Annotated in this window: 49 protein-coding genes, 1 tRNA gene and 1 rRNA gene (1 of these 51 cut by a window edge); 14 read left to right on the forward strand and 37 right to left on the reverse strand. The window is 61.2% G+C overall.

Features of this window, described 5'->3' with window-relative positions:
• A protein-coding gene (locus tag M1E12_RS16910; protein WP_479562660.1) for a UDP-glucuronic acid decarboxylase family protein crosses the window boundary here: on the forward strand, nucleotides 1–628 show its 3' portion. 410 nt of this gene lie to the left of the window's left edge; the window shows 628 of its 1038 coding nt (coding positions 411–1038); the start codon falls outside the window, past its left edge; it ends in the stop codon at nucleotides 626–628.
• Nucleotides 629–630: 2 nt separating this feature from the next.
• A complete protein-coding gene (locus tag M1E12_RS16915; protein WP_479562661.1) occupies nucleotides 631–1392 on the forward strand; it encodes a TIGR04290 family methyltransferase in 762 nt (253 codons plus the stop codon).
• A gap of 47 nt (nucleotides 1393–1439) precedes the next feature.
• Here the strand turns inward: M1E12_RS16915 and M1E12_RS16920 are convergent, their stop codons facing one another.
• The 24 genes from M1E12_RS16920 to urtA all read right to left on the reverse strand — a co-directional run bounded on the left by M1E12_RS16920 (nucleotide 1440) and on the right by urtA (nucleotide 28311).
• Entirely contained in the window at nucleotides 1440–3179 is a 1740-nt protein-coding gene (locus M1E12_RS16920; protein ID WP_479562662.1) for an ABC transporter ATP-binding protein, read from the reverse strand.
• The gene (locus M1E12_RS16925; protein ID WP_479562663.1) at nucleotides 3176–4030 is read right to left on the reverse strand and encodes an ABC transporter ATP-binding protein; all 855 of its coding nucleotides are present in this window, start codon (nucleotides 4028–4030) and stop codon (nucleotides 3176–3178) included. The genes M1E12_RS16920 and M1E12_RS16925 overlap by 4 nt, the downstream gene beginning before the upstream one ends.
• A complete protein-coding gene (locus M1E12_RS16930) occupies nucleotides 4027–5097 on the reverse strand; it encodes a FecCD family ABC transporter permease (RefSeq protein ID WP_479562664.1) in 1071 nt (356 codons plus the stop codon). Before M1E12_RS16930 ends, M1E12_RS16925 begins: the two co-directional genes overlap by 4 nt.
• Nucleotides 5094–6161 (reverse strand): FecCD family ABC transporter permease, encoded by a 1068-nt coding sequence (locus M1E12_RS16935; protein WP_479562665.1) that lies wholly within the window; start codon nucleotides 6159–6161, stop codon nucleotides 5094–5096. Before M1E12_RS16935 ends, M1E12_RS16930 begins: the two co-directional genes overlap by 4 nt.
• A complete protein-coding gene (locus M1E12_RS16940; RefSeq protein WP_479562666.1) occupies nucleotides 6158–7000 on the reverse strand; it encodes a siderophore-interacting protein in 843 nt (280 codons plus the stop codon). The genes M1E12_RS16935 and M1E12_RS16940 overlap by 4 nt, the downstream gene beginning before the upstream one ends.
• Nucleotides 7001–7002: 2 nt before the next feature.
• Nucleotides 7003–7968 (reverse strand): ABC transporter substrate-binding protein, encoded by a 966-nt coding sequence (locus tag M1E12_RS16945; RefSeq protein ID WP_136542077.1) that lies wholly within the window; start codon nucleotides 7966–7968, stop codon nucleotides 7003–7005.
• Between the two features lie 11 nt (nucleotides 7969–7979).
• The gene (locus tag M1E12_RS16950) at nucleotides 7980–10436 is read right to left on the reverse strand and encodes a TonB-dependent siderophore receptor (RefSeq protein WP_479562667.1); all 2457 of its coding nucleotides are present in this window, start codon (nucleotides 10434–10436) and stop codon (nucleotides 7980–7982) included.
• A gap of 178 nt (nucleotides 10437–10614) precedes the next feature.
• Nucleotides 10615–11607, reverse strand: coding sequence for a FecR family protein (locus M1E12_RS16955; protein WP_136542079.1), 993 nt, complete (start codon nucleotides 11605–11607; stop codon nucleotides 10615–10617).
• Nucleotides 11608–11756: 149 nt separating this feature from the next.
• On the reverse strand, nucleotides 11757–12212 hold the full coding sequence (locus M1E12_RS16960) for an RNA polymerase sigma factor (protein ID WP_479564907.1): 456 nt from the start codon (nucleotides 12210–12212) through the stop codon (nucleotides 11757–11759).
• 376 nt (nucleotides 12213–12588) lie between these two features.
• Nucleotides 12589–13962 carry an NAD-dependent succinate-semialdehyde dehydrogenase gene (locus tag M1E12_RS16965; RefSeq protein ID WP_479562668.1) on the reverse strand — a complete coding sequence of 458 codons (1374 nt, stop codon included), beginning with the start codon at nucleotides 13960–13962 and terminating at the stop codon, nucleotides 12589–12591.
• A 608-nt stretch (nucleotides 13963–14570) separates the two neighbouring features.
• Nucleotides 14571–15377 carry an inositol monophosphatase family protein gene (locus M1E12_RS16970; protein ID WP_479562669.1) on the reverse strand — a complete coding sequence of 269 codons (807 nt, stop codon included), beginning with the start codon at nucleotides 15375–15377 and terminating at the stop codon, nucleotides 14571–14573.
• Nucleotides 15377–16225 carry a glycerophosphodiester phosphodiesterase gene (locus M1E12_RS16975; protein WP_479562670.1) on the reverse strand — a complete coding sequence of 283 codons (849 nt, stop codon included), beginning with the start codon at nucleotides 16223–16225 and terminating at the stop codon, nucleotides 15377–15379. Before M1E12_RS16975 ends, M1E12_RS16970 begins: the two co-directional genes overlap by 1 nt.
• Nucleotides 16215–17261 carry an ABC transporter ATP-binding protein gene (locus M1E12_RS16980; protein ID WP_479562671.1) on the reverse strand — a complete coding sequence of 349 codons (1047 nt, stop codon included), beginning with the start codon at nucleotides 17259–17261 and terminating at the stop codon, nucleotides 16215–16217. The genes M1E12_RS16975 and M1E12_RS16980 overlap by 11 nt, the downstream gene beginning before the upstream one ends.
• Before the next feature lie 25 nt (nucleotides 17262–17286).
• Nucleotides 17287–18111 carry an ABC transporter permease gene (locus M1E12_RS16985; protein WP_479562672.1) on the reverse strand — a complete coding sequence of 275 codons (825 nt, stop codon included), beginning with the start codon at nucleotides 18109–18111 and terminating at the stop codon, nucleotides 17287–17289.
• Nucleotides 18112–18116: 5 nt separating this feature from the next.
• A complete protein-coding gene (locus M1E12_RS16990) occupies nucleotides 18117–18983 on the reverse strand; it encodes an ABC transporter permease (RefSeq protein WP_479562673.1) in 867 nt (288 codons plus the stop codon).
• Between the two features lie 8 nt (nucleotides 18984–18991).
• Entirely contained in the window at nucleotides 18992–20143 is a 1152-nt protein-coding gene (locus M1E12_RS16995) for an extracellular solute-binding protein (protein WP_479562674.1), read from the reverse strand.
• Between the two features lie 256 nt (nucleotides 20144–20399).
• Nucleotides 20400–21446, reverse strand: a complete 1047-nt coding sequence (locus M1E12_RS17000) for a LacI family DNA-binding transcriptional regulator (RefSeq protein ID WP_479562675.1) — start codon at nucleotides 21444–21446, stop codon at nucleotides 20400–20402.
• A 306-nt stretch (nucleotides 21447–21752) separates the two neighbouring features.
• Nucleotides 21753–22088, reverse strand: coding sequence for an FmdB family zinc ribbon protein (locus M1E12_RS17005; protein WP_479562677.1), 336 nt, complete (start codon nucleotides 22086–22088; stop codon nucleotides 21753–21755).
• Nucleotides 22089–22156: 68 nt separating this feature from the next.
• Complete coding sequence (gene fmdA / locus M1E12_RS17010) at nucleotides 22157–23389, reverse strand: formamidase (RefSeq protein ID WP_479562678.1); 1233 nt, start codon at nucleotides 23387–23389, stop codon at nucleotides 22157–22159.
• A gap of 45 nt (nucleotides 23390–23434) precedes the next feature.
• Nucleotides 23435–24124, reverse strand: coding sequence for an urea ABC transporter ATP-binding subunit UrtE (urtE, locus tag M1E12_RS17015; RefSeq protein ID WP_136542097.1), 690 nt, complete (start codon nucleotides 24122–24124; stop codon nucleotides 23435–23437).
• A gap of 9 nt (nucleotides 24125–24133) precedes the next feature.
• The gene (gene urtD, locus M1E12_RS17020) at nucleotides 24134–24892 is read right to left on the reverse strand and encodes an urea ABC transporter ATP-binding protein UrtD (protein WP_479562679.1); all 759 of its coding nucleotides are present in this window, start codon (nucleotides 24890–24892) and stop codon (nucleotides 24134–24136) included.
• 11 nt (nucleotides 24893–24903) lie between these two features.
• The gene (urtC, locus tag M1E12_RS17025) at nucleotides 24904–26031 is read right to left on the reverse strand and encodes an urea ABC transporter permease subunit UrtC (RefSeq protein ID WP_479562680.1); all 1128 of its coding nucleotides are present in this window, start codon (nucleotides 26029–26031) and stop codon (nucleotides 24904–24906) included.
• 11 nt (nucleotides 26032–26042) lie between these two features.
• On the reverse strand, nucleotides 26043–26969 hold the full coding sequence (gene urtB, locus M1E12_RS17030; protein ID WP_185812097.1) for an urea ABC transporter permease subunit UrtB: 927 nt from the start codon (nucleotides 26967–26969) through the stop codon (nucleotides 26043–26045).
• A gap of 79 nt (nucleotides 26970–27048) precedes the next feature.
• The gene (gene urtA / locus M1E12_RS17035) at nucleotides 27049–28311 is read right to left on the reverse strand and encodes an urea ABC transporter substrate-binding protein (RefSeq protein ID WP_136542105.1); all 1263 of its coding nucleotides are present in this window, start codon (nucleotides 28309–28311) and stop codon (nucleotides 27049–27051) included.
• Nucleotides 28312–28644: 333 nt separating this feature from the next.
• Between urtA and M1E12_RS17040 the strand changes: the two genes are divergently transcribed.
• The gene (locus M1E12_RS17040; protein ID WP_479562681.1) at nucleotides 28645–32022 is read left to right on the forward strand and encodes a hybrid sensor histidine kinase/response regulator; all 3378 of its coding nucleotides are present in this window, start codon (nucleotides 28645–28647) and stop codon (nucleotides 32020–32022) included.
• Nucleotides 32015–32935, forward strand: coding sequence for a response regulator transcription factor (locus M1E12_RS17045; protein ID WP_136542109.1), 921 nt, complete (start codon nucleotides 32015–32017; stop codon nucleotides 32933–32935). Before M1E12_RS17040 ends, M1E12_RS17045 begins: the two co-directional genes overlap by 8 nt.
• A 77-nt stretch (nucleotides 32936–33012) precedes the next feature.
• Here the strand turns inward: M1E12_RS17045 and M1E12_RS17050 are convergent, their stop codons facing one another.
• From M1E12_RS17050 to M1E12_RS17060, 3 genes are all read right to left on the reverse strand, one after another.
• Nucleotides 33013–36195: an efflux RND transporter permease subunit gene (locus M1E12_RS17050; RefSeq protein ID WP_479562682.1), complete on the reverse strand. Its 3183-nt coding sequence runs from the start codon at nucleotides 36193–36195 to the stop codon at nucleotides 33013–33015.
• A 139-nt stretch (nucleotides 36196–36334) separates the two neighbouring features.
• Nucleotides 36335–37510, reverse strand: coding sequence for an efflux RND transporter periplasmic adaptor subunit (locus M1E12_RS17055; RefSeq protein ID WP_479562683.1), 1176 nt, complete (start codon nucleotides 37508–37510; stop codon nucleotides 36335–36337).
• A gap of 61 nt (nucleotides 37511–37571) precedes the next feature.
• Complete coding sequence (locus M1E12_RS17060; RefSeq protein ID WP_479562684.1) at nucleotides 37572–38366, reverse strand: alpha/beta hydrolase fold domain-containing protein; 795 nt, start codon at nucleotides 38364–38366, stop codon at nucleotides 37572–37574.
• 145 nt (nucleotides 38367–38511) lie between these two features.
• On the opposite strand from M1E12_RS17060, the gene M1E12_RS17065 reads away from it, so the two are divergent.
• The gene (locus tag M1E12_RS17065; RefSeq protein WP_113462407.1) at nucleotides 38512–39456 is read left to right on the forward strand and encodes a LysR family transcriptional regulator; all 945 of its coding nucleotides are present in this window, start codon (nucleotides 38512–38514) and stop codon (nucleotides 39454–39456) included.
• A gap of 360 nt (nucleotides 39457–39816) precedes the next feature.
• Here the strand turns inward: M1E12_RS17065 and M1E12_RS17070 are convergent, their stop codons facing one another.
• Nucleotides 39817–40923 (reverse strand): TRAP transporter substrate-binding protein, encoded by a 1107-nt coding sequence (locus M1E12_RS17070; RefSeq protein WP_479562685.1) that lies wholly within the window; start codon nucleotides 40921–40923, stop codon nucleotides 39817–39819.
• Nucleotides 40924–41241: 318 nt separating this feature from the next.
• A complete protein-coding gene (locus M1E12_RS17075) occupies nucleotides 41242–41940 on the reverse strand; it encodes a FadR/GntR family transcriptional regulator (RefSeq protein WP_479562686.1) in 699 nt (232 codons plus the stop codon).
• Between the two features lie 156 nt (nucleotides 41941–42096).
• Between M1E12_RS17075 and M1E12_RS17080 the strand changes: the two genes are divergently transcribed.
• The 5 genes from M1E12_RS17080 to hydA all read left to right on the forward strand — a co-directional run bounded on the left by M1E12_RS17080 (nucleotide 42097) and on the right by hydA (nucleotide 47131).
• Nucleotides 42097–42891 (forward strand): ABC transporter substrate-binding protein, encoded by a 795-nt coding sequence (locus M1E12_RS17080; RefSeq protein ID WP_479562687.1) that lies wholly within the window; start codon nucleotides 42097–42099, stop codon nucleotides 42889–42891.
• A gap of 62 nt (nucleotides 42892–42953) precedes the next feature.
• Nucleotides 42954–43625: an amino acid ABC transporter permease gene (locus tag M1E12_RS17085; RefSeq protein WP_136542123.1), complete on the forward strand. Its 672-nt coding sequence runs from the start codon at nucleotides 42954–42956 to the stop codon at nucleotides 43623–43625.
• Entirely contained in the window at nucleotides 43625–44374 is a 750-nt protein-coding gene (locus tag M1E12_RS17090; RefSeq protein ID WP_479562688.1) for an amino acid ABC transporter ATP-binding protein, read from the forward strand. Before M1E12_RS17085 ends, M1E12_RS17090 begins: the two co-directional genes overlap by 1 nt.
• A 29-nt stretch (nucleotides 44375–44403) precedes the next feature.
• A complete protein-coding gene (locus M1E12_RS17095) occupies nucleotides 44404–45675 on the forward strand; it encodes a cysteine desulfurase-like protein (protein ID WP_479562689.1) in 1272 nt (423 codons plus the stop codon).
• A gap of 25 nt (nucleotides 45676–45700) precedes the next feature.
• Entirely contained in the window at nucleotides 45701–47131 is a 1431-nt protein-coding gene (gene hydA, locus M1E12_RS17100; protein ID WP_479562690.1) for a dihydropyrimidinase, read from the forward strand.
• A gap of 42 nt (nucleotides 47132–47173) precedes the next feature.
• Here the strand turns inward: hydA and M1E12_RS17105 are convergent, their stop codons facing one another.
• The 5 genes from M1E12_RS17105 to M1E12_RS17125 are packed head-to-tail and all read right to left on the reverse strand — an operon-like array spanning nucleotide 47174 to nucleotide 51997.
• Nucleotides 47174–48634: an aldo/keto reductase gene (locus tag M1E12_RS17105; RefSeq protein ID WP_479562691.1), complete on the reverse strand. Its 1461-nt coding sequence runs from the start codon at nucleotides 48632–48634 to the stop codon at nucleotides 47174–47176.
• Between the two features lie 18 nt (nucleotides 48635–48652).
• On the reverse strand, nucleotides 48653–49612 hold the full coding sequence (locus M1E12_RS17110; protein ID WP_479562692.1) for a branched-chain amino acid ABC transporter permease: 960 nt from the start codon (nucleotides 49610–49612) through the stop codon (nucleotides 48653–48655).
• Nucleotides 49609–50520, reverse strand: coding sequence for a branched-chain amino acid ABC transporter permease (locus M1E12_RS17115; RefSeq protein WP_479562693.1), 912 nt, complete (start codon nucleotides 50518–50520; stop codon nucleotides 49609–49611). Before M1E12_RS17115 ends, M1E12_RS17110 begins: the two co-directional genes overlap by 4 nt.
• Complete coding sequence (locus tag M1E12_RS17120) at nucleotides 50517–51263, reverse strand: ABC transporter ATP-binding protein (RefSeq protein WP_479562694.1); 747 nt, start codon at nucleotides 51261–51263, stop codon at nucleotides 50517–50519. The genes M1E12_RS17115 and M1E12_RS17120 overlap by 4 nt, the downstream gene beginning before the upstream one ends.
• On the reverse strand, nucleotides 51260–51997 hold the full coding sequence (locus tag M1E12_RS17125) for an ABC transporter ATP-binding protein (RefSeq protein WP_479562695.1): 738 nt from the start codon (nucleotides 51995–51997) through the stop codon (nucleotides 51260–51262). Before M1E12_RS17125 ends, M1E12_RS17120 begins: the two co-directional genes overlap by 4 nt.
• Nucleotides 51998–52164: 167 nt before the next feature.
• Here M1E12_RS17125 and M1E12_RS17130 point away from each other — a divergent pair, with 167 nt between their 5' ends.
• The 4 genes from M1E12_RS17130 to M1E12_RS17145 are packed head-to-tail and all read left to right on the forward strand — an operon-like array spanning nucleotide 52165 to nucleotide 55571.
• Nucleotides 52165–52878, forward strand: a complete 714-nt coding sequence (locus M1E12_RS17130) for a GntR family transcriptional regulator (RefSeq protein WP_479562696.1) — start codon at nucleotides 52165–52167, stop codon at nucleotides 52876–52878.
• 9 nt (nucleotides 52879–52887) lie between these two features.
• Nucleotides 52888–53238: a TIGR04076 family protein gene (locus M1E12_RS17135; RefSeq protein ID WP_479562697.1), complete on the forward strand. Its 351-nt coding sequence runs from the start codon at nucleotides 52888–52890 to the stop codon at nucleotides 53236–53238.
• A gap of 1 nt (nucleotide 53239) precedes the next feature.
• Nucleotides 53240–54286 carry an aldo/keto reductase gene (locus tag M1E12_RS17140; RefSeq protein WP_479562698.1) on the forward strand — a complete coding sequence of 349 codons (1047 nt, stop codon included), beginning with the start codon at nucleotides 53240–53242 and terminating at the stop codon, nucleotides 54284–54286.
• A 46-nt stretch (nucleotides 54287–54332) separates the two neighbouring features.
• A complete protein-coding gene (locus tag M1E12_RS17145) occupies nucleotides 54333–55571 on the forward strand; it encodes an ABC transporter substrate-binding protein (RefSeq protein ID WP_479564908.1) in 1239 nt (412 codons plus the stop codon).
• A 257-nt stretch (nucleotides 55572–55828) separates the two neighbouring features.
• Here M1E12_RS17145 and M1E12_RS17150 read toward each other — a convergent pair.
• The 3 genes from M1E12_RS17150 to rrf all read right to left on the reverse strand — a co-directional run bounded on the left by M1E12_RS17150 (nucleotide 55829) and on the right by rrf (nucleotide 57651).
• Nucleotides 55829–57018 (reverse strand): IS3 family transposase gene (locus M1E12_RS17150; protein ID WP_479562699.1). Its coding sequence is split into 2 segments (ribosomal slippage): nucleotides 55829–56769 and nucleotides 56769–57018, totalling 1191 coding nucleotides; the frame shifts between segments, so codons are not numbered across the junction.
• Between the two features lie 312 nt (nucleotides 57019–57330).
• Nucleotides 57331–57407 (reverse strand) — tRNA-Met (locus M1E12_RS17155).
• 129 nt (nucleotides 57408–57536) lie between these two features.
• Nucleotides 57537–57651, reverse strand: a 5S ribosomal RNA gene (gene rrf / locus M1E12_RS17160).
• Nucleotides 57652–57671: the final 20 nt, after the last annotated feature.

Genomic DNA, 57671 nt, shown 5'->3' on the forward strand with positions numbered 1-57671 from the left:
GCAGCGCGAAGACTATCGGGGCAACGTCAACTGCACCGGGCCACGTGCCTGTTACGACGAAGGCAAGCGCGCTGCCGAGGCCCTTTGTTTCGACCTTTTGAGGGCGGGGCGTGTTGATGTCCGGGTCGCCCGTATCTTCAACACCTACGGTCCGCGCATGCTGCCGAGTGATGGCCGCATCATTTCCAATCTTCTCGTCCAGGCCATCACGGGCGAGCCCCTCACCATCTATGGCTCGGGTGAGCAGACGCGGTCCTTCTGCTTCGTCAGCGACCTCGTCCGCGGGCTCATCGCCCTCATGGATGTTCCAGAAAACCCGCAGGCGCCCGTCAATCTCGGCAATCCCGGCGAATTCACGATCAACCAGCTCGCCTCGATGGTGCTCGCCATGGTGCCGACGCGCTCGGAGATCGTTTACCGACCGCTGCCGCAAGACGACCCGCAACGCCGGCGCCCCGATATCTCCAAGGCGAGCGAGCTTCTCGGCTGGGAGCCGAGAACTCCCCTGTCGGAAGGATTGCAGCAGACGGCCGACTGGTTTGCCACTGCCCTGACGACGAGGACTGAAGACATCGACATGCCGACCCGACCGACGCCTGCAGCGGTGGCACTGCCGCTTGGAGTATGATGATGGAGGGTTCAAGCAGATCATCCGATCCGCAGTTGAGACAGAGGATCGCCGAGCTCGGCCCCTGGTTCCACAACCTGCGGATCGGTGGCGTCGAGACGGCCCCCGATCACTTCCTTGGCGACTATCCGCGGTTCAAGTGGGAGGGCTTCCGGCATGTCATCCCCGATGACCTCGAAGGCTGCAGCGTTCTCGATATCGGCTGCAATGCCGGCTTTTACGCGCTGGAAATGAAGCGGCGCAATGCCGGGCGGGTTGTCGGCATCGATTCCGATCCGCATTATCTGCGCCAGGCACGCTTCGCAGCCGAACACGCGGGCCTCGACATCGAGTTCCATCAGATGTCAGTCTATGAGGTGGGACGGCTCCAGGAGACGTTCGATCTCGTCATTTTCATGGGCGTGCTCTATCACCTGCGCCACCCTCTTCTGGCGCTCGATCTCCTGTTCGAACATGTGGTTGGGGACAAGCTCCTGTTCCAATGCCTCCAACGCGGCGATGCCCGTGTGCCTGATCTCGAGGAAAACTACGATTTCTCCGAATGGGCCGTCTTCGACCGACCGGATTATCCCAAGCTGTTCTTCGTCGAAGAACGCTACGCCGCGGACCCGAGCAACTGGTTCATCCCGAACGGCGCTGCGGTCGAGGCCATGCTGCGCAGCGCAGGCTTTGTGGTCGAGCACCATCCGGAGCGCGAAGTCTACCTCTGCCGACGCGGCGAACGCCACTATGCCGTGGATCCTCCACCTCGGGTGGCAGGATAGGCGAACTCCTGACTGCGGGGCCCGCGGTAGGCCCCACCACCTGGAAGTCACCGCCCCACCAAGGCCTCAGCATGCAAATCGTGCAATTGCCGATATCGCCCGTCCCGGAGATCGAGGAGTTCGAGGGGATGTCCCTGCTCGGCAATGCGCCCTTTCTCGATAACCACGACCCGATCTGCATGGGCAACGGTGGCGAGACGGTGTGCCACGACGAGCGTCGTGCGCCCTTTCGCTAACTCTGCGAGGGACTGCTGGATGGCGCGTTCCGTTTCAGTGTCGAGCGCCGACGTCGCTTCATCGAGGATCAGGATAGGCGGGTTCTTCAAAAAGATGCGCGCAATGGCCAGTCGCTGTTTCTGACCTCCGGAAAGCTTTACCCCCCGCTCTCCTATAACAGTATCAAGGCCTGCCTGGAGTGAGGTGATGAGGCTGTCCAGCTGCGCGCGACGGGCTGCCTCCAATATCTCCGCTTCCGTGGCTTCAAGACGGCCGTAGGCGATGTTGTCGCGGATCGTGCCAGCGAACAGGAAAACATCCTGAGCAACGATCCCGATATTCGATCGCAGCGACTTCAAGGTCATGTCACGAACGTCGATCCCGTCGATCAGGATCGCGCCTTCCGTCACCTCGTAGAAGCGCGGCAGTAGCGAGCAAACCGTCGTCTTGCCGGCACCCGACGAACCGACAAAGGCAACCGTCTCCCCCGCCTTGATCGACAGATTCAGCTGCGTCAAAACAGGCTTTTCAGCCTGGTAGCCGAAACTGACATTGTGATAGACAATGGTCCCATCCAGGCGTGCGACCGTTTTTGCAGCCTCGGCATCCGCGATATCCGGCCTCGTATCAAGAAAGTGACAATAGCGCTGAAAACCGGCGAGACCTTTGGGATAGGTCTCAATGATCGAGTTGATCTTCTCGATCGGGCTGAAGAAGACGTTGAGCAGCAACAGGAAGCCGACGAAACCTCCTGCTGTCAGTTCCCCGCGCACCACGAACCATGCGCCAGCCAGCATCACGACAACCTGCACGAAGCGCATCGACAGATAGGAAAGCGACATTGACGCCGCCATCACCCGATAGGCCTGAAGCTTCGTCGACAGATAATTCTGATTGTTCTGCGCAAACAGCGCCCGTTCGTGATCCTCGTTGGCGAAAGCCTGAACGACCCGAATGCCGCCAACATTCTCCTCGACGCGGGCGTTGAAGTCCGCCACCCGGCCATAGAGTGCGTGCCAGGTCTGCGTCATCCTCTGCCCATAGACGGTCGTGAGAATGGCCGTGACAGGGACGAGGATTGCCGTGACGAGCGCCAGCGGCACATGCACCCACAGCATCAAAGCCAGGGCACCGATCAGTGTCATCATGGCGATGAACAGATCCTCAGGCCCGTGATGGGCCACCTCCCCGATCTCTTCCAGATCCTTGGTGAGCCGCGCCACCAGATGGCCGGTCTTCTGATTGTCGAAGAAACCGAAGGAGAGTTTCTGAAGATGATCGAAGGCCTTGCGGCGCATCTCGGTCTCGATCCTCAGCCCGAGCATGTGTCCCCAATAGGTCACGATGACCTGAAGCCCGGCGTTGACGACGTAGATGAGCAGCAGGCCGAGCGACGCCAGCACGATCAGGCCAAGCTCGTTCGTAGGGAGCAGCCTGTCGATGAAGGTCGTCACTGCAACTGGAAACGCCAGCTCCAGCAATCCGGCGGCAACGGCGGAGGAGAAGTCGAGTACAAACAGGCGGTCATGGGGACGGTAGTATGCGGCAAACCGCGTCAGGAGGTGCTTCATGACGCCGTCCCTTCCTTGTCGAGACACCGATCCACAGAGGCATCAACCGACATGACGCGTCCCCTTGGCACAATCAGCGGCGAGCCGGCGACCGGATCGCGGATGATGACGGAGGCGAGGCCAAACACCTCCTCAACCAGCTGTTCCGTGACGATCGAAGACGGCTGGCCTTCTGCAAGGACCGCGCCATCTTTCATGGCGATCAGATGCGTGGCGTAGCGGCAGGCTTGGTTGAGATCGTGAAGCACGGCAACGATTGTTCGGCCTGCAGCGTTAAGATCGGCAAGCAGTTCCATCAGTTCGATCTGGTGGGCGATATCGAGGAACGTGGTCGGCTCGTCGAGCAGCAGGATCGGCGTCTCCTGCGCCAGAACCATGGCAATCCAGACACGCTGTCGCTGCCCGCCGGAAAGCTCATGCACCAGCCGCCCGGAGAGCTCTGCAACCCGCGTTGCTTCCATCGCCCTGATCACCGCCTCCTCATCCGCCTTCGACCATTGGCGCAGGAAGGACTGGTGTGGGTAGCGCCCCCGCGCCACCAGATCCGCCACCGAAATGCCCTCCGGTGGGCTGGAGGACTGCGGCAGAAGGCCAAGGCGGCGCGCAACCTCTTTCGGCGGCAGATCACGGAGGCTCCGTCCATCGAGGATCACCTGGCCCGCGGCGGGAGCGAGCAAGCGCGACAGTGCGCGCAGCAGAGTGGATTTTCCGCAGGCATTCGGCCCGACGATGACGGTGAAAGCCCCGTCGGGAATAGTGACCGAGAGCTCCCGCGAGATCGTGCGCTCGTCGTATCGCAGGGTGATGGTGTCGGCGTACAGGCGGTCGGAGACGGATAAGGAATTGGTCATTTGCGACCCTCGCGAATGAGAAGAAAGAGGAAGTAGAGCCCGCCGATGCTGACCGTCATCACGCCGACCGGCAGCTGCTGACCCAGCGCATGCTGGGCAGCCCAGTCTGCGGAAAGCAACAGCAGCCCCCCTGTCAGGCCTGAGGACAGGAGCGCAACACCTGCAGAGCGGGCAAGGCGGCGGGCAATCTGCGGGGCGCAGAGCGCGATGAAGGAAATCGGGCCCGCGGTTGCCGTGACAAGCGCCGTCAGCGCCACGCCGAGCACCATCAGCAACAGTCGAGAACGCCCTGCATTGACCCCGGAGGCACAGGCGATCTCCTCCCCCAGCTCAAGCTGACGCATCGGGCGGGAGAGAAGCAGCGTCAGCGGCAAAAGAAGACAAAGCGCCAGCGCGACAGGCCGGAGTTGCTCGGACCCAAGTCCGTTCAGCGAACCCGCCCCCCAGATCGCAGCGGCCATGGCCACCGGAAGATCCGCCTCGCGGATCATCCAGGCATTGAAGGCCGAGAGCATGGCAGCAACACCGATACCGACGATGATGAGCCGAAAGCCCTGCACGCCCTGCCGCCAGGCCAGCAGATAGACGGCGGTGGCCGTCACGATGCCGCCCACCAGCGCGCCGAGCGCCGTCTCGTAATAGCTCCCGGATGCCATGAGGATCACCAGGAGCGCACCGGTATAGGAGCCCGCCGAGAAGCCGATGATATCCGGCGAGCCCAGCGGATTGCGCGTCAGGCTCTGGAAGATTGCCCCGCTTGTGCCGAGTGCCGCCCCCAGCAGGATGGCCAGCGCCACGCGCGGCAGACGCCATTCCACCACGATCATACGCACCATGTCCTCGCCCCGACCGGCAAGCGCCCAGAGCACTTGCGCCGGCGCAATGGGGTATTTGCCACTCAGGAGCGACAGCACGGCAAGTGACGCAATGAGCCCCAGCAGCACCAGCGTCAGGATGAGTGTGCGACCGTCCAGCCGCAACGACAGGCGGCCAGATCGCAGGCGCAGCACAAGCGAGGAACGACCGGAATCGAGCGTGTGGGAAGGATGCGAGGATGGCGATCTCATAGCCCACTCACCTGTCTGCGCCGCGCCAGCGCAATCAGCACCGGCGCGCCGAGGAAGGCGGTGACCACGCCCGCCTCCAGCTCGCCCTGAGAGAGCACGAGCCGTCCGGCCATATCGGCTGCCAGCATCAGCGCCGCGGCGTAGATCATCGTCATGGGAACAATCCATCGCTGGTCCGGCCCGGTGAACCAGCGGACCACATGCGGCACCATCAGGCCGACAAAGCCGATCGGGCCGCAGGCGGCGGTTCCCGCACCAGCCAGAAGTGTCACGGCAACCAGCGTCAGGATGCGCGTGCGCACAAGGCTTGCCCCAAGCGCGCGGGCGAGATCCTCACCGAGTGCCACGGCATTCAGCGAACGGGCGGTCATGAGCGCGATGACCAGGCCAAGGCCGATAAAGGGGGAGACGGCAAAAACGACATCCATGTCGCGCCCGGCCACCGATCCGACCGACCATTGACGCATGGCATCGAAGGCCTGCGGGTTCAACAGAGTGATCGAGGAGCCGATGCCGCCCAGCACCGCCGACAGCGCCACCCCCGCAAGCACCAGACGCACCGGAGTTGCGCGATCGCTCCCGCTCAATCCCACGCCCGCCGTTCCGAGCCCATAGACCGCGAGCGTTACCAGCATGGCTCCGAGAAGCGCGAACCAAAGGTAGGCGTTGACCGAGTGCAAACCCAGCAGTCCGACGGCGAGCGTCACGAAGAAAGCCGCCCCGGCATTGACGCCGAGAATCCCGGGATCCGCCAGAGGATTGCGGGTCGCCACCTGGATCAGCGCGCCCGACACTCCGAAGGCCATCCCGCACAGGAGCGAAAGCAGCGTGCGCGGCAGGCGGGAATCGACAATCACGATATGGTCGACCGCATTACCGTTAAAGGCAAACAGGGCGTCGAGCGTGGTCGAGAGGGCGACAGGCCGCACCCCGATGAGAAGGCTGGTGATCGACAGGGCCACCAGAAGGCCAAGACCGAAGACAATCCCGGCCATACGCGTAGCAAGCCCGGCCCTCACGGCAGGCGCCTTCTCGCCGGCCTTGATGGAAAACGCTTCGTTCAAACCCGGGCCTGCCCTTCGATCCAGTAGCCGACGGCATCGATGCGGCGCTTGTCGAAACCGAGCGCATCGCGGAAATGCTTGCGGCACTCCGAAACCGCTCTGGCTTCGCCGGCGATATAGATATAGCCCGGCCCCTCCGGCAGCGTGGTGATTGCGCGCGCGATGCGCGAAAGCTCCGTATAGCCCGGCCGCTCCGGGCGCAGTCCGTGGCAGGCGTGCCAGGTCACCTCCACATCCGCCACCGTCTTGATCAGCTGCCCGATCTCCTGACGATCGGCATCCGACGGGATCTCCACATGCACCACCGCCCGGAAGCCTTGAGGCAATTCCTCCAACACACGGCCGACGGCGGGCAAGCCGGTGATATCCGTCAGCATCAACAGCCACCGGCTGCCCTTCGGCAGCCAGAACCTGCCTTCCGGATTGCAGATGCCGACGATATCGCCGACCTTGGCCGCCATTGCCCAACTGGCGGCTACCCCGCCCTCATGCACCACCATGTCGAGTACCATCTCGCAGGTCAGGGCATTCCAGCGGCGCACCGTATAGGGCCGGTTCGGCGCATAATCCGCCCCCTCCGGCATCTCCCACCGGCCATTGTCGCCGAGCACCGGCAGCACCACTGGCGTTCCATCATCTGCCGGCACCGCGAGGCGCACCCACTCGTCCGGATGGCCGCTTGGCAAGAGCCGCTCCCCGCCATCAAGCTTCAACACCACACGGATCATCGACGGTGTCAGCCGGCCGATCGACACCACGGAAGCAAGGAAATTGTCCTCCACATAAGCTTCGTGGTCGTGATCCTCGGCGCCAGAGAGAGCATGCGCGTTCGCGTGCATTTTCAGCGCACCTCCCTTACGGCGGCGGTTTCCATGCGCCTGAGAATCTTCGGAAATGCATAGGGGATGGAGAGAACACTCGGCCACGACGCAGCCCAGATCTCCGAGGGGTCATCGAGCCCGACATATCGGCTTTCACGAACGGGCGAGAACATCTGAAATAGGCGCTGGCCTTCCAAGGCAGCACGGGCTCCAGGCTCGTACCACATGACAAGGAGGTCGCCGGCAACGCTCTCGAGATCTTCAAGACTCGCATCCGCCGATGTCTGACGGCTGGATGCCGCAGCAAGCCGCTGAACACCGGCCGACGGCTTCATCCCAATCCCGATCATCCAGTCGACGCGCGTCTCTCCAGGCAGATAAATGACGATTCGGCTGCTGCCGGCGAAATAGGAGCCAAAGGTGAAGCTCCTGCCCTTGAGACCCGGATAGACGTCACCATATCCGTTGAGAAGCCGGTCCGTCTCCACGACGAGCTGCCTCGCCTTCTCGTCCAAGGCCAGAACCGCACCCGCGATTTCCGTCTGTTCCTTCCAGCTCGCCCTGTAAGGCCCGCTCCTATAGGCGATCGTGGGAGCGATCCGGCTCAGCCTCGCGTATGACCCGGCATCGAGTTGCGAAAAGACTCCGACAATGACGTCCGGATCAAGACGCGCGATCTCTTCGAAGTCGATCATGCTGCCATCGAGCAGCACCGGCTTTGAGGTGCCGAACTTCTCCTCGCACCAAGGCGTCATGCCGCTTGCAAACATGCCGGAATAGACGATGGCGACCGGCTTGTGCCCAAGTGCCAGAAACGGCGCCTCGTCGCCGTATCCGATTGTGACAAGCCGCCGCGGCGCAAAGGGCAATTCGGTCCGCCCGAAGGCGTGATCGACGATCCGTGGATAGCTGTCGTCATTGGCGCGCGCGAAGCTCGGCGACAAAAGCATTGCCGCCGCGCTCATCGTCAAGGCACGTCGCGTCATCAGGCGCACGATCAGAACTTGAACTTCGTCGAAACGCTGAAGCTGCGCGGCTCGCCATAGTAACCGGTATCGAAGTTGCCGAGCCCGACATAGTATTTTTCGTTCAGAAGGTTTTTCACATTGAAGGTTATATCGACCTTCTCGTTCAGCTTGTATTTCGCCATCAGATCGATGAGAAACACGTTCTTCTGAGAAACGTCCTCATAGACATTCGCCGGGCTCCAGACGTAGCCGTAGATCTTGTCCTGCCACCGCACACCGCCGCCAATGGTCAGCTTGTCCCATTCGCCGGGCAGCGTGTAGGTCGTATAGAGCTTGACGACATTTTCCGGAGCAGACGTCTGGATGAAAGAATAGACCCTTTCGCCATCCGCCTTGCGGGCGTGGGCGTAGGTGTAGCCCGCATAGAGGTTCCAGTCGGGCATGATTTCGCCGGAAGCCTCGATTTCGAAACCCTCCGTCGTGACGCCGTCGACAGCCTCGTAGTAGTTCTGGCCCAGGACCGGGTCGTATCCAGCAGTCTCGGCCAGATTGTCCTGCTTGATCATGAAGACCGCAGCACTGGTATTCAGCCTGCCGTCAAACAGTTCGGCCTTCACGCCAGCTTCATAGCTATGACCTTCTTCAGGATCGAGATAGGCTCCATTCACGTCCTGATTACCCTGCGGCTTGAAGATGCCGGTGTAACTCGCATAGACGGACCAGTTTGAATTCAGGTCGTAAACCACCCCAAGATACGGGGTGATCTTGCCATTTGTCGTGTACTGGCTGGCGCCACTCCAGGTCCCAGTCGCGTTGTCGTAAGATCCTTGGTCGTCGTAATCATACCAGCTGACACGACTGCCCAGAATGAAGGACAGATCGTCGGTCGGCCGCAGCCTCGTCGCGGCATACGCACCGTACTGAGTCAGGCTGTTCTCGTATCGCCCCGTCAGATCGAAATCAGGCTCATCGGTATTGCCGTCCCAGGTGAAGAAGTCGGGAACTGCGGGATCGTAATTGACGCCGCCATAGCCATACAGCGGGCCCTTGGTGGTCTTGTGCGAGGCCGTGGCGCCGAACATCAGATCGTGCTCGCGACCGAAAAGCTCGATAGGCCCAGACAACTTCGCGTCCACTGTATCTTGGGTCAACCGGCCGGAATACTTGCCCACATACTGATACACCCCTGCCCCTGTCACCGGATCCGGATAGCCACTGCCAGCAGAACCCAACACACTGTCATGCCCGTTACGGCGATGGTTGTAGGTGAGGCCGGCTTGCCATCCATTGTCGAACTCATGGTCCAGGGTGACAAAGAAATTGTTGGTGAAGGTGTCGCGCCTACTCCAGTCTGTCGCCGGATTGGTCGAGACGTCGAAATCCGTCCGGCTGCCGTCACTGAAGAACATTGGCAGCCCTGTCCAGCTCGTCCCGCGAGGCCGACTCTGCTGATAATCGGCCCCAAGAGACAGCGTCGTGTTGTCGGTGATATCGGCTTCCAGAATGCCGTAGAGACTGAAAGACTTCTTCTCGTAGTGATCGAGGTAGGATTCGGCATCCTCGAACGAGCCGACAAGGCGACCGCGCAGCGACCCGTCCGGATTGAGAGGCCCCGAAACGTCAGCCTCTGTGCGATAGGTATTCCAAGATCCGGCAGTGCCCGTGACGGATGCCTGGAATGTGTCAGTCGGCTTCTTTCTCACGAGATTGACGGCGGCACCAGGACTTCCTGCCCCTTGCAGCAGCCCGTTAGCCCCCTTCACGATTTCGACCCTGTCATAGATCGCCGTATCGGGATTGGTCAGACCGAAGTCATAAACGCCTTCGTTCTGGATAACCACGCCATCATACTGGAACTCTCCAACGGTAAAGCCACGCGCCAGATATTCGGTCCGGTCACTGTCATACTTCTGGATCGAAATGCCACTGGAGGTTTCCAGAACGTCCTGCAGCGAGTTGCTCGCCTGATCTTCCATCCGCTGACGCGTCACCACGGATACAGACTGCGGCGTCTGGCGGATGGAAAGCGGCAAACCGGTCGCCGTGTTCATCTGCCCAGTTGTGTAAGAGCCGGTCCCCTCCGTTGTACTGCCCCCCTGCCCCTGAACCGTAATCGTATCCAGAACGGTCGAGCCATCTGCGGCCACACCGCCAGCATCCGCTGCCTGCGGACCGACGAGAGCCGCCGATCCTGCGCCGCTGACCCTCACCGCAATCCCGGTGCCCCGCACGATCTGCTGCAAAGCGGCGACAGGGGTCATACTGCCGGATACGGCCGTCGAGGTCTTGCCGGCGGCAAGTTCCGACGAATAGCTGATTTGCCAGCCGCTCTGACGGATGAAGGTGTTGATCGCTGCCGAGAGCGGCTGGGCGGGGATCTGGAAATTGATGGCCTCAGTGGCACCGGCGACGGTCTGGGTCTGCGCGTCAGCAGCACCCGGAGCAAACCCGGCCATGCAGGCCAGCATGCTGGATGCGAGAAGCACCCTCGTCCTCCGGCGACGACGCTCGCCCGTGATTGTCCCAACGCGTGGATCAGTGCCCCTTGCCATACTCTTGCTACCCTCATTCAAGACATGGAGTCGTCCGCGCATCAGGCGTTTCCGACCCCTCTGTCAGCAAGGACGCAGCAGAGTTCCAAAACCGGCAAAAAAAGTTGATAAATTATCGAAGGATTATAAGGCCGCCCGGAACGCGGTAGAATCCGACGCCTGCCGCATCGGCAAGGGTCCGAACCGCACCGTCGACATCATCAAGCCGATAGTTGCCGGTGACCCTCATCTGGTTCACCCGCTCATCCGCAACGAGGATTGCTCCTCGATGATAGCGACCCAGTTCTTCCAGAACATCGCCAAGAAGCGCATCTTCAAAGATGATCCTGCCCTCGCGCCAAGCGAGTGTCGCAGAGGGATCGGCCGCATGAACGGAAGACACGGCGGACGCAGTGACGCTGACAGCTTGGCCGGGCGCAAGCACGGCCTTGTCCTTGCGCTCGCAAAGACAGAGGACCTGCACGCGGCCTCGCTCCAGCACGACCTCGTCTTCACCAGGGCCGGTCCTGACCGCAAATGCGGTGCCCAGCACTGTCACCTCGCCATAGCGGCCGCTGACCGTGAAGGGATGGGCGGGATCATGCACCACATCGAAGAAGGCCTCGCCGCGCAGCAGGCGGACATGACGCCGACCTGCATCGAAATCGAGCGCCACGGCGGTGTCGGTGTTCAGCAAGAGAGTGGAGCCGTCCGGCAACGGAACCCGCCTCTGTGCGCCAGTCGCAGTGACATAATCTGCCTGGAGCGCGACCACGAGCGCCGGATACTGCCAGATCCCCGCAGCAACCAGAACTGACGCGGCCAGCGCAGCGGCACGCATCGACCAGCGACCGCCCCTCGGTCGCCTAACCTCGGGCTTGGCGACAGGCAGCGCTTTCAACGCATCGAGGAACGGTTTCGAGTTCCATAGGATCTCAAGCCCCCGGAATTCCTCTTCATGACGCGGATCCTTCGCCAGCCAAGCGAGAAAATCGGCGTGTGTCGCCGCATTCTGCTTGCCGTCACGTAGCCGCACGAACCAGTCCAAAGCCTGATCCGCAACAGGATCGGCATGATTGAAGTCGGTGACCGTCCGGTCCATGTCCTGCGCACCCTGATGTCCCACTTAGCCGATCCATTCGCAGTGTGTTTGCGGGCTCCTGATACCTTGACGCATAAGCACATCAAACCCGGCAAAATTCGTCGCGGAGACGGACCGCCTGGCTCCCTCTGTAGCGCGTTTGGTCGAGACGGTCGAAGAACGCATCCTGTTTCTCACTTCCCGTCCAGACGTGCCAGGGCATCACGGCAATGGGCCATGGCGAGTTTGAGATCATTGAACACCGTTCGTTCAGAGATGCCGAGATGGTCTGCGATGCGAGCATTCGTCCATTCTTCGATGCGGCTGAGCACCAGCACCGTCTGGGCGCGCTTCGGTAGGGTAGCAAGCGCGGTCTGGAACGCGCCGAACGTCTGCCTCTCGATCAATGCCTGCTCGATCGAGGGAATGTCGGCAGAAACGGCGGCCAGAAAGGTCTCATCCAGGCCTTCCACCTCCGAAGCTTCGCGCGTTCTGCGTCGCCGCAGGTGATCAAGCGCAAGGTTGCGGGCCGTCTGGTGGAGAAATCCCTCGAGATGCTCGACCCGACCACTCTCGACCGCCTTGCGGGCACGCAGATAAGTCTCCTGCGCCAGATCTTCCGCCGTCTGGGGATCGCGCACGATCCGCATGACTGTCCACAACAGAGAGCGCCGGTGGGCGGCAAATATCGCGTTCAGAATGGCAGGCAAGCGCAGTGCCTCCTGCTCATGGGCGGCCAATCACCCGGAAACCCCGTGCCTCTTTCCGATCGCTGCACCACGCACAATCGCCTTGTTCTGGCCGGACTGGCCGCGAGCTTTATCCGGCCGACAACGCCTGTAGCGGCCTTTGATCGCCAATATTACGACAAGATCGGATGCGCAATGAAAACTTGATAAGCCGATACAGGATTAAAAGGGGAGAGTAGCCATCTGGCGACAGGAGTGACTGCAAACCTTGGCGTTGCCGTCACGGGATATGGCAGCAGGCCGCCCGAGACGGCCTGCTCCTTCCACCTGGTTACCCTTAGCCGATGCGGATCGACTTCACGTTCACGAACTCCTTCAGTCCTTCTGGACCGTGTTCCCGCCCGTAGCCCGACGTCTTCACGCCGCCGAACGGCATGCTCGGATAAGCCACATTGAAGGTGTTGATGAACACCATGCCGGTATCGAAATAGTTGGCTGCCAGCTTGCGCGCCCGCTCGACATCGCGGCTGAAGATGCCCCCGCCGAGACCATAGCGGCTGCTGTTGGCGATCCGCAGGGCGTCCATATCATCCTCCGCGCGAATGACTGCGGCGGCGGGACCGAACAGCTCATCCTCATAGGCGGGCTGGCCGGGTGCGACATCGGCGAGCACCGTGGCCGGATAGAACCAGCCTTTGCGCTCCGGGACGTCTCCGCCGACGACCAGTCGCGCGCCTTTTTCGATGCTCTCCTTGACCTGTTGATGCAGCTCGTCGCGCTGCTTCTTGGTCACCATCGGACCGAGCTGCGTGTCATCGGCTTTCGGATCGCCAAGCTTGATGGAGCGGAAGGCCTCGGCATAAGCCTCGACGAAGGCGTCGTAATTCTTCTCCGTCACGATGAACCGCTTGGCGTTCACGCAGGTCTGGCCATTGTTGTAGATGCGGCCCTGTACGCAGGTTTTGACCGCAAGATCGAGATCGGCGTCATCCAGCACCAGATAAGCATCGTTGGAACCGAGCTCGAGAACGGTTTTCTTCACCAGTTCCGCGGCCTTCGCGCCGACGGCCCGGCCGGCTCTGTCGCTGCCGGTGAGCGTCACGCCACGAATGCGTTCATCCTCGATGATCTTGTCGGACTGGTCATGCGAGATCAGGAGCACGCCGAACAAGCCCTTCGGCAGGCCGGCGCGCTCATAGAGGTAGCGCAGGAACAGGCCACTGCCGGTGCAGGCTTCGGCATGCTTGAGCAGCACGCCATTGCCCGCCATCAAACTCGCAATCGAATAGCGCACCGCCTGATAGGCCGGAAAATTCCATGGCTGGATCCCGTAGACGACACCGATAGGCGAATGCGTGACATAACCCTTCCCGCCCTCGATCTCGCGCTCTTCGTCAGCCAGAGCATCCGGACCGATCTTGGCGGTGTAATCGCAGATCGCGGCACACAGATCGACTTCGCTGCGACTGTCCTTCAGCAGCTTGCCCACCTCGTCCGTCATGAGCTGGGCGAACTCCTCCTTGGACTTGCGCATCTCGGCCCCGATGGCGGCGATCACCTCGGCCCGCTCCTCCAGGCTTTTCAGCCGCCAGTCGAGAAAGGCCGTGTGGCTGGCTTCGACAACGGCCATGGCCTCGGCATCGGACATGTGGGGATAGGTCTTGAGATCTTCCTCGGTGAACGGATTGATGGTCTTGAGCGAATTGGACATGTCGGCGGAATTCTCCTGTTCTTGTTGACAAGCGAGTTGAGATTTTCACGCGTGTTGGGCACGCAGATAGGAGGTCAAATCTCACTCGAAGCGACACTCGGCTGAGCCTTCGTCACGCCCCTTCGCGGGGCCTTCGGGCGCAAGGTCAACCAATGCCTCGGGGCGTCAACGGCTCCCCCGACCCGCAGGTTTCACACAGCGGAGTGCAAATACTTGTGAGAAGAAGAAGCTTGACGCGGCGCCCGGGAAACGGCCGCAGCGCTCCAAACCAGTTTCGACTTGCGGGCCGAACTGGTCGAGCAGTCATCACGGCGCCTCCCGCTGGTGTCGTTGGTGATGCGAGCATGCACCGCAATCAGGCACGTAAAAGGCTGCAACACAGATCCGAGCGCCCGACGGCAGTACGCGCGATCAGGCCGAAACCTATCAATTATTTAATTAGTGACGCTGGCCGTTTCATAAGGCTTCTTGCCACGGTCGGCACTTGGGAAAACCGATGGAGGAGCAACATCATGATCTGGAGCATTGCGCCGCAGCGGTAGCAGTCAGGAAAGGTCGTTCAAGGAGGCGGCAAAGGCTCGCCCCCGCCCCGCACACACTCTGCTCGTTCAATCCTGTGGCTGGACGCCCTGAAGCTGGTGCAGGAGGAACGCATGCGTGGATTGATTGGCGACGATCAGCAGGCCGGATTGTTCGTAGTGCTCCGCGCCGCGGCCCCACCAGTCGGTCACAACGCCGCCGGCTTCTTCAACGAGAAGAATGCCCGCGGCCGTATCGACGAAGCCTGTCTGTTCGAAGTAGCCGGTGAAACGTCCACAGGCGACATAGGCGCAGCAATTGGCAGCGCTTCCGAGCACCCGCACGGCACCGATCGGCGCGCGGATCGCGTCGAGCCTGGCATAGGCGCCCTCATGCATGGAGAGATTGGGTGTGGGCAGACCGGTGCCGACCACCATCTGACCGACATCCACGCTGTCCCGCATCATAAGCCGCGCCCCGTTTAGATAGGCGCCTTGCCCCTTCAGCGCCGTGAACATCTCATCCGTCACCGGATTATAGACGAGCCCGCAAACGGTCTCTCGGCCCTGGCGGAGCGCGATGGTGATCGTGTAGTCGAGGCCATTGAGGAAATTGGTGGTGCCGTCGATCGGATCCACCAGGAAACGGTAGGATGCATCCTTGCCTTCCACGGGCGGAAACTCTTCGCCGCTCAGGCTCCAGTCCGGATACCGGCTGAGCAGGTGGTCACGGATCAGCGTCTCCGACTGCTCGTCGGCAATACTGACGAAGTCACCGGGGCCTTTGACGCCGATCTGCAGCGTGTCCCGACGGTGAAAGAAATCGAGCGTCAGCGCTCCGGCACGTCGGGCAGCCTCGATCATGTCTTCGAGAACACGGGCGGGATCGACGGACATCAGCTTTTTCCTTCAGCAATGGCTTCGGCGAGACCTTCGGGGTCATCGGTGGTGATCTGGTCGACGCGCAATTGGAGGAGACGACGAACCTGCGCAAGCGTGATGGAATTGATCGTTCGGATCGTCCAGGCATCGACACGACGCTTGTCCGCATGAACAGCGCCAATCAGATCCATCCCTGCCGCATCAGCCGCGAGAACAAGCTCGTAATCGAGATAGATCATGGCGGCATCCGGCGCCTTTTTCAGCGCCGCTGCAATGAAGTGTGAGAAATCCTCAGCCGTTCTGAGGTCATCGAGAACGCCGACATAGGTCGGATCATAACCCGCGCGCAGACCGGGTGTGACCGCGGCCAGCGCTGCCACCGCAGCGCTGTCTCCGCCGGACAGGATCATGTTCGAGGCAACGGGAGAGACCGCTTTGGCAAATTTCTCGATCACACCCGGCGACAGCCTTGACAGATCCTCCTTGTAATCGAGTTGCAGCAAAGCCTCGGGATGGGCGGGATTGGCGTTCAGCAAGTCACAGAGATCTTCGAGCAGCATCACCCTGTCGCTCAGCGGCACTCCGTCATTGCCCCGCAGGTAGAGCTGTCGCAGCGTGTCAGCCGAGGTCTCGGCGACGAGACCGGATCCGGTTGTCCCATGATCGAGCTCCAGATCGTGCAGGATGGCAAAACCGTGATCTCTGTGCACGACCAGATCGACCTCGACGCTGGCGCCAAGCTGCATGGCTTCCAGAATGCGCGTCGGTGTGAATTCCGGATCGGTGGCCTTGCGCCGTCCGCGATGCCACTTGAGCAGGGTACGGTGTCCCTGATGCTCGACGAAAATGGGATCACTGCGCATGGGTCGTGCCATAGAGTTTGACGTTGTCGCGGAAGGCCGCAAATGCGCGCGGGTTGAGCGCAACGGTCTCGCCGGCATTGAAGGGTTCCGGACTGGCGACCATGCATTTCACGCGGGTTCCGTCTGACAGATGCAGATCAACGAGCCCATGCGTGCCGAAGTCGGTGACGCGATGAATGGTGGCCTTGCCACCGCCCTGATGGACGAGGTCGAGGGCCTCGGGCCTCACTGCCAGCGTGAGCGGTCCATCGGCGACCGGAAGATCGACGGCGAGGTCGGCATGCAGGAAACGGCCATTTTCGACACGGCCCTCGATGAAGTTCATCGTGCCGATGAAACCGGCGACGAACGGCGTTTGAGGATCCCGATAGATGCGTTCCGGGCGATCGGCCTGCTCTGTCCTGCCATCACGCATGACCACGATGCGATCCGCCATGGAGAGAGCCTCATCCTGCCCGTGGGTGACGAAAAGGGTCGTGATCTTCAAACGAAGCTGGATATCCCGCACTTCCTCCCGCAGCCGCTCGCGCAAATGCTGATCGAGGCTCGCGAAGGGTTCATCGAGCAACAGGATCTTCGGCTCCAGGATCAGCGATCGCGCCAGCGCCACGCGCTGCTGCTGGCCGCCCGAAAGCGCGCTGGTCATCCGCTGACCATAGCCCTTCAGGCCCACGAGCTCGAGCACGTTCTCGACCCGGTCGCGGATTTCCCCCTTGGGACGGCGACGCAGTTTCAAGCCGAAGGCAAGGTTGTTGAAGACGTTCATGTGTGACCACAAGGCATGGCTCTGGAAGACCATGCCGGTCGGCCGTTGTTCGGGTGGCAGGCGTGTCACGTCCTGATCGTCGATGGCAATCCGTCCCGATGTTGGCTGCTCGAAACCGCCGACCATACGCAGAAGGGTGGATTTGCCGGAGCCGGACGGCCCGAGCAGGCAGACAAGCTCGCCATCGGCGACCTCGAGCGAGACATTCTCGACGGCTGTCGTGCCGCCCGCAAAGACCTTGGAGACCGCGCGGATGCTCAGTTTCGACATGTCGGAGTTCCTGTGATGCAGTTTTTCATCCGCCGAACCCTTTCGCGAAGGCGTTTCCGCCGATCACGCGCCGGGCGAACATCAGGGCGATGAAGGAGGGGACCCAGAGCATGACGGAGAGAACCGCTCCGAACTGAATCACCATCTGATTGTTGATGAAACTGATCATCAGCACGGGCATCGTGCGAATGCCCGGCGCGCCGATCAGCCATGCGCCTTCCGTCTCGTAGAAGGTGCCGACAAAGGTCAGGAGCAGCGCAGCCGCGATGGTCGGCGCCGCCTGCGGGAGCGTAATTGACCAGAAGACGCGGAGCGGACCGGCCCCGACGTCCCGGGCGGCCTCTTCCATGCGCCGGTCGACCGCCTGGAAAGCCGCAACCGGGATCCAGATCATGAACATCAGCGTGTTGACCAGCTGAATGAGCGCCACGCCCCAGAAGGTGCCGATCAGGTCGAGCTGCAGAAAGATCGCGGCTATGGCGACCAGCAGTCCGAACTTCGGAAAGGCGTGGCCTGCAAGAAACGAGAAGAACAACAGGTCACGGCCCGGAAATCGCATCCGCGCAAAGGCATAAGCTGCTGGCAAGCAGATGATTGCGGAGGCAAGCGTCACCACCGCCGAGAGCGTCAGGCTCAGCCATAGCGCGCTCCACACGTCCGAGCGGTTGAGGGTCTGCTCCCAGAACCGCAGACCGAATTGCTGCGGCAGGACGTTCGGGTAGCGCCAGACCTCGGTGAAGGCCCAGACGCCGACGACGAGCAAAGGCAGGACGACGACAATCGAAAGCACGAGCGCGAGCAGGATGCCGGTGCCATCAATCCGGCGTGGTGGGGCAATGGGTAGGTTCATGGGCCTCACCTCCCCTGGTTGCGGGCGACGGAGCGCACGTAGAACAGGCCAAAAACGATGCAGAAGCCGAAGGTGATGACAGCCTGGGTAATGGCGCTGACGGGATCGTTCAGGTCACGGAAGGTTCGCTGCATGAAGGGTCCCATCATCTCAGGTGAGGCGGGGCCAAGCAGATAGGGCAGCGTGAAGGCCGAGAAGATGCCGAGTACAGCGAAGGAGAGCGCCACCAGAATGGAATTGGTGATCTGCGGCAGGATGATATGCCAAAGCACCTGAAGCCTGCTGGCCCCGACATCGCGTGCGGCTTCGATCGCCATATTGCCGACCGATCCGAGACCCGAAAGCAGGATCAGCACCGTCAGCGGGATATTGTCCCAGACGAGGCCGATCACCGGCCCCCAGGGCGTGAGGTAAGGGGTCCGCAGTTTGGGCAGGCCGGCGAAATTCAACAAAAGGTCCACCATGCCGTTCGGTCCCAGGACGCGGATCAGGGCATAGGCGAGGATGATCGAGGGCACGAACATCGGCAGGATTGCCAGAGCCTGGACATAAGAGGCGACCGGACCCTTGGCGAAGCGCAGGTAGAGCGCGATCGGCAAGGACACGATGAGGAGCAAAACAGCACAGACAGCCGTGGTCCAGAGGGTCAGGCTGAGATTGTTGAGGCTGTAGGCGTCGGAAAAGAAGAAGATGTAGCTCGACAGGTCGAAGCCTGACTCCCCCTCGGGCGAGGTCCGCCACACCGTGCGCAGGACGGCACTGATGATTGGCCAGATGACCAGCCATCCGACGAGCGAAACCGGCACGGCGACGAGCAGGAGGCCAATCAGCCCCCTGCCCGACTTCGTTCTGGAGATGCCAGACGTTGTCACGCCTGCACTCACGACTTCCGGTCGATGGTCGGCGCCACGTTGCGATACCAGCCGTCATTGACCGCAACTTCCCAGGCACCCGACGGGAAGGTCGGGATGCTGCTCGGGATGATGTCTGCAAACTTCTCGCGCAGATCGGCAGACACATGGTCCCAGCTGACGCCCGGGAAGCCGCCGAGCTCGGACAGAATGGCACCCTGGATCTCTTCGGTCAGGATGAAATCGGCGAGCTTCAGCGCTGCATCCCGGTTCTTGCCATTGCTCAAGACGACGGCACGGGAGAAGTTGCCGCAAAGCGCCAGATCCTGAAGCTGCACGATACCGGTCGTTTCCGGCAGAACGCCCTGATCGATCGCCTGGAGAACCTGGTCGGACCAGACCGGGGTCATGGTGACCACGCCCTGCGCGAGCAGCTGGATCGACTGGGTGTTGCCGGAGGAATAGGCACCGTTGTCATAAAGCGACGGAGCAATATCCTTCAGCAGCTCCCAGGCCTTGCCCAGCGCTTCGTTGCCGAAGGCTTCGGTGTAGTTGTCGACGGTGAAGGCCTTGGGATCGAGGCCGTTCGCCTGATGGATGGCGCGGCGGACGAAGTTGCCGCCCGAACCGCCCTTGTCCGGACGGTTGTAGACGAACTGGCCGGGATTTGCCTTGATCCAGGCAACCAGCGCATCCCAGGTCTTCGGCGCATCGGCGGCCGAGAGCTTGGTGGTGTCGTAAGCCAGAAGAACCTGGCTGCCGCGATAGGGAAGCGAGTAATCGCTATCGATGGCAAGCGGATTGACCTTGGAATAGTTCGAAAGGCCGGCTTCCTTCATGTTCACGTAAAGGCCGGCTTCGATGGCCCCCTTCGGCAGACGCGGATCCGTATGCTCGAAGTAATCGGCCTGCGGATCGGTGTTGGTCTGCATCGCCGCTACGGCACGCTCGGCGATTGCCTGGATGCCTGCATTGTCGCCGGCGTCGACGAGGTTCAGCTTCACACCGGCATTGGCTGCCTCGAAAGCCGGCTTGACGCTGTTGGTCCAGAAATCAAGGACGTTGGCATCGGAGCCGGTGTACCAGTCGATCTGACCCTCGGCTGCGAAGGACAGCTTCGGGAGGATCATCATGCCGGCCACGGTGCCAGCGGTCGAAATGAGGAATGCGCGACGCTTCATCGTCTTCTCCCTAGATTGCCGCGCTCAGCGCCGGCTCGGTCAAACCCTGAGACATCCAATCACCAGCCTGATAGCTGGGCCTGCGTCTCTTCGGAATTTTGTGCCCGGGCATGGCCGCCGATCACGCCGGCCGCCTCCGGCCACACGACAGGACCCAAGATTGCACACGCGTGCAATCTGTTCGCCCGGACGGGAACTTCCTAACGGGTTTAGACGAAGGTTTGATGACATCGGCGCGATGCACACCCGTGCATGATCACTGACCGGAATGCGGACGGACCGAGCGTCTCCACACGGCGACCGGTTCAAAGACGGCCTCGCCGCGCCCGGCAAGATCCGGTCGCTCGCCGGAATCCGCCCGTTCGTCCACATCTGTCAGCAGCGCAACGACATGGCCGGCTATCTTTTCCAGCGGCTGCTCGAATGTGGTCAAACGATATGCCTCCCAGGACGCCTGCTCGATATTGTCGAAGCCGATGACGCACAGATCCTCGGGAATGCGCAGGCCGAAGTCTGATCGCGCTCCGTCCATGAACCCCAAGGCCAGGAGATCGGTGACACAGAAGACGCCGTCAGGCGGGGCGGAACGGGCAAAGACCCGTTTGGCAATCTCGAGACCTGCGCGATAACTGGTGGCTTCCGCCTCTACCGTCAGCACCGAAAGCCCCTCTCGCTTGGCTGCCTCGACGAAACGCTGCTCGCGCTCGACGAGGCTCGGCGTTCGCGCGGCAGAGGTCAGGATCCCGATCCGCTCACAGCCCGCCCGGCGCAGCAGGAACAGTGCCTCACGTGCCGCGGTCGCATTGTCAAGCCCGACATTGTCGCAGCCCTCAAGCCGATCGTCGCGATTGATCAGGATGACCTGTTGCCCGTTGGCGAGCGCGGTTCGGACGAGCGCGGTGGAAGGGGTTCCCGAGAGAACGACTGTCGCATCGGCCCGGTAATGCAGGGTGAGCTTCAGGGCCTGATTGACGTTCGCGTCGTCGCTCTCGGTGTTCAAGACCACCGTGATCTTGCCGGCAGCCTGAAGCTTGCGGGTCAGGTGATCGACCATGGCCGCCCGGACCGGCGTGGTCAGATCCGAGACGATCAGACAGACGATGTTGCTCCGCTCGCGGAGTTGCCGGGCGAGATGATTGACGTGATATCCGAGCGCCTCTGCCGCCTCGATCACCTTGCGCCGCGTCTCTTCCGAGACGCTCGCGCCATCGGTGAAAGTCCGCGAGACCGCCGATCGAGACACGCCCGCGCGCTCCGCCACCATCTTGGCGCTCACAAAAACGGAAGAACTATTCCTGCGCATGCGGCGATATCAACTTCACGAGCGAGCTACGGGTAAGAAAACCTCGCGGCCGATGCTGCCTGACCGAACTAATACCGGACCAATCCTCAGCCACGCTAGGCGACGTGAGCGGAGGATCCGGTTGCTGAGTAGACACATGCGGTCAAAGACATGTCAATTGCGTGACATGCAGGTGGTTCATTGCCAACCGGCCCGGTCGAATCCTTGCAGATCGAGGACCGGCACCGCCGTTGACGGTCCGCACCTCGCCATCCTTGATGACCATGCGCTCCGGTCCCAAAACACGAGTATCGTGCGGATCAATCCTCAGTGACTGATCATCCAGGGGCGTGCGGAAGGGAAAGCTTTGGCGCCATCAGCCCGGTACACCGTTTTCGACTTTTTCGGTGCACCCGAGCAGCAACTGCAGCCGGCACCGTGGCCTAGGGATTTTGATGTCTTGGGTTCGTGAGCTGCCTTCTCGTTGGTCCCGATCGCTGTTCGCGTCGCCTTGTCCATCAAGGCAAAGAAGGGCGTCGAGAAGAAGGCCCTTGGCGAAGGCGTCCCGCATTGCGGGCATTTGCAAGGGTCGCCCGACATCGCCATGGGCCGGTTCTCGGTGAATCCGCCGCAATCCGGGCAGTTGTAATCGTAATTGGGCATGATCGGTCTTCCTCAAGATATGCTTCGATGCGCAGGACGCAGCTAATTCCACGCCCTGCGCCTGCGCCTTAGAGGTCGCGAGCCAGCGGCACGTCGATCTTGCCGTCGAGGAACTTCTTCGGCCCGTCCGCACCCGGCTTCATGTCGAATTCGAAGATGTCGAGCGGCAGCCAGAGTGTGGCGCAGGCATTCGGAATGTCGACAACGCCTGAAATATGACCCTGGACAGGGGCGGTACCGAGAATGGCGTAAGCTTGCGCCCGGCTGTAGCCGAACTTCGTCATGTATTCGATGGCGTTCAGGCAGGCCTGGCGATAGGCGATGTGCACGTCGAGGTAATGCTGCTTGCCGCTCTCGTCGACGGAAATGCCCTCGAAGATCAGGTAATCGTCATATTTCGGCGTAATCGGCGACGGCCGAAAGATCGGGTTCTTGATCCCGTATTTCGCCATTCCGTCCTTGATCAGCGAAACCTTGATATGCAGCCAGCCGGCCATTTCGATCGCACCGCAGAAGGTGATTTCACCATCGCCCTGGCTGAAATGCAGGTCACCCATCGAAAGACCGGCACCGTCGACATAAACCGGGAAATAGATCTTCGAACCGCGCGACAGGTCCTTGATGTCACAATTGCCGCCATGTTCGCGCGGAGGCACGGTGCGCGCGCCTTCTGCGGCAGCCTTGTCGCGAGCCTCGCCTTTGAGGCTGCCCATATGGGCGGTCGCTCCACCGTCCGGCAGCGCCGCCAGCGCAGGTACCCGCGTCGGATCGGTATCGAACAATGCCTTTTCGCGGCTGTTCCACATCTCCAGCATCTTGTGATCCGGCAGGCAGCCGATCAGACCGGGATGGATGAGCCCGGCATATTTGACGCCTGGCACGTGGCGCGAGGAGGTGAACATTCCATGGAAGTCCCAGATTGACTTCTGTGCCTCGGGGAAGTGCTCGGTCAGGAATCCGCCGCCGTTCTTCTTGGAGAAGAAGCCGTTGAAGCCCCAGAGAGAGTTGTCGAAGGCACCGATGTCGAGGATGTCGACGACCAGCAGGTCGCCCGGTTGAGCCCCTTTGACGCCGATCGGTCCCGACAGGAAATGCACCTGGCTCAGATCGACATCGCGGACATCGGCCGCATCGTCGTCATTCTTGATCTGGCCGCCGGTCCAGTCATAGGTCTCGACCAGGAAATCGTCCCCCGGCTCCACCCAGCAGGCCATCGGAATGTCCGGGTGCCAGCGGTTGTGGATCTTCTCGTTGGTATAGGGCGACTCGCTGAGATCGACCTTGATCAGGGTATCGGGCATGGCTTGGCTCCTTCCTTGGATGTAAAGCGGCTGGGTTTGGTGGGATCAGACGGAGAGGAAGCTGGAGACGCGGGCCTCATCGATGCCGGCGCGCGGGGCTTCATGGACGAATTCGCCCTTTTCGATCACCAGCACCCGGTCGGCCATGTCGAGGGCAAAGCTCAACACCTGCTCGGAGACGACAATGGAAAGACCGATCTCGTCGCGGATCCGGCAGAGCGTTCGCGCCATCTCCTTGATGATCGATGGCTGGATGCCTTCGGTCGGCTCGTCAAGCAGCAGCACTTTCGGCTTGGACGCCAGCGCGCGGGCGATCGCCAGCTGTTGCTGCTGACCGCCGGAGAGATTGCCACCGCGCCGCCCCTTCATCTCGAGCAGCACGGGAAAGAGTTCGTAGATCTGCCCTGGCACGGTCTTCTCCCCGGTCACGGTCAGCCCGGTTTCGATGTTTTCCTGGACCGTGAGCGTTGAAAAGATCATCCGCCCCTGCGGCACATAGGCGAGACCTTTGGCCACCCGTTCGTAGCTTTCGAGCCGCTCGACCGGTGTCTCGCCGATCCGGATCGATCCCGCGGCGGAGGGAACGACCCCCATCAGCGACTTCATAAGCGTCGTCTTGCCCATGCCATTGCGACCCATGATCGCAACGATCTCGGCGGGTTTGACGTCGAAGGACAGGCCGTGAATGACTTCGCTCTGGCCGTAGCTGACCTTCAGTTTTTCGACTGACAACATGACGATCTCCTAGTGACCGAGATAGACTTCGACGACCCGCGGATCGCTCTTGACGCGCTCCATGCTGCCTTCCGACAGGACCTTGCCCTGGTGCAGCACGGTGACCCGGTGGGCGATGTCCTCGACGAACTTCATGTCGTGCTCGATGACGATCACCGATTGGTTCTTGGTGATCGTGTTGAGGAGTTCCGCCGTCTTGATGCGCTCGGCAACGCTCATCCCGGCCACCGGCTCGTCGAGCATCAGAAGCCGCGGCTTCTGGATCAACAGCATGCCGATCTCCAGCCATTGCTTCTGCCCATGACTGAGGATTGCCGCGTCGGTGTTCAGCTGATCCTTGAGGAAAATCAGTTCGGCCACTTCCTCGACCCGCTCGATGACCTCCTTGTCCCGGCGAAAGGTGAGCGCCCCGAAAACGGAGCGGCCGCGGGGAAAGGAGAGTTCGAGATTTTCAAAGACGGTGAGATCCTCGTAAATCGACGGGTTCTGGAACTTGCGACCAACGCCTGCGTGCACGATCTCGTGCTCGCGCATACGGGTGAGCTCCCGCCCGTCGAACCGGATGGAGCCGGACGTCGCCTTCGTCCGCCCACAGATGAGATCGAGCACCGTGGTCTTGCCGGCCCCGTTCGGTCCGATGATCACACGGATCTCGTTCTCATCGACATAGAGCGAAAGGTCATTCACCGCCTTGAAGCCGTCAAAGGACACGGTGAGGGCGTCGATGCTGAGAATGAAGTCTTTGGCGGGTTGAGAAGCAACTTGCATGCTCGCCTCCATCATTCGGCCGCTTGCGGCTGCGTCAGCGGCGCGCGTTTCAGGAAACCGGGTAGCCGGCGTGTAACGAACGGTTCGACATAGTCTTTGACCACACCGGCAAGGCCGTAGGGGAAGGCCATGACGACAGCGATGAAGAGGCCGCCCATGGCAAACAGCCAGAGTTCAGGGAAACTCTCGGAAAAGGTCGTCTTGGCGGCATTGACGAGAAGCGCGCCGTAGATCGCCCCGAACAGCGACAGGCGTCCGCCGACGGCCGCAAAGATCACCATCTCGATGGATGGCACAATTCCCACGAAGGACGGCGACATGAAGCCGACCTGCAGCGTGAACATCGCACCACCGATGGCAGACATCGCAGCGGCCAGGCAGAAGATGAAGATCTTGAAATTGGCGACGTCATATCCGGAGAATCGAACCCGGTCCTCGCGATCCCGCATGGCGATCAGCAACCGGCCGAATTTCGAGATGCGAACCACCTGGGCGAGGAGGAGCACACCGATCAAAAGCACGGCGTTGACGAAGTAGAGGATCAGCTTGGCCTCGTCGGTACGGATATCCCAGCCAAGCAAGGTCCTGAGATCGGTGATCCCGTTGACACCGCCGGTATACCCCTGCTGGCCGATGATCAGGATGGTCAGGATCGCGGCAACGGCCTGGGTGATGATGGCGAAATAGACCCCACCGACGCGCCGCTTGAACATGGCCGAACCAATGATGAAGGCGAAAATCGACGGCACCAGAACGATCGCGGCAAGCGTGAAGGAGAAGGAATAGAAGGGCGCCCACCACGATGGCAGTACGGTGATCTGGTTCCAGTCCATGAAGTCGGGAATGCCTGGCGTCGACTGGATCTTCGTCGCTTCGGGCGTGGAGGCCTCAAGCTTCAGGAACATGGCCATGCAGTAGCCACCGAGACCGAAGAAGATCCCCTGGCCCAGGCTGAGGATGCCGCCATTGCCCCACAGCAGGACGAGGCCGATGGCAACGAAGGCATAGGTCAGATACTTGCCAATCAGATTGAGCCGGAAGATGTCCAGCCCGAGAGGCAGGACAATGAGCAGCAGCGCGGCCAGGATGGCGAAGTAGAGCCATTCCTTGCGGGAGAAGAGAAAGCCGACAGCAGGCATGGGAGATCTCCTTAGCGGCGGATGTTGAGGGAGAAGAGGCCTTGCGGTCGCAGCATCAGGATCCCGACAACGGTGAGCAGGGTCAGAACCTTGGCCATGGAGCCGCTGAGGAAGAATTCCATTGTCGACTGGGCCTGGGAGATGGTGAAGGCCGAGGCGATGGTGCCGATCAGACTGCCCGCACCGCCAAAGACGACCACCAAGAAAGTATCGACAATGTAGAGCTGTCCCGCCGTTGGCCCGGTCGAGCCGATCATGGTGAAGGCGGAACCGGCAATGCCGGCGATGCCGCAGCCGAGACCGAAGGTCATGCGATCGACCTTCTTGGTATCGATGCCGACGGCACCGGCCATGACGCGATTCTGCACCACCGCGCGCACCCGCTTGCCCCAGGACGAGCGATACATGAGGAAATAGACACCGGCGGCGATGATCAGGGTGAGCGCCATGACGAAGAGGCCGTTGAGCGGCACCTCGATCGTATCGCTGACGGCAACGGACCCCATCATCCAGTCAGGGAGGGTTACGCCGACTTCGCGGGCACCGAAGATCGAGCGATAGAGCTGCTGCAGCACGAGCGACAGGCCCCAGGTGGCCAGCAGCGTGTCGAGCGGTCGACGATAGAGATGACGGATCAACGCCCATTCGACGAAAACGCCGAGCGAGAACGAGGCTGCGAAGGCAAGTGCCATGGCAACGAAGAAGTAGAAAGGGAAGAGCCCGGGCAGATAGGTCGTCACCAGGGTGGAGACGAGATAGGTGACATAGGCGCCGAGGATCATGAACTCCCCATGCGCCATGTTGATGACCCCCATCTGTCCAAAGATGATGGCAAGACCGAGTGCCATCAGCACGAAGACGGAAAACAGGATAAGCCCTGCAAAGCCCTGCATGGCCAGGATCGAGAAGAATTCGCTGTAGGTATAGTCGCCGATCATTGCGTCACCTCGCATGTCCTCGAAAGACGTTCGGGAAAAAGGGGCCGGCCAGGCCGGCCCTCCAGGCGGGGAACGAGGCTTATTGATAGCCTTCCGGGAATGGATCGGGCTCCATCAGGTCCGTGGTCTCGTAGACGACGTCGTACTGACCGTCGGCGCGAGCGTGTCCGATACGGGTCTTGGACCAGAGGTGGTGGTTTTCGTGAACCTTCACATAACCTTCCGGTGCCGTGGAAAGTTCGATGCCCGGCGAAGCGGCGCGCACCTTGTCGATGTCGAAGGAACCCGCCTTCTCCACCGCGGCCTTCCACAGCCAGGGGCCGAGATAGGCGGCCTGGGTGACGTCGCCGATGACGATATTGTCGCCCCACATCTTCTTGAACTCAGTGACGAAGGACATGTTGTTGTCGTTCGGCAGGCTCTGGAAGTACTTCATGGCGGCATAGGCCCCAACCATGTTTTCCCCGCCGATGCCAAGGATCTCGTCTTCGGTAACCGAGATCGTGAGAAGCAGCGGCTTCTCCTTGGTCATGTCGATGCCGGCCGCCTTCAGCTGCTTGTAGAAGGCGACATTCGAACCGCCGACGACGATCGCATAGATCACGTCAGGCTTCTTCAGCTTGATCTTGTTGATCACCGAGTTGAACTGGGTATGGCCGAGCGGGTAGTATTCCTCGCCGACGACTTCGAGGCCGAGCTTCTCGATGTGCTTGCGGGCGATCTTGTTGGACGTGCGCGGCCAGATATAGTCCGAGCCGAGCAGATAGAAGCTCTTCGCACCCTTCTCCTTCACCACCCAGTCGATGCCGGCGAGAATCTGCTGGGTCGCTTCCTGACCGGTGTAGATGACGTTCGGCGACTGCTCGAGCCCTTCGTAGAAGGTCGGGTAGTAAAGCATGCCGTTATACTGCTCGAAGACCGGCAGAACGGCCTTGCGCGAAGCCGAGGTCCAGCAGCCGAAAACGGCAGCGACCTTGTCCTCAACAAGCAGCTTCTTCGCCTTTTCGGCAAAGGTCGGCCAGTCGGAGCCACCGTCTTCCTGGATCACCTCGATCTTGCGGCCGAGAATGCCGCCGCTGGCATTGATCTGCTCGATGGCGAGCTTCTCGGCCTGCACGGAACCGGTTTCGGAAATAGCCATGGTGCCGGTGACGGAATGCAGGATGCCGACTTTCACCGTGTCGTCGGTCACGGCAAGACCAGTCGTATTGATCGCCGCAGTGGACGTGTCCTGTGCAAGCAGCGGTGTGTTCAGGGCGGCCAGCAGCGGGATCGATGCCACCCCCGCAAGCAGGGCTCGGCGACTGATGCTCATCTGTGGTTTCTTGGGGTCGTCAGACATGGCGTGCCTCTTCATCGTTCTAGGAGGTTGCGGCGGGGGCTGGCAGCAATTGAACCGGCCAACTGGCGGTAAATTCGTCGCAATTTGTGCAACGCAACAATGGAGCGTTTGACGTATACCCACCCGGGTCTTTATCCCCTATGGTTCCCTTCAACAGAGGCAATCCGTTCGGGAAACCAAGGAAAAACAGGAGCCTGCGTCATCGGTTCATTTGGCCCGCAAGGTCTGGCGCCAGGATCTGAAATCGCGATTTCCCCGAATGGTACGAGAATTGCCTCCCAAAGCAGGGGCATAGCGCGCGGCAGGCCGCCTCGCCGGTCGCAGGGGGATGAATTGAACCAGGCCGAACGAATTCCCAGAATTCGGCGGACCTACAACAGGTGGGTCGCCAACCAGACATTGGAGGACTACGCCCTGCGCTTCACCGCGCACGAGGTGCGCCGTTTCTCGCCGGGTCGGATCGCCAACACGGCGCTGGGTGCGATCTCCTTCCTGGCGCTGGAAGCGATCGGTGGGGCCATCACCCTGAGCTACGGCTTCACCAATGCAACGCTAGCAATCCTGGTCGCATGCTCGGTCATGCTGGTCATCGGCATCCCGATTGCCTACAGCGCCGCCCGCTACGGGGTGGATATCGATCTTCTGACCCGCGGTGCCGGTTTCGGTTATCTCGGCTCCACCGTGACCTCATTGATCTATGCCTGCTTCACCTTCCTCTTCTTTGCCATCGAGGCGGCGATCATCGCCAAGGCGCTGGAATTGATCACGGGACTGCCGCTGACGATCGGCTATATCGTCAGCGCGGTCGCCATCATCCCCCTCGTCACCCACGGCGTGACCTTCATCAGCCGGTTCCAGGCATGGTCGCAGCCTTTCTGGGTGGTGCTGCAGCTAGCCCCCTTCGTCTTCATCGCAGCACAGGGGCTTGAGCCGGTGCGCGACTGGACCGGCTATACCGGTCTCCTTGGCCCGGTCGACCATGGCTTCGATGTCGCGCTCTTCGGTCTCTGCTCGGCCGTGGTATTTTCGCTCGCGGCACAGATCGGCGAACAGGTCGACTATCTGCGCTTCCTGCCGCGCCAGACCGCTCAAAACAGGGTCCGGTGGTGGCTCGCGCTGTTAAGCGCGGGCCCCGGCTGGATCGTCATCGGCGGGCTGAAGATCCTGGCGGGTTCGTTCCTGGCCTTCTACGCCTTTCGAAACGGCGTTGCGTTTGAGGATGCCTCCGATCCGACGCAGATGTATCTGACTGTGTTCAGCCAGATGCTCGGCTCGCCGGAGTTTGCGCTGGGCGTCACCGGCATTTTTGTCGTCATCTGCCAGGTGAAGATCAACGTCACGAATACCTATGCCGGGTCCATCGCCTGGTCGAACTTCTTTTCGCGCCTGACCCACAGCCATCCGGGGCGCGTCGTCTGGCTCGTGTTCAACGTGTTGATCGGCCTGCTGCTGATGGAATTCGGCATCTACAAGGCGCTGGAAACGGTACTAGGCCTCTATTCCATCGTCGCCATTGCCTGGACTGCCTCCATCGCCGCCGACCTGATGATCGCCAAGCCTTTCGGCCTGTCGCCGCCGATCATCGAGTTCAAGCGAGCACATCTCTACGACATCAATCCGGTCGGTTTCGGCTCGATGACGATCGCGGCACTTGCCGCCTTCGCCGCCTATGGCGGCCTCCTCGGCGAACTGACGAGCAAGATCTATGTCTATGTCGCGCTTGCCCTGCCCTTCGTACTCGTGCCGCTGATCGCGAGCCTCACAGGCGGGCGCTATTACATCGCAAGAAACAGCAGCGTTCACGCGGACGCTTCAGGCCATGCGGGATGTTCGATCTGCGAGCTGAATTTCGACCGGGAGGACATGGCCCACTGCCCGGCCTATTCGGGACCGATCTGCTCGCTCTGCTGCTCTCTCGATGCACGCTGCCACGACCTGTGCAAAACCGATGCACGCTTCAGTCAGCAGGCAAAGGCCGTCGCCCGCGCTTGGCTGCCGGCCGGGATGGCCGAGGCGGTCCATGGCAGCGTGATGCGCTATATCGCGCTCTTCACGGTGGTGAATGCCTTCATGGGCAGTGTCTTTTGGCTCATCCACTTCCAGAGCACGATCGAATATCCGGATGCTGCCGAACTGATCGGCTTCGAGCTCTGGAAACTCTACATCATCCTCTTCATCCTAGCCGGCATCGTCACCTGGCTCTTCGTGCTGGCTCAGGAAAGCCGCGACTTTGCCGAGGAAGAAGCCAGCCGCCATACCAGACTGCTGATGGACGAGATCCGGGCCCATGAGGAAACCGACCGACAGCTGCAAAAGGCCAAGGAGGCAGCGGAATCGGCGAACCTTGCCAAAAGCAAATACGTCGTGGGCCTGAGCCACGAACTGCGCACGCCGCTGACCGCGATCCTCGGCTATGCGCAGGTTCTCGAGCGCCAGCAGGGCATGCCGAACTTCGTGCACAATGCCGCCCGGACGATAAAGCGCAGCGGTGAGCACCTCGCCGACATGATCGAGGGTCTGCTCGACATCTCCAAGATCGAAGCCGGCAAGTTCGAGATCTACCGTCACAAGATTGCACTTGGTCCCTTCCTGGACCAGATCGTGGACATGTTCAGCCTGCAGGCACAAGCAAAGGGCATCAGTTTCGAGTTTCGTGCCACCTCACCCATTCCGGACTATGTCTATACCGACGAGAAACGGCTGCGGCAGGTCCTGATCAACCTGTTGTCCAACGCCATCAAGTTCACCCATTGGGGCCATGTCTGCTTCACGCTGTCCTATCGCGGCCAGGTCGCGACGTTCGACATCGAAGACACCGGCGTCGGGATCAAACCCCAGGACCTGGAGCGGATTTTCCTGCCCTTCGAGCGAGCCGAGCAACCCGTCGACCAGACCCAGCCACCGGGCACGGGTCTCGGCCTGACGATCACCCGGTTGCTGGTCGAGATCATGGGCGGCGACCTCAAGCTGACAAGCCAGCCTGGCAAAGGCACGCAGTTCACCATCCGCCTGATGTTGTCGGAAGCCCAGAGACCTGATGACCTGGCGGCACCGGCGCTCGCTGTAGCCGGTTATGAAGGGCGCCGCAGGACAATTCTGATCGCCGATGACGATGCCACACAGCGCGCGCTGATGGAGGAGGTTTTGACCCCGCTCGGCTTTTCGGTGATCACCGTGAACGACGGACCGGCCTGCCTCTCGACCCTTGCCCTGCACCGCCCGGATATCGTCATTCTCGACCTTGCGATGCCCAGCATGTCCGGCTGGGACGTCGCTCGGCGCATCCGCCAGCGTTACGGCCGCGACCTGCCGATCCTCATACTGTCTGCCGACGCCGGCACCGAGCGCACCAGACCGGAATACGCGCCGCTGTTCGATTCCTATCTGATCAAGCCGTTCAACTTAGAAGGCCTGTTCGAACGTCTGGCAACACTCATTCCGCTGACCTGGATACTGGATGACGGGGTTCATGTGGAGACTTCCCAGCGCCCATCGTTCGCGCCCGACGAACTGCCCGACACGCGCCGGCTGCAGCAACTCAGGACGCTGGGCCAGACGGGCTTCGTCCGCTCGATCGAAGCAATGCTGAACGACTTGGAGATTTCCATGCCCGGGACCGAGCGTTTTTGCAGACATATGCGCCAACTGGCCACGAACTACCGCATGCGCGAGTTCCTGGCGATTATTGAGGATACCAGGAACCATGCCTGACACGTTCGACGGCAGCCGCGTTCTGATTGTAGACGATTCCGGCGAGGCACTCGCCATGCTATCGGACGCCCTGAGCCTGGAGGGGCTTGAGGTTCACACCTCGAGCAGCGGCCGGTCCGCCATTTCCATGGCCAATTCCAAGGTGCCGGACATCGTGTTGATGGACGCGATGATGCCGGGACTGGATGGTTTCGAAACCTGCCGGATTCTCAAGGCGGCGCGAGGTTTTGAAGACCTGCCGGTGATCTTCATGACCGGCTTCAACGAGAATGAGCATGTGGTGAAGGCGCTCGCCTCCGGAGGCGTTGATTTTGTCGTCAAGCCGATCCTGCTCGATCAGCTTTTCGCCCGCATGCGCGTCCATCTGAGCAATTCCAAACGGTCGCGTTCAGCCCGCCATGCGCTCGATTCCACCGGCCGCTGGATCGTCGCCTGCGACCCCAACGGCTTGATTGGCTGGTCGACACCCCAGGCATCGGATCTCTTGGCCAAGGTCGGAATCCGTGCCGATGCCAATAGCTATCTACCGCTGGAGATCCTGTCCTGGCTGGCCGACGGGGCAGGAAACGACATTGGCGGCAATCCCAACATCTTCCATTACTCTCGCCTCGGTCACGACATCGAATTCCGCCGCCTGACAGAAGGCCAGACCGACGAAATCCTGTTGCGACTGGTCGACCGCCATCGCGGCGCAGACGAGGAGCAGCTGGCAAGAGCCTTCGGCCTGACCCTGCGCGAGGCGGAGGTTCTTCTCTGGGTGGCCCATGGCAAATCCAACAAGGAAATAGCCGATATCCTGGAGATGTCGCCGCGCACCGTGAACAAGCACATGGAACAGATCTTCAACAAGCTTGCGGTCGAGAAGCGCACCTCTGCTGCGACGTTGGCCGTGAGGGTGCTCTGGCGGGAGTAACACAGGCAAGCATAAGCATCAGTCCGGCCCTGCGCTCACTGCGTCGCAGGGCCGGACCTAAACCTAGCGGGAGAGCCTCATTCCGCCGCGGACATTTGCACGATGCCTTCGTTTCCATGCTGACGCAGCGGCCGGTTTCCGGCAAGCAACCGGGCCAGGAGGTAGAAGACCGGCGTCATGAAGATGCCGAACAGGGTGACGCCGATCATGCCGGAGAACACAGCGACGCCCATGGCGGAGCGCATTTCCGCACCCGCACCGGTCGAAACGACGAGCGGAATGACGCCCATGATGAAGGCCATCGACGTCATCAGGATGGGCCGAAGGCGCAGGCGGCTGGCTTCGACTGCGGCTTGGAACGGCGTGCGGCCCTCGAACTCGAGTTCGCGCGCAAATTCGACAATCAGGATCGCGTTCTTTGCCGAAAGCCCCACCAGCACGACAAGCCCGATTTGGGTGAAGATGTTGTTGTCTCCGCCCGTGTACCAGACACCGACCAATGCGGCGAGCACGCCCATGGGCACGATCATGATGATCGAGAGCGGCAGGGTCAGGCTTTCATACTGCGCGGCCAGAACGAGATAGACGAGCAGCAGCGCAAGCGGGAAGACGACGATACTCGAATTGCCCGCCAGGATCTGCTGATATGTCAGATCCGTCCATTCGAAATCGATGCCGGCCGGCATGGTTTCCTTGAGGATCTTTTCCATCGCCGCCTGCGCCTGCCCCGAGGAAAAGCCGGTCGCAGGACCACCATTGATGTCCGCGGCGAGGAAGCCATTATAGCGCGTCGTGCGTTCCGGGCCGGTCGAGGTTTCGACCTTGAGCAGGGCCGAGAGAGGTATCATCTCGCCGCTTGCCGATCGCACCCTCAGCTGACCGATGTCTTCCGGCTGGGCGCGATATTGCGCATCCGCCTGAACGCGCACACTGTAGGTGCGACCGAACGCATTGAAGTCGTTGACGTAGAGCGAGCCCAGATAGATCTGCAGGGTCTGGAAGACGTCCGTCACCGACACGCCGAGCTGTTGCGCTTTCACCCGGTCGAGATCGGCGAAGAGTTGCGGCACGTTGATCTGGAAGCTCGAGAAGATGCCGGCCAGTTCCGGCGTCTGATAAGCCTTGGCAAGAACCGCCTTGGTCGTCTCGTCCAGCGTCTGGTAGCCAAAGCCGGCACGATCCTCGATCTGCAGCTTGAAGCCGCCGGTGGAACCGAGACCATTGACGGGCGGCGGCGGGAACATGGCGATGAAGGCGCCGTCGATGGCAGCGAACTTCTGATTGAGTGCCATGGCAATGGCCCCACCCGACAAGGACGGATCCTTGCGCTCGTCGAAATCGTCGAGCACCGCAAAGACGATGCCGGCATTCGAGCCGATAGTGAAGCCGTTGATCGACAGGCCCGGGAAGGCGAGCGCGTTCTTCACGCCGGGTTCCTTGAGCGCGATGTCGCTCATCTGACGGATCACCTCTTCCGTGCGGTCAAGTGTTGCCCCGTCAGGCAATTGCGCAAAGCCGATGAGATACTGCTTGTCCTGGGCGGGAACGAAGCCACCGGGCACGCTGGTGAACATGCCATAGGTGGCGGCGACAAGCGCGAGATAGATCACCATCACCAGGCTCTTGCGGCCGAGCAGCCCACCAACCGTCTTTCCGTAGCCGTTTGAGGCCGCGCCAAAGGCCCGGTTGAAGCCACGGAAGAACCAGCCAAGCAGGCTGTCCATCACGCGGGTCAGCCGGTCCTTCGGTGCGTGGTGGTCCTTCAGGAGCAGGGCCGCGAGCGCCGGCGAAAGCGTCAGGGAGTTGATCGCCGAGATGACAGTCGAAATGGCAATCGTCAGGGCAAACTGACGATAGAACTGTCCCGAGAGACCGGTGATGAAGGCAAGCGGCACAAAGACCGCGACGAGCACGAGAGCGATGGCGATGATCGGCCCGGAGACTTCCTTCATCGCGCGATAGGTCGCCTCGCGTGGCGAGAGACCGTTTTCGATATTGCGCTCTACATTTTCGACGACGACGATCGCGTCATCAACCACGATGCCGATCGCCAGCACGAGACCGAACAACGTCAGCGCATTGATGGAAAAGCCGAACGCGTACATGACCGCAAACGTGCCGATGATCGAGACCGGGACGGCAATCAGCGGAATGATCGAGGCACGCCAGGTCTGGAGGAAGAGGATCACGACGAGCACGACAAGGGCAATCGCCTCGAGAAGGGTGTCGACGACCTTGTCGATCGAGGCACGAACGAATTCGGTGGTGTCGTAGACGATCTCGAAGCGAACACCTTCCGGCATGGCCTGCTGCAGGTCGGCCATGGTCTGCTGAACGGCATCGGAGATAGCGATCGCGTTGGAGCCCGGAGCCTGAAAGATCGGAATGGCGACGGCCGGTTCGCCGTCGAGAAGCGAGCGGAGTGAGTATTCTGCGGCCCCGAGCTCGATGCGCGCAACATCGGCCAGACGGGTGATCTCGCCGTTCGGGCCCGCCTTGACCACGATCGCGCCGAATTCTTCCGGCGACTGAAGGCGACCGCGCGCATTGATGTTCAGCTGAAGGTCGACCCCTTGTGGCGAGGGCGAGGCGCCGATCGTGCCGGCGGCCGCCTGGACGTTCTGTTGGGCGATGGCGTTCGTGATGTCGCTGGCCGCCAGCCCGTGCTCGGCCACCTTTTGCGGGTCGAGCCAAATGCGCATCGAATAGTCGCCCGCGCCGAAGATCTGGACCTGGCCCACGCCTTCGATGCGTGCCAGGCGGTCCTTGATGTTGAGCGTGGCATAATTGCGCAGATAAGTGAGGTCATAGCGATCACCGGTAGAGACAAGATGCACCACCATCATCAGGTCAGGCGAACTCTTGACCGTCGTCACGCCGAGCGCCCGCACTTCAGCCGGCAGCCGTGGCTCCGCCTGCGCAACGCGGTTTTGAACGAGCTGCTGCGCCTTGTCCGGATCCGTCCCGAGGCGGAAGGTGACGGTCAGGGTGAGCACGCCGTCGGACGTGGCCTGGCTCGACATGTAGAGCATGTCCTCCACGCCATTGATCTGCTCTTCGAGCGGCGTCGCCACGGTTTGGGCGATAACGGTCGGATTGGCGCCTGGATAGACCGCACGGACCACCACGGATGGCGGCACGACCTCCGGATATTCGGAGATCGGAAGTGCGCGCAGACCGATGAGGCCGGCGACGAGGATGAGGATCGAAAGCACGCCGGCAAAGACCGGCCGATCGACGAAAAAGCGGGAGAAATTCATCTGAGGACCCATAAGGCGGACAAAGGGGGAGCGATCCCGCGATCGGCATCACGGGAGGGGCGAATTTCGATAAGGGTGCTGGGTGGTGGCGAAGCGCTCTGACGAAGACGTCAAAACTCTTCGTTTGCCACCTGGCTGATCAATTCTTGAGAGCTGTCTGTTCCTGCGGCGCGACCACGGCGCCGGGGCGAATGCGCTGCAGGCCGCTCACCACGATCCGGTCTCCGGCCTCAAGGCCGGTTTCCACGATCCGTTGGCCATCAACCGCAGCGCCAAGCTCGATCTGCCGATAGCTGACCGTATTGTCGGGGGCGACGACGAAGACGAATTTCTTGTCCTGATCGGTCCCGACAGCGCGTTCGGAGATTGTCATGCGGTCTTGTGCCTTCGCCTGGCCGAGCCGGATGCGCGCAAACTGTCCGGGAATGAGGCGGCCATCAGGATTGTCGAAGACGGCGCGCACGCGGATCGTCCCCGTCGCTGCGTCAATCTCGTTGTTGATCAGCTGCAGCCGACCGGGAATGGGAGGGCTTCCCGGAGCCGCCTCGACTTCGACCGGGATCTGCTCAAGCAGCAGGCCTGCATCATTGGCCGGCAGGGTCGACAGGACATCGCGCAGATGGTCTTCGGCGATCGTGAAGCTTGCATAGATCGGGTCGACCGAGACCAGCGTCACCAGGGAGGGCGAAGAGGGGCCGGCGGCAACCAGATTGCCGACGGTGACATCCAAGGTGCCGATGCGACCTGCAATCGGCGCACGGATTTCGGTATAGGCGAGATCGAGTTCGGCGAGCTTCAAGGCCGCCTTGGCAGACTGCAGCTCGGCTTCGGTCGATGCTTTCGTGCTCTTGCGCTGGGCGACTTCGCTTTGAGAAATCGTGTTGCGTTCAAGCAGCGCGTTGCCGCGTTCGAGTTCCGTCTCGGCAAGCACCAGCCGCGCTTCGGCGGATGCCACCGCGCCGCGTGCCTGGTCGACCACGGCGCGATAGGGCTCAGGATCGATCGAGAAGAGCAGGTCACCCTGGCTGATATCGCCGCCCTCGCGGAAATGGACGGCCTGGATCGCACCTGCGACGCGCGAGCGGATTTCGACCCGATCGACGGCCTCGAAGCGGCCGGAGACCTCACGCCAGACCTGCACCGGTCGAGGTTGGACTGTCGCGACCGTGACTGGCACCGCCGGTGGTGCGGATGTGGTTTCCGTCGATGCAGCGTGCGCATCCCAGGTTGGTTCGAAATAGACGACGCCGGCAATTGCCAAAGCTGTCGCCATCGCGGAACCCCATAGGGCCGCGTTCCTGATCCTTGCGGTCATGATCGTCTCCTTCGGTTCGCCTGGAACCGCTATGTGGTGGAAGCGGGTTGGGAGCCCGCCGTCAGTGCGGCAGTTCCTGCAGGAACTGCGAAAACTCCGTCGAGACTTGCGAATGCCATTCGCCGTCTCGACCATGGTAAAGCCCTGTCCATCCGAGATGGTCGGGCAATAGTCTGGTTTTCACGGACACGCCTGACGACTGCAGACGTGCCGCATAATCCAGGGCCTCGTCGCGCAGCGGATCGTCATCCGACGTCACGACCAGGGCGGGAGCCGCTCCCATCAGCCGCGAGCACAGACACGGGGCAGCATAGGGATGCTGGCCGTCGCTCGCCTGGGCCAGATAATGGTCCCAGCCGTCCGACCAGCGTTGTTGGAGCCCGATCGCATCGGCTCTGCGAAAGGACACTGTCACCATGCGGGGATCGAGCATGGGAGACAGAAGAACCTGCCCCGCGAGCTCTCCCGGCATGGCATCACGCGCCTTCAGAGCGAGGCTCGCAGCGAGGTTCCCGCCCGCCTCATCTCCGGCAACCAGCACCGGAGAATGCAGGTTGGCAAAGCGCTTGCGCTTGGCAAACAAATGCTTCAACGCCTCGAAAGCCTTTTCGAGCGCCCCTGGAAACAGGTTGCGCGTCGGCCCGCCAAAATCGGCTTCCACGACCAATGCGCCGGCTTCTGCCATGGCCGCTGCGGCCGGTGCATCCCCCAGACGCGATGGAGCTGCACCGAACGCATTGCCGGAAAAGTACAAAACGAGCGGCCGGCGCTTTCCTTTGCCAGTCCCGTCATAGACGCGGAACGGCAAGGGAAACCGTATCTCTCCGTCCTCTCCGCTCTGCCATTCCTTGCTCATGCTAGTCCGTGGTCATCTGCTGAATTCAGCTTCCGCTTGTTGGGTCTTTATATTATTATCCACCGAAGCGGCACAAGTCTTGCAAATCCGAGAGCTCTGTTTCGGAATTTCGAATAATAACCCTCTTATTGAGCTAAGGCGTATAATGGATCAGCTATCGGCCATGCGGGTGTTCACGAGAGTGGTGGAGACCGGCAACTTCTCCAAGGCGGCCCACTCGCTCAAGATGCCGAAGACCACCGTCACCACTGCGGTTCAGGCTCTGGAGGCGCATCTGGCGACCAAGCTCTTGAACCGGACCACCCGCAAAGTGGTGGTGACGACCGATGGGGCGCTCTACTACGAACGCGCTGCGCGTATTCTATCGGAGCTGGACGAGCTCGATGGAAGTCTCTCCAGCTCGCAGGCGCAGCCATCAGGCAAGGTGAGAGTTGCTCTCTCCGGTGCCTTTGCCGATCGCATCATCATGCCGGCCCTGTGCGACTTCCACACGCGCTATCCGAAGATCCAGCTCGAATTCGATATTGGCGACCGGATCGTTGACTACGTCGCCGAGAATATCGACTGCGCCTTGCGGGCGGGCACTCCGACGGACCAGTCGCTTGTGGCCCGGAAAGTGGCAGACCTCGAACTGCGCACCTATGCCTCGCCGATCTATCTCGAGCGGATGGGGTTCCCCCGCCACCCGCGCGATCTCGAAAACGGGCACTTCGGCGTCGGCTACATGAAAGCCTACGAAGGCCGCGTGTTCCCGCTGCAGTTTCGCAAAGAAGACGAAGAGGTCGAAGTCAGGCTGGATTATGTGATCTCGGTGAATGAATTCAGGAGCTACATGGCCGCAGCCGTTGCCGGCATCGGCGTCGCCCAGGCCATCGCCTTCACTGTCCGGGACTATGTGGATCGCGGCGAACTCGTCGAAATCTTGCCCGACTGGCCGCGGGATCCCGTCCCGCTCTACATCGTCTATCCACAGACACGCCATTTGAGCAACAAGGTGCGGGTTTTCGTCGACTGGCTGGCGAAGAAGCTCAACGAGGCGAACCAATGCGAAGCGCAGCTCAAGTCCGCGGCGCCCAAGGCTGAGGCATGAGGTAACGGCCCGGTCCATGACCGGCCACCATGCAAAGCAGGCGCTCCTTCGCAATTCCTTAAGACATCACTGCAACGGTGACGCCAAAACTGAAGGCAAAAGCATATGCGCACGATCACCGTAATACTGCTGCTGGTTCTCTCCGGCTGCTCCGGCACAGCCAATGGCGGACACGAATACGAGCCGCCCAAGAGCACCCCTTGGTCAGAAGGCGCCTCGTAAGCCGCATTAGCGTTGGCAGCCGGTTCAACTCCGGCCGAAGGTCCTCGGAAGTCCTGCTCATCAACGCCGGCCCGGTACCGTCTTGGAGCAAGAATTGGCCCCCATCAGGGGGCCAACACCGTTCAGGCTAACCATCCGTCAAAGGTTGTTTGCCCGCTGCTGCATCATCATGAAAGTGTCGAAGGTGTAATCCGGCAACTGCATCCAGAGATAGGCCTCCTTCTTGAATGCCAGCTGGCTATCGTAGATCTTCTTGAAACGCTCGTTCGACGCATTGATCTCGGCATAGGTGGACAGCGCCGCCTCGTAGCAAGCCATCATGATTTCCTGGCTGAACGGGCGCAAAACGGCGCCTGACGCCGCCAGTTCCTTGACGGAAGCCGGGTTCTTGACGTCGTATTTCGCCAGCATATTGGCATTGGCGAAGGCACAGGCATCCTGCAGGATCGCCTGATAATGCGGAGGAAGGCGGTTCCACTTCTCCAGATTGACCATGGCATGGAGCGCTGCGCCCCCTTCCCACCAGCCCGGATAGTAGTAGTACTGCGCAACCTTGAAGAAACCGAGCTTCTGGTCATCATAGGGCCCGACCCATTCGGTGGCGTCGATCGTACCCTTCTCGAGCGCCGGGTAAATGTCGCCACCCGCGATCTGCTGCGGTACGACCCCGAGCTTTTCGACAACCTTGCCGGCAAAGCCGCCAATCCGCATCTTCAGGCCCTTGAGGTCGTCGACCGTATTGATCTCCTTGCGGAACCAGCCCCCCATTTGCGCACCGGTATTGCCGGCTGGCAGGCCATAAAGGTTTTGGGTGGCGAAGAACTCATTCAGCAGTTCGTTGCCGCCACCCTGATAGAACCAGGCGTTCTGCAGGCGCGCATTGAGGCCAAAGGGAACGGCTGTGGCCAGCGCATAGGTCGGATCCTTGCCCCAATAATAGTAGTTGGCGGTGTGAGCCATCTCGACGGTACCGGCAGCGACCGCGTCGTTGGCCTGAAGCCCCGGCACAATCTCGCCGGCCGAAAAAACCTGGATCTCGAAGTTGCCGTTGGTGGCCGCCTTGACGCGTTCGGCCACATCGCTTGCAGCACCAAAGATCGTGTCCAGTGCCTTCGGAAAAGATGATGTCAGCCGCCAGGTAATTTTCGGGTTCTCCTGCGCGATGGCGGGTGCCGCAAAAACGGCAGACGCGGCGACGCCCGCACCGGCTGTGCCCGCATTGCGGATAAAGCTACGACGATCCATGAATTACCTCCCAATGTTGCCCCAAAGACGTTTATCGCCTGCCCTCCCGGCAGCAATGATTAAGCTAATCATCACATTTGGAATGTTTCAAGCACGACTGGATTGGGAGGCCCATCCAGCCTCGCCTATCGGCATCATGAGCCGATTGATCCCATACGCTCGGAACTCTCAACCGGCATGCGCTCGGCCCTCATCGGCTGGTCGAAAACAGTTGTTGCGGAAGTCGCCACCCGCAGCCAGCCGTTCAGCTAAGTGTGTCGAGGAAATCGCGACAGGCCCCGCAGCCGTCATTCCGGCTGCTCGCCCCACAGACCCGTCTTACGGCTCCAGTCCGGCGCAGCGGGCGGTGTTGCGGATATGGGTTTCCATTTCGTGCTTTGCCCGCAACCCGTCATTGGCGCTGAGGGCCGCGATGATCTTGCGGTGCTCGCCGATCGATTCGCGCATGCGCTCGGGATCGGTGATCGGGATCGGCTGACGTTGCGTCTCGGTCACCTGGTCACGCACGGTCTGATAGAGTGCCTTCAACATGGCATTGGAGCAGGCGGAGACGATAACGCCATGGAACTCCAGATCCGCCTCGACATTGGCGAGCAGATCCTGGTTGGCCCAGCAGTCCTCCATCGTCTGCGTCGCCCGCTCCATCTTGTCGAGCTGCAATTGCGTGAGGCGCCCGGCGGACAGCCTGGCGATTTCCCCCTCCAGGAGGATGCGCGTCTGGAAGACGTCGAAGACGGAATAGCTGTCCGAATAGCGCCAGGGCGCCATATGCCCGCTCACGCCTGCATCGGAGACCGAGGGGCTTGCGACAAAGGTCCCCCTGCCCGCCTCCGTCTTCAGGAGACCTAAGGTTTCCAGCGTCAGAAGCGCCTCACGCAGGGAGGCGCGACTGATCCCGAATTTCTGGGAAAACTCCCGCTGTGACGGGATCTTCTCGCCCGGCTTCAGCTGCCCGGACTGGATCATGCCCTGGATCTCGCGTGCCACCGATTGCGGCACGAGCGTCTTGTTGAACATGCGGTCCCTTCCCCGGCGGCCTGTCTCGAAGCGGCAAGTGTATTTTTTCCGGCCGCCCCTTGCCAAGCGGAAAGCAGCATGCTTGTTTGGCCTGACTGGTCTGACCAGTTAGACCAATGTAGATTGAGTCACGTTCAAAAAACAAGGGGAACTCTCATGACACGCTCCACGACATTCAAGGCGACGCTCTTTGCCGGGCTTCTCGCCGCATTCTCCACCAGCGCCCATGCCGCCGACCTGACGGTCGGTGCCAATATCGGCAATGTCCCATGGGAATTCGAAGACGCCAGCGGCAAGGTCACCGGCTTCGAGGTCGACCTCGTCAACGAAATCGCCAAGCGCCTCGGCAAGACGGTCGAATTCGTCAACACGCCCTTCAACGGCCTCTTCCCGGCGGTTCAGTCGGGCCGCATCAACATGGCAATTTCGTCGATCACCATCACCGAAAAACGTCTCGAATCGGTCTCCTTCGCCCAGCCCTATTATGACAGCGACCAGTCGCTGACGGTCACTGCCGCCTCCGGCATCACGGGTCTGAAGGACATGGGCGACAAGGTTGTCGGCGTCGACACCGGCTCGACTGGCGACATGTGGGCCGAAGCCAACAAGGGCGAATACAAGCTCGGCGAGATCCGCCGCTTCGAAGGCCTCCAGCCCGCCATGCTCGATCTGGTCGCAGGCCGGATCGACGGCTACATCTCCGACATCCCGGCCCTTCTCTACTACGTCAAGGACAAGCCGGAACTGAAGGTGGTCGAGCGCATCCCGACCGGCGAAAAATACTCGATCATGTTCAACAAGGATGATCCGCTCGCAGCCGAGGTGAACACCGTCATCACCACGCTGAAGCAGGAAGGCTTCATCGCAAAGCTGCACGAGACCTGGTTCGGCGCCAAGGCTGAGGACACGACCTCGACCGTCACCGTCCTCGACATGCCCAAGGCCATGTAAGCTCGAAACGCAACCGGCGGAGCGCAAGAGTTCCGCCGGCCTGCCATGGGAGCCGGTCCGGCATGACACTCATCAATACCTTCTTCAACCTCGACGTCCTCATGAACAGCCTTCCGGCTCTTCTCTGGGGTCTCGTGGTCACCCTGCAGATCGGCGTCACCAGCATTCTCGTCGGTCTGGCAGGCGGTCTCTTTCTCGCGGTCACCCGCCTCTATGCGCCCGCCTTCATCAAGCTCCTCATCCGGATCTATATCGACATCTTCCGCTCGATCCCCCTGCTGGTGCTTTTGATCGTCGTCTACTACGCGCTTCCCTTTGTCGGCATTCGCCTCTCACCCTTCCTGTCGGCGGTCACGGCGCTCTCGCTGGTGTCGGCGGCCTATACGGCAGAAATCTTCCGCGCCGGCATCGAAGCCATCCCGCATGGACAATTCGAGGCGTCGGCAGCACTTGGCCTTTCCAACCGCCACACCATGGTGGACGTGATCCTGCCCCAGGCAATTCGCATCGTCATTCCGCCACTGACCAACAACTGCATCAACGTGATGAAGGACACGGCCCTTGCCTCCGTCGTCGCCATGCCGGATCTCTTGAAGCAGGCGACCCAGGCCCAGGCGCTTGCCGCCAATCCGACGCCTTTGATCGGCGCCGCTCTCATCTATATCGCCCTTCTCTGGCCCATGGTCGCGGTCGTCTCGCGCCTTGAAAAACACTTCAGCCGGGGGAAACGCTGATGACTGCCACCAACGCGCCGCTCATCTCCATCCGCGGCCTCACCAAGGCCTATGGCACCTTCACCGTCCTGCACGGGATAGACCTCGACATCGCCGAGGGAGAAGTCGTCTGCGTCATCGGCCCCTCGGGTTCGGGCAAGTCGACGCTCATCCGCTGCATCAATCATCTGGAAGCCTTCGCGCCGGAAAGCCGCATCACGGTCGATGGCATCACCGTCGAGCCGGGCCCGAGCCTGGCCAAGGTCCGTGCCGAAGTGGGCATGGTCTTCCAGTCCTTCAATCTCTTTCCCCACATGACGGTTCTGAAAAACGTCATGCTCGCTCCCATGCGGGTCCGCGGCACGCCGGAAAAGGAAGCCGAGCGCAAGGCGCGCGATCTTCTCGCCCGCGTCGGGATTTCAGAGCAGGCGGAGAAATTTCCCGGACAACTCTCCGGCGGTCAGCAGCAACGGGTTGCCATTGCCCGGGCGCTCGCCATGGAGCCGCGGGTGCTGCTTTTCGACGAGCCGACATCGGCACTCGATCCGGAAATGGTCGGCGAAGTGCTCGACGTGATGCGCAAGCTTGCGGGATCCGGCGTCACCATGATCGTCGTGACGCATGAAATGGGCTTTGCCCGCCAGGTTGCCGACCGGGTGATCTTCATGGATGGCGGCCGTCTGGTCGAAAGCGGACCGCCGGAAGACATCTTCGACAGCCCCAAACACGAACGGACGCGCGGCTTCCTGCGCGCAGTCCTCAACCACTGAACAAGAACAAGACCGGAGGACACCCCGCCATGGCGACCCAAGACCAGAAGGCGCTCGATCTCGATTATGTGCGAAGCCAGTTCCCGGGGCTCTCCCGCGGATGGACCTTCTTCGACAATGCCGGTGGATCGCAGATCCTCAAAGGCGCTGTCGAACGCATGAACACGTTCCTCTATGAAAAGAATGTCCAGATCGGCGGATCCTACGAGGTCTCGCAAGCGGCAGCGGCAGCCCTTTACGAGGCCCGCACGGCCGCCATGCATCTCGTGAATGCCAACCGCCCCGAAGAAATCGTCTTCGGCAATTCGACGACGGCACTCCTGCAGAACCTGGCGCGCGCCATGCACAGCCAGCTGTCGCCGGGTGACGAGATCATCATCACGGTCTCCGACCATGAATCCAATATCGGTCCCTGGGATCGCCTGCAGGAACGCGGCGTGGTGCTGAAGATCTGGCCGCTCAACAAGGAGACCCTGACGCTCGACCTGGCTGATCTCGGCGCCCTCATGACCGAAAAAACCAGGCTGGTTTGCGTCACCCATTGCTCGAACCTTCTGGGCTCGATCAATCCGATCCGCGAGATCGCCGATTTCGTCCATGCCCGTGGGGCCAGGATCTGCGTCGATGCCGTCGCCTATGCCCCGCATCGCGCCGTCGACGTCCAGGCCTTCGACGTGGATTACTATGTGTTCAGCCTCTACAAGACCTATGGGCCGCATTACGCGCTGATGTACGGCAAATACGATCTGCTCCTCGCGCTCGACCCGCTCTATCACTACTTCTACGGCTACGACAAAGTCCCCGGTAAGCTCGAGCCCGGCAACCCGAACTACGAGCTCGCCTATTCGACCTGCGGGATCGTTGATTACCTCGTCTCTCTCGGCGAACAGGCCGGGGAGACCGGTTCGGTCAGGCAGAAGATCGAGGCCGCATATCGCGCCATCACGGTCCAGGAAGACGCACTCACCGAACGCCTGCTGACCTATCTGCGCTCGCGCAACGACTGCATGATCGTCGGCCAATCCGTGAACAGGGAGAGCCAGCGCGTACCGACGATCGCCTTCCGTTTCGATGGACGCGAGGCGGCCGACCTCTGCAAGGCGATGGACGCGGAAAAGATCGCCATGCGCTTCGGCGACTTTCACTCTCGCCGGCTCGCCGAATATCTTGGCCTCACCGACCACGGCGGCATGCTGCGCGTCTCCATGGTCCATTACAACACGATCGAGGAAGTCGATCGCTTCACGGCTGCTCTCGACCGCATTCTGGCCGGGGAAGCGGGCATGGCAAAGGCCAGCTGAGAGCCAACACGAAAGGATGGACGGGATGCGCTTCGATACGGTGATCCGCAACGGAACGGTGGTGACAGCGAGCGATACCTTCGTCTGCGACGTCGGCATCAAGGACGGCCGGATCGCCGCGCTCGCGACCGGCCTGACAGACGCCGATGACGTCATCGACGCCACCGGCCTCTTCGTGCTCCCCGGCGGTATCGACAGCCACGTCCATCTCGACCAGCCCTCCGGCGAAGGCATTGTCATGGCCGATGACTTCGACAGCGGCACACGCTCGGCCGCCATCGGCGGCAACAGCACCGTGCTTGCCTTCTGCATGCAGGAAAAGGGGCAGTCCCTGCGCGAGGCACTCAAGGTTTATCACGCGAAGGCCGAGGGCAAGTGCCATGTCGACGTCTCCTTCCACCTGGTGATCACGGATCCGACGGCGGAGGTGCTCGGCCAGGAATTGCCGGCGCTTGTCGAGGATGGCTACACATCGCTTAAGGTTTTCATGACCTATGAGGGTCTGCGTCTGCGCGATGACGAAATCCTGGCAACGCTGGACACCGCACGCCGCACAGGCGCGCTGGTCATGGTCCACTGCGAGAACGAAGACGCCATCCGCTATTTGATCGGTCGCCACGAGGAAGAGGGGAAACTCGCGCCGAAATATCATGCCACGACCCGACCCGTGGCTGCCGAGCGCGAAGCAACGCATCGGGCGCTCTCGCTCGCCGAAATCGTCGATGTGCCGATCGTCATCGTGCATGTCTCGAACCGCGAGGCGATGGAAGAAATCCGGAGGGCTCGTCAGCGTGGCCAAAAGATCGCCGGCGAGACATGCCCGCAATATCTGATGCTGACCGCGGATGATCTGGAACTCGAGGGCCTCGATGGCGCGAAATATGTCTGCTCTCCGCCACCGCGCGACAAGGCGAGCCAGGACGCCTGCTGGGAGGGGATCGAACAGGGCGTCTTCGACCTCTTTTCCTCTGACCATTGCCCCTTCCGCTTCGACGATCCGGAAGGCAAGCTGAACGAGAAGGGCAAGCGGCATTTCCGCTGGATCCCGAATGGCATTCCCGGCGTAGGGACCCGTCTGCCGATCCTCTTTTCCGAAGGCGTGATGAAAGGCCGGATCGACATCAACCATTTCGTGGCCGTCACATCTACCAACCATGCGAAGCTCTACGGCATGTACCCGCAAAAGGGCACAATCGCGATCGGATCGGACGCCGACATCGCGCTTTGGGATCCGAGGAAGAAGGTCACCCTGACCAACCAGATCCTCCAGCACGGCGCCGATTACACGCCTTACGAGGGGCTCGAGCTTCAAGGTTGGCCGGTACGGCTGCTCGTTCGTGGTCAGACGATTATGGAAGACGGATCGCTCATCAAAGAAGCGCGCGGTGAGTATCAGAGCCGCAAGCGCTCGAACCTGATTGCGGACACCAGTTCGGTCGCCTCACTAACGCCCTAGAGAGACAGGCAGCGCTGCTCTCAAGTAGCTCGCCAGGAAAACCTAAACCACCGCTTCCGCTTCAATCTCGACTTCATAGTCACCGACCAAAGCGCCGGCCTCGATCAGGGTGTTGGCTGGAAGCACGTCTGAAAAAAAGCGGCCATGCGCGCGAGAGACTGGCTCCCACTTTGACGCATCTTTGAGATAGATGCGCGTGCGGACGACATCCTCCATCTTACCGCCGAGAGCAGAGATGGAAGCCGCGATCTTGTCGAGAATATAGGTCGCCTGCGCGCCAGGGTCGCCAGGCGCCACACAACGGTTACTGCCGTGGGTCGCCGTCGTGCCGGATACCAGGATCCGATCGCCGATCCGCACGGCCCGGCTGTAACCGGCCAGCGGCTCCCAGATGCTGCCGGAGGAAACACGCATCCGGTTCTCACGCCCTGGTACGGGAACGGCCGTGTAGACGGACGGGATCGCATCGAGGTGATGGCTGAGGTCACCGGATGCGGTCAAGAAGGGCGGCTTTCGATATTCATCGCCGCAATCGCCGGGAATGGGTGTGGCCTCAGCGAAGGCGCTGTCGAGCAGGTCCCGGTCCTCCGCATCCAGTGCGAAGGTGAAGACCCTCAGGTTGTCGTTGCGATGCTCGTTCTCACCGAGCCGGGCCCCGATGATCGTAGCGGCAACGGCCGGGTGTTCGAGAACCCAGCGGCTGGCGACGTTCGAGATCGAGACCCCGTGTTTGCGGGCGATCGTGGATGCCGCAGTGAGAATACCCTGATAGACGCTCCATCCGCCGGCGGTATCAATGAAGCGCTTGTATTTCGAGCGGCTCCAGTCGGCAATCGACGCAGGCTCCGCCTGACCGAGCCATTTCTCCGACAGGAAGCCGCCGCAGAGTGTGCCATAGGCCAGAAGCTTCACCCCACGCTTGAGGCACAGCGACGAGAGGTCGCCGGCGGCGCGCCGGTCGATCAGGGAGAAAGACACCTGGTTGCTGGCGATGTCGATGCCATCAGAGAGCGCGACGTTGAGATGCGCTGCATCAAAATTAGTAAGACCAACAGCGCCGATCAGCCCCTCTTCTTTCATCGCCTGCATTTCATGCAGGGCATCGAGCCAGGCCGGATGTTCGAATGTCCACCAGTGGAACTGCAGAAGATCAACCTTGTCGACGCCGAGACGGGTAAGTCGGTCCTCCACGCCCCGTCGCACCACGTCGCGCGTCATCGGACCAGGCTCGGGGCACCATTTGGTGAATGCCACCGGTCGCTTCTCGCCAGCGGCGTAGCGCTTCAGGAGATGGCCGGTGATGATCTCGGCCGATCCGTAGTGATCGGCCATGTCGAAGCTGTCGAACCCGGCCTCCGCATAGGCCTGAAGCGCATCAGCCCCCTGCTCCGGATCGACCGTGGCACCATCCTTTTCGATGTCCGCAACCTGCCAGAGGCCGCAGACGAGACGGCTGATCGACAGGTCCGGCGTGAGCGTGGTACGTTCGGGATGCTGGGACACGGCGTGATTCCTTGATGATCAGGGTTGTTTGCTGCGGCTGAGGCGCGCGAGCGGGCTCACCTCGCCGAACAGGCCGCGCGGCCGCAGCAGCAGCATCAGGCAGAGCCCCAGGCCGATCGCGACGATCTGCAAGGCGGCAGCGCGCGCCTGCTCTTCGGGCGGCACGAAGGCGGAGACGGCAGCGGCCGTGAGCGCCCAGAGCCCCCAGACGAGAATGGCGCCGGCAATCGCACCGCGATTGTTGCCCGAGCCGCCGACGATCAGCATGGCCCAGACCTGGAAGGTGAGCACCGGCATGTAGTTGTCGGGTGCGATAAAGCCGATGAAATGTGCCTGAGCAGCGCCAGCAAGGCCCATGATCGCGCCGCCGAGGGTAAAGGCCTGCAGGCGAAAGCGAACGGGCCGTTTGCCGAGCGCTTGAGCGGCCGCCTCGTCTTCGCGGATCGCCCGCAAGACGCGTCCCCAGGGGCTGCGCGACAGGTGCTGCAGACCGAAATAGAGCACCAGCACGACAAGCGCCATGAGAGCGCAGTTGGCGAGACTGAAAAGCAGTGCATCACCCTGCAGATCAGCAAAGGGACGCGGAATGAAGCCGATCCCGAAGGCTCCCCCGGTCACGCTCTGAAGATTGAGCATGCAGAGCTGAACGGTGACGGCGACGCCGAAGGTCGCAATTGCGAGATAGTCCGACCTCAACCGGATCGTCAGCGCGCCGACGGCCCAGGACAACGCTCCCGAGACGATGGCAGCCCCAAACCAGCCAACAGCAATCGGCAGTGCGAAACCGCCAAAGCGTTCCGCAGTATCAGGAGTGGTGAGGATGGCCGACGTATAGGCCCCGACCGCGACGAAGGCCGCGATGCCGACATTGAACAGGCCTGTCATGCCCCACTGAATATTCAGCCCCAGGCAAATGATCGCATAGGTAAAGGCCATGGTCAGGAAGAAGGCGCCATAGGCGATTAGATCGATGCTCATGTCGCTTTTCCAAAAAGGCCGCGGGGCCGGACGAGAAGGACCGCAATCAGGATGGCAAAGGAGACTGCCGCACGCCATTCTGCGCCAATGAGCTGGACCGTGAAGGCCTCGGCGAGGCCGATCAGCAGGCCGGCGATCATGGCACCGGGGACCGAACCGATACCGCCGAGGATCGCGGCTGCAAACAAGGGCAGCAGCAGGTCATGCCCGAGATAGGGGCGGATCTGGATGATCAGCCCGCTCATGATGCCGGCGATACAGGCCAGTGCTGCACCGAGAAACCAGGCCGTCCGGATGACCCGGCGGACATCGATTCCGGCGATACCGGCAAGGCCCGGGTTTTCGCTGACGGCGCGCATCGCCCGGCCAATATCGGTCCGCGTCATGACAAGGTGAACGGTGATCACCGAAATCAGCGACACAACCAGCATCGCCAGCTGGTCCGGCGTCGCTCTGAGCCCGAGGCCGAGCTTCATGGCGATCTGCAGCGCCTGGCTGAAATAGGCGGGCTTCGAGGTAAACAGGAATTCGAGCAAGCTGCGCAGTGCAAGCGATGCACCGAAGCTTGCCATCACCATGATGATGATGGCGCTGCCGCGTCGCCGGAAACTCGAAAAGAGTGCCGCATCCACCGCCAGTGCAAGTAGCCCCGTCAGTGCGATGGCGAGGAGCGCTGCGATCGGAAGCGACCAACCAAAGGAGAACGGGCCGAGCGGCGTCGTCATCCCTGCCCCGAGCACGCCGAGGGCACCGCTGATGCCGAGTGCGAGATAGGCGCCCCAGGATAAGAGCTCGCCATGGGCGAAATTGGCAAAGCGGAGGATCGAGTAAGTCAGGGTAACGCCGACGGCGCCCAGCCCGATGATTGCGCCTGCAATCAGCCCGTCCATCAGGAATTGCGGGTTCATCTCGACACCCCGTCGGCTGCACGGCCTGTGGTCCCAAGATAGATCTGCCCGATCAGCGGATCATCGGCGAGCTCCGCCGGTGTGCCCTCGTGCCGAATAACGCCCTCAGCCAAGATCACGGCACGATCGGCAATCGCCATGGCCGCCTTCACGTTCTGCTCGACCAGAATGATCGTCACGCCCTCACCATTGATACGCTTGAGCATGGAAAAGACTTCGCCGACGATCTTGGGGGAAAGACCGGCAGATGGCTCGTCGAGGATCAGCACCGGCGGATCCAGGGCCAGTGCCCGCGCCACGGCCAGCATCTGTCGCTGCCCACCGGAGAGCGCGCCTGCCAGACGCTTCGGCTGGATTGCGAGATCGGGAAAACGGGTCAACATCGTCTCGATGGCAAGGCGGCGCGCGTTGTTCGGCAGCAGGGAAACTGCGATCTGCAGGTTCTCCAGAATGCTCATGCTGGCAAAGACATTGTCCGTCTGCGGCACGAAGGCCAGACCTTCCGCCACTTTGCAATGGGGCGCGACGTCCGTGATGTCCCGTCCGGCAAGGTGGATCCGGCCCGAATGCACAGGCACCATGCCGGCGATCGCCTTGACCAAGGTAGACTTGCCCGCACCGTTCGGGCCAAGAAGCACGACGAGTTCGCCCCGTGCGACCGCAAGATCGACGCCGCGAACGATGGGAAGATCCGGCTCGTAGCCTGCGACCAGCGCCGAGGTTGCAAGAACGGCGTCTGTCATGCACCACCACCGAGATAGGCTTCGACGACGGCGGGATTGGCGGAAACGTCCGCCGGTGATCCCTCGGCCAGCAGCTTGCCGAGCGCCATCGCAATAACGCGCGAGCAGAGCCTGGATACCATGTCCATGTTGTGTTCGATGAGCAGTATGGACTTGCCCTCCGCGTTCAGCGCCACCACACGATCCATGATCACCTCGAGCAAGGCAGGGTTTACGCCGGCGGCCGGTTCATCGAGCAGGATCACCTGCGGGTCGGCCATCAGGACGCGCGCGAGTTCCAGAAGCTTGCGCTGCCCGCCGGACAGCACGCGAGCGGGTTCATGAGCAAGCCGCGAGAGCGTGACGAACTCGAGCATGACATGTGCCTTTTCAAGCGCCGCCTTCTCCTCGCGGAGCACCAGGCCCGGCCGGAAAAAATTGGAAAACAGCCGTTCTCCCGTCTGCTTCTGAGCGCCGACCAGCACGTTTTCCAGCACGCTCATTTCGGAGAATGGACGTGGGATCTGGAAGGTCCGTGCGACACCATGCGCGATGCGCTGCTCGGGCGCTTGGCTGGAAATGTCTTGCCCCTCGATGAAGATCCCGCCGGAGCTGGGCTTGAGGCTGCCAGCCAACAGATTGAACATGGTGGTCTTGCCTGCACCATTCGGACCGATCAGGCCGAGAATCTCTCCCTTGGCGAGCTGCAGCGACATGTCGGAAACCACGGTCAGCCCGTCAAAATGCTTCGTCACATGCCGCGCTTCGATGGCTGGCGGTAACGAGGCCGTTGGAAGGGACGCGGGTGATGGGGGATGCACGACTGTCGCTTCCAAAATGAGCCTTGATTTGATCCGTGATGTTTGATCAAACTTTACGCAGACGCGAAAATCAACCGATATTTCCGGGGAGTTGAGGCGGAATGACGGATACGATCGCCCAGTCGGATGATCTGCTGACGCCTGTCGGCCGCGAGACGCTCCAGGATCGCGTCTACGAGCAGTTGCGCCGCACCCTGATCAATGGCGGCTTTGCCGCAGGCGACATGTTGCGGATCGTCGACATGGCGGACCGCCTGAAAACCAGCACCATGCCGGTACGCGAAGCGCTGGGCCGCCTAGTCTCCGAACAGGCGCTGGAGGCCCTGCCCAATCGCTCTGTTAGGGTCCCCCTGATCACCCGTGAACGTCTCGATGACCTGGAGCGCGCCCGCATCCTGATCGAGGGGCGTCTGGTAGCGCTCGCCTGTGACAGGCTGACGGCGGAAGACATCGAAAGCCTGAAACAGATCAACCGGGATTGCGAGGCAGCCTTTGAGCGGCATGGCCAGGACGTCGGCCCCGTTACCTCTGAAATCAATCATCGCTTCCATTTCCACATTTATCGCGCCGCCTCCTCGCGTGTGCTGATCCCGATGGTCGAGAGCCTTTGGCTCCAGTCCGGCCCGGTGGTCCGGGCCGCTGCCCATATCCATGACGAACAAGGCGGCCTTGCCGCGACGAACCACCACTGGACGCTGATCGCTGCTCTCGAAGCACGCGATGAAGAGGCTGCCGTGAACGCGCTTTCCAACGACATCGGACGCTCCTTCGATCTCGTGCGAGGGCGCCTCGACGCTGGCGACGAAGCAGCGTGAGGGAAATCGATGGGCGCTAAAGATGATACTTTCGAGCTTTATGATCTGCGTGTCGAGGTGGTGATCTCCGAAGACGGCGCCGTCTACTGCGGCGCCAGGCCAGGCGACTATTTCGAGCTGCAGGGCGAGATGCTTTATCTTCCTCCAGGACAAGGCATCTCGATTTATTCGCTCGCCTCCGTACTTCCCCTTCTCGCCGCCAAGCAACGCCCCACCCATGCGCATGACTGGATGACAACGGATGCGGAGATCGCCTGTCCGGATCCCAACTGCTCAACCCGCCTGAGAATTCGCCGGACCGGGCTTCGCAGTTTCAGCCATGCCGCAACGACGGCCGTGCCCCTCGAAGGAAAAGAATAAGATGCAGCGTATCTCCATAGCCCCCGGTTACGAAATCTCCCGCGTCATCCGCGGCGGATGGCAGCTGGCGGGCGGCCATGGCGCCATCGATGCGGAGATGGCGATCGAGGATATGGTGGCCTTTGCCGATGCCGGCATCACCACCTTCGACTGCGCCGACATCTACACAGGCGTGGAAGATCTGATCGGACGGTTCAGGCTGCGCTACCGCGACCTGCACGGCCAGGCCGGACTCGATCGCATTCGCGTTCACACCAAATTCGTACCCGATCTCGGCGTTCTCCCGACAATCACCAGATCCTATGTGGAAGGCGTGATCGACACGTCGCGCAAGCGGCTGAACATGGAGCGGCTCGATCTCGTCCAGTTTCACTGGTGGGACTATGCAATGCCAGCCTGGCTGGACACGCTCGGCTGGCTGAAGGAACTGCAAGCCGATGGGCGGATCGACAAGATCAGCGCCACGAATTTCGACAGCGAGCATGTCACGGCGATCCTCGATGGCGGGATCCCGCTGACCTCGCTGCAACTGCAATATTCGCTGCTCGACCGGCGCCCCGAAAAGCGCATGGTCGGGCTCGCTGCTCAGCGTGATTTCGCGCTGTTCTGCTACGGCACGGTCGCCGGTGGCTTCCTCTCCGATCGCTGGCTTGGCAAGACGGAGCCAGAGCATCCGCTCGAGAACCGTTCGCTGACCAAATACAAGCTGATCATCGACGATCTCGGTGGCTGGGATCTGTTTCAGGCATTGCTTGCAACGCTTCGCAAGGTGGCGGACCGTCATGCGACCGACATCGCCACGATTGCCAGTGCCGCCATGCTCCGCCGGCCAGGCGTCACGGCGGTGATCGTCGGCGCGCGCAATCGCGATCACCTCGCCTCCAACCTCGCCATCTCCGATGTCATCCTGTCCGATGCCGATCTGGCGGAGATCGAGACCGCCATGGCCGGCGCGCGCGAACTGGAAGGGGACGTCTACACGCTCGAGCGGGACCGCACCGGGCGCCACGGCAGCATCATGAAATATAATCTCAACAAAGGGGAATGACATGAGTAAGGGAAATCAACTGAAACACCTCGTTCTGACATCGACCATGCTTGCCGGCCTTGCGGTCGGTGCTGCACCGGCCTTCGCGCAGGAATGCGACATCACCGTCGGTGTGGTCATGGAGCTCACCGGCCCCGCAGGCGAATACGGCAAAGCCGGCGCAAAATCCGTCGAAATGGCCTTCCGTGACTTCAACGAAGCGGGCGGCGTTGATGGCTGCAAGCTCGTGATGGACACGCGCGACAGCCAGAGCCAGGGCAATGTCGCCGTGGATCAGGCCACACAGCTCGTCAACATCAAGAAGGTGCCGGTCGTCATCGGCGGCATCATTTCCTCGGTTTCGATCCCGATCCTCACCTCCGTCACCGCACCTGCCGGTGTCGTTCAGGTATCTCCGGCATCCTCTTCCCCGACGCTGACGGCCCTCGGCCGCGAGGGCAAGACCAATGGTGTGTTCTTCCGCACCATCACATCTGACGCCCTGCAAGGAACAGCCGCAGCGAGATACGCGCTCGACCAGGGCATGAAGAAGATTGCGATCATTCACGTCAACAACGACTTCGGCAACAACCTGATGCAGGAGTTTACCGCGGCCTATACCAAGCTTGGCGGCGCGATCACCTCGACGACACCCTATAACGAGAAGCAGGCCAGCTACTCGTCAGAAGCGTCGGTTGCCATGGAAGGTGAGCCGGATGCGCTTTATCTCATCTCCACGCCGGTGGACGGAGCAACGATTGCCCGCGCCTGGATTTCCAGCGGCGGCGTCCAGAAATTCCTGTTCAATGATGGCATGAACTCCAAGGACTTCATCGCCAGCGTCGGCCCGCAATATCTGAACGAGGCATACGGCACATCTTCCGGTACCACGCCGACGGCCTCGACCGAGTACTTCAACGCGAACTACGCGGAGTTCTCCGGCGGCATCGAGCCATCGGCGCCGGCAGCAGACCGCTCCTATGATGCCGGCGCGATTGTGGCTCTCGCGATCGCCAAGGCAGGCAAGGCCGACAAGGACGCGATCAAGACGGCGATTTCGGAAGTCACAGCACCCGGCGGCACGCCGATCTACGCCGGCAAGGCCGAATTCGAGAAGGCGCTCAGTCTGCTCAAGGACGGCAAGCCGATCAAATATGAAGGCGTCATCGGCCCTGTGAGCTTCGACCAATACGGCGACATCACCGGCCCCTTCCGTCTGTGGAAGATCACCGATGGAGAAGTGACGACAGTCGGCCAGATGGAGTCCGGGACAGTGGCCGAAATCAAGGCCAGCTTGGCCAAGTAAGTCTGAAAAGGCGATCAACACTGGGCGGCTCTCCAGCCGCCCAATTTGTCACTCCTCCCGGACCCCTTCATGCCTTGATCCACGAACGGTTTCGCAAGGCAAGAGATGACGGTTCGCTCTCCAGTCTCGCTATAGACTTCAACGGGCATGCCCGGTGCGCGCTTTTCAGAATTTGTGTTGAGATCCGCGGGTTCGAAACTGATGCGTGTCGCGCCGATCTGCCATTCCGCGGCGTCGACTGACCTTGCCCCCAAGTTTTATCCGGTTTTGAATTCGCTCCGGCGATTTTGGGTTGCTGCATTGTGGGCGGTAGCGGCGGGTTGCGGTGCGGAGCCATTCCGGCTGCGCAGCACCGCATCACGTCGCGGGTTGATGGTCTGGGCAAACTCGGCCGGTGTCAGCCAGCCGAGGCCGGAATGTGGTCGATGATCGTTGTAGTCGCTACGCCAGCTTGAGAGCGCTGATCGGGCATGGCTCAGTGACGAGAAGAGCGTCTCGTTCAGGAGTTCATCCCGCAGTCGGCCATTGAAGCTTTCGATGAAGGCGTTTTGGATCGGCTTGCCCGGTGCGATGTAGTGCCATTCCACCTTGACCTGGTCAGTCCATTGCAGGATCGCGTTGCTGGTGAACTTGCTCCCGTTGTCACTGACGATCATCTTAGGCTTGCCACGCTTCTCGATGATCCGATCCAGCTCACGAGCAACCCGAAGGCCCGAGAGCGATGTATCGGCGACGAGGCCCAGGCATTCCCTGGTGCAATCATCGACGATCGTCAGCACCCGGAACCTGCGGCCATCGGTGAGTTGATCCGACACGAAGTCCAGCGACCAACGATCATCGGCCGTCATCGGGACCAGCATCGGCGCACGTTTGCCGATCGCTCGTTTCCGGCCGCCGCGCTTGCGCACCGTCAGCTTCTCCTCCCGATACAGCCGGAAGAGCTTCTTGTGGTTCACACGGTGCCCTTCGCGCTTGAGCAGCACGTGGATGCGTCTATAGCCAAATCGACGGCGCTCATGCGCCAATGCTTTCATTCGCTCGCGAAGACGATCATCGTCGCTGCGCCTGGTTTCGTAACGGACCGTCATTCGGCAAAAGCCGCTGGCTTTACACGCCCGCCGTTCGCTCATCTGGTGGTGATCCATCAGATGCACGACAGCTTTCCGCCTTGCTGCGGGCGTCACCACTTCTTTCCCAACAGGTCCTTCAAAGCCGCATTGTCGAGCATTGCGTCCGCCAGGAGCCGCTTCAGCTTCGCGTTCTCGTCTTCCAGCGTCTTCAGCCTCTTGGCTTCGGACACGTCCATGCCGCCGAACTTCGCTTTCCATTTATAGATGCTGGCATCGCTGACGCCGTGCTTGCGGCAAAGCTCCGAGACCGACGTGCCTGCCTCGTGCTCCTTCAGTATCCCGATGATCTGTTCGTCCGTGAAACGGTTGCGCTTCATTCTCTGGTCCTCTCGATGGGCCAGAGCTTACTTCAAAATGGATTAGTTCAGCGGGGCAAGGTCACGACGAACACCGCTGTGTGCTCCTTAAGGAGGTAAGAGCGCTGCAGTCGAATCTCGCCAAAGGAAAGATTGCGGCCCATCAAGCCAAGGAGAAGGCGCAAGAGATGGAACTAAGCCTCAAGGCGCAGTTGGATCGGGACCTGCTGGCCTGTCACCTGTCGTGTGACATCAACAGCTTTACCGGCTGGCGCCGCTGTTGGCCTGTGCCGACGGGCTTTTGCGAGATCGGCGTTTATGGAGGGTTTTTTTTGGTTGCGGGGGCAGGATTTGAACCTGCGGCCTTCAGGTTATGAGCCTGACGAGCTACCGGGCTGCTCCACCCCGCGCCAAGAGCGTCGAACGGCTGTTCTGACGCATGAAAGACTTTTTAAAGCGAAAGGGCCGCTTTGAGAGCGGCCCTAAGATTTCGGCTTGGGCCGAGTGTGTGTTGAGAAGATTTTGATTGCCTTTAGCAGACCTGGCAGCGACCTACTCTCCCGCGTCTTGAGACGAAGTACCATTGGCGCTGGGGCGTTTCACGGCCGTGTTCGGAATGGGAACGGGTGCAGCCACCCCGCCATAACCACCAGGTCGGCTAAGGGCAATCAATT

Source organism: Rhizobium sp. K33, from assembly GCF_056501445.1.

Coding starts and splice junctions, on each gene's coding strand:
- M1E12_RS17120 (WP_479562694.1), bottom strand. CDS start 51,263: ATGACAGACGCCGTTCTTGCAACCTCGGCGCTGGTCGCAGGCTACGAG.
- M1E12_RS16965 (WP_479562668.1), bottom strand. CDS start 13,962: ATGTCCAATTCGCTCAAGACCATCAATCCGTTCACCGAGGAAGATCTC.
- M1E12_RS16970 (WP_479562669.1), bottom strand. CDS start 15,377: ATGTCCGTCGATCCCGCCCGTGTTCTCGAAGACATGATCGAGGCTGCC.
- urtC (WP_479562680.1), bottom strand. CDS start 26,031: ATGCCTGCTGTCGGCTTTCTCTTCTCCCGCAAGGAATGGCTCTACTTC.
- M1E12_RS16940 (WP_479562666.1), bottom strand. CDS start 7,000: ATGCACGCGAACGCGCATGCTCTCTCTGGCGCCGAGGATCACGACCAC.
- M1E12_RS17065 (WP_113462407.1), top strand. CDS start 38,512: ATGGATCAGCTATCGGCCATGCGGGTGTTCACGAGAGTGGTGGAGACC.
- M1E12_RS16960 (WP_479564907.1), bottom strand. CDS start 12,212: ATGCGGATCGTGCGCGATCCCCAGACGGCGGAAGATCTGGCGCAGGAG.
- M1E12_RS16930 (WP_479562664.1), bottom strand. CDS start 5,097: ATGAGATCGCCATCCTCGCATCCTTCCCACACGCTCGATTCCGGTCGT.
- hydA (WP_479562690.1), top strand. CDS start 45,701: ATGCGCTTCGATACGGTGATCCGCAACGGAACGGTGGTGACAGCGAGC.
- M1E12_RS16945 (WP_136542077.1), bottom strand. CDS start 7,968: ATGACGCGACGTGCCTTGACGATGAGCGCGGCGGCAATGCTTTTGTCG.
- M1E12_RS17110 (WP_479562692.1), bottom strand. CDS start 49,612: ATGAGCATCGATCTAATCGCCTATGGCGCCTTCTTCCTGACCATGGCC.
- M1E12_RS17060 (WP_479562684.1), bottom strand. CDS start 38,366: ATGAGCAAGGAATGGCAGAGCGGAGAGGACGGAGAGATACGGTTTCCC.
- M1E12_RS17085 (WP_136542123.1), top strand. CDS start 42,954: ATGACACTCATCAATACCTTCTTCAACCTCGACGTCCTCATGAACAGC.
- M1E12_RS17045 (WP_136542109.1), top strand. CDS start 32,015: ATGCCTGACACGTTCGACGGCAGCCGCGTTCTGATTGTAGACGATTCC.
- M1E12_RS16925 (WP_479562663.1), bottom strand. CDS start 4,030: ATGACCAATTCCTTATCCGTCTCCGACCGCCTGTACGCCGACACCATC.
- M1E12_RS17095 (WP_479562689.1), top strand. CDS start 44,404: ATGGCGACCCAAGACCAGAAGGCGCTCGATCTCGATTATGTGCGAAGC.
- M1E12_RS17050 (WP_479562682.1), bottom strand. CDS start 36,195: ATGAATTTCTCCCGCTTTTTCGTCGATCGGCCGGTCTTTGCCGGCGTG.
- M1E12_RS17130 (WP_479562696.1), top strand. CDS start 52,165: ATGACGGATACGATCGCCCAGTCGGATGATCTGCTGACGCCTGTCGGC.
- urtE (WP_136542097.1), bottom strand. CDS start 24,124: ATGTTGTCAGTCGAAAAACTGAAGGTCAGCTACGGCCAGAGCGAAGTC.
- M1E12_RS17090 (WP_479562688.1), top strand. CDS start 43,625: ATGACTGCCACCAACGCGCCGCTCATCTCCATCCGCGGCCTCACCAAG.
- M1E12_RS17000 (WP_479562675.1), bottom strand. CDS start 21,446: ATGCGCAGGAATAGTTCTTCCGTTTTTGTGAGCGCCAAGATGGTGGCG.
- M1E12_RS16915 (WP_479562661.1), top strand. CDS start 631: ATGGAGGGTTCAAGCAGATCATCCGATCCGCAGTTGAGACAGAGGATC.
- fmdA (WP_479562678.1), bottom strand. CDS start 23,389: ATGCCCGATACCCTGATCAAGGTCGATCTCAGCGAGTCGCCCTATACC.
- M1E12_RS17140 (WP_479562698.1), top strand. CDS start 53,240: ATGCAGCGTATCTCCATAGCCCCCGGTTACGAAATCTCCCGCGTCATC.
- M1E12_RS17145 (WP_479564908.1), top strand. CDS start 54,333: ATGCTTGCCGGCCTTGCGGTCGGTGCTGCACCGGCCTTCGCGCAGGAA.
- M1E12_RS16995 (WP_479562674.1), bottom strand. CDS start 20,143: ATGAAGCGTCGCGCATTCCTCATTTCGACCGCTGGCACCGTGGCCGGC.
- M1E12_RS17135 (WP_479562697.1), top strand. CDS start 52,888: ATGGGCGCTAAAGATGATACTTTCGAGCTTTATGATCTGCGTGTCGAG.
- M1E12_RS17075 (WP_479562686.1), bottom strand. CDS start 41,940: ATGTTCAACAAGACGCTCGTGCCGCAATCGGTGGCACGCGAGATCCAG.
- M1E12_RS17115 (WP_479562693.1), bottom strand. CDS start 50,520: ATGAACCCGCAATTCCTGATGGACGGGCTGATTGCAGGCGCAATCATC.
- M1E12_RS16985 (WP_479562672.1), bottom strand. CDS start 18,111: ATGAACCTACCCATTGCCCCACCACGCCGGATTGATGGCACCGGCATC.
- M1E12_RS17055 (WP_479562683.1), bottom strand. CDS start 37,510: ATGACCGCAAGGATCAGGAACGCGGCCCTATGGGGTTCCGCGATGGCG.
- M1E12_RS17080 (WP_479562687.1), top strand. CDS start 42,097: ATGACACGCTCCACGACATTCAAGGCGACGCTCTTTGCCGGGCTTCTC.
- urtD (WP_479562679.1), bottom strand. CDS start 24,892: ATGCAAGTTGCTTCTCAACCCGCCAAAGACTTCATTCTCAGCATCGAC.
- M1E12_RS16975 (WP_479562670.1), bottom strand. CDS start 16,225: ATGCGCAGTGATCCCATTTTCGTCGAGCATCAGGGACACCGTACCCTG.
- M1E12_RS16980 (WP_479562671.1), bottom strand. CDS start 17,261: ATGTCGAAACTGAGCATCCGCGCGGTCTCCAAGGTCTTTGCGGGCGGC.
- M1E12_RS16920 (WP_479562662.1), bottom strand. CDS start 3,179: ATGAAGCACCTCCTGACGCGGTTTGCCGCATACTACCGTCCCCATGAC.
- M1E12_RS17070 (WP_479562685.1), bottom strand. CDS start 40,923: ATGGATCGTCGTAGCTTTATCCGCAATGCGGGCACAGCCGGTGCGGGC.
- urtB (WP_185812097.1), bottom strand. CDS start 26,969: ATGATCGGCGACTATACCTACAGCGAATTCTTCTCGATCCTGGCCATG.
- M1E12_RS17005 (WP_479562677.1), bottom strand. CDS start 22,088: ATGCCCAATTACGATTACAACTGCCCGGATTGCGGCGGATTCACCGAG.
- urtA (WP_136542105.1), bottom strand. CDS start 28,311: ATGTCTGACGACCCCAAGAAACCACAGATGAGCATCAGTCGCCGAGCC.